The 56224-nt window shown below is 72.7% G+C and carries 49 protein-coding genes, 2 tRNA genes and 1 riboswitch; of the genes, 22 read left to right on the top strand and 29 right to left on the bottom strand.

Features of this window, described 5'->3' with window-relative positions; translation table 11 throughout:
• The first annotated feature begins 298 nt into the window (after positions 1-298).
• The 4 genes from AB0F71_RS15650 to AB0F71_RS15635 all read left to right on the top strand — a co-directional run bounded on the left by AB0F71_RS15650 (position 299) and on the right by AB0F71_RS15635 (position 4276).
• Positions 299-1090, top strand: coding sequence for a GntR family transcriptional regulator (locus tag AB0F71_RS15650; protein ID WP_360233419.1), 792 nt, complete (start codon positions 299-301; stop codon positions 1088-1090).
• A gap of 317 nt (positions 1091-1407) precedes the next feature.
• Entirely contained in the window at positions 1408-1671 is a 264-nt protein-coding gene (locus AB0F71_RS15645) for a DUF3311 domain-containing protein (protein WP_360233416.1), read from the top strand.
• On the top strand, positions 1668-3278 hold the full coding sequence (gene mctP / locus AB0F71_RS15640) for a monocarboxylate uptake permease MctP (protein WP_360233413.1): 1611 nt from the start codon (positions 1668-1670) through the stop codon (positions 3276-3278). Before AB0F71_RS15645 ends, mctP begins: the two co-directional genes overlap by 4 nt.
• Positions 3279-3433: 155 nt before the next feature.
• Complete coding sequence (locus AB0F71_RS15635; protein ID WP_360233410.1) at positions 3434-4276, top strand: histidine phosphatase family protein; 843 nt, start codon at positions 3434-3436, stop codon at positions 4274-4276.
• A 49-nt stretch (positions 4277-4325) separates the two neighbouring features.
• Here the strand turns inward: AB0F71_RS15635 and AB0F71_RS15630 are convergent, their stop codons facing one another.
• A complete protein-coding gene (locus AB0F71_RS15630; protein ID WP_360233407.1) occupies positions 4326-5285 on the bottom strand; it encodes a helix-turn-helix domain-containing protein in 960 nt (319 codons plus the stop codon).
• A gap of 396 nt (positions 5286-5681) precedes the next feature.
• Here AB0F71_RS15630 and AB0F71_RS15625 point away from each other — a divergent pair, with 396 nt between their 5' ends.
• The gene (locus AB0F71_RS15625; RefSeq protein ID WP_360233404.1) at positions 5682-6176 is read left to right on the top strand and encodes an N-acetyltransferase; all 495 of its coding nucleotides are present in this window, start codon (positions 5682-5684) and stop codon (positions 6174-6176) included.
• 139 nt (positions 6177-6315) lie between these two features.
• Complete coding sequence (locus tag AB0F71_RS15620) at positions 6316-8523, top strand: acyltransferase family protein (protein ID WP_360233401.1); 2208 nt, start codon at positions 6316-6318, stop codon at positions 8521-8523.
• A gap of 46 nt (positions 8524-8569) precedes the next feature.
• Here AB0F71_RS15620 and AB0F71_RS15615 read toward each other — a convergent pair whose 3' ends face one another.
• The 5 genes from AB0F71_RS15615 to AB0F71_RS15595 form a co-directional block, all read right to left on the bottom strand.
• Positions 8570-9763, bottom strand: coding sequence for a hypothetical protein (locus AB0F71_RS15615; protein WP_360233398.1), 1194 nt, complete (start codon positions 9761-9763; stop codon positions 8570-8572).
• A gap of 16 nt (positions 9764-9779) precedes the next feature.
• On the bottom strand, positions 9780-11231 hold the full coding sequence (locus AB0F71_RS15610) for a glycosyltransferase family 2 protein (protein WP_360233395.1): 1452 nt from the start codon (positions 11229-11231) through the stop codon (positions 9780-9782).
• Between the two features lie 92 nt (positions 11232-11323).
• Complete coding sequence (locus AB0F71_RS15605; RefSeq protein ID WP_360233392.1) at positions 11324-12172, bottom strand: hypothetical protein; 849 nt, start codon at positions 12170-12172, stop codon at positions 11324-11326.
• A gap of 122 nt (positions 12173-12294) precedes the next feature.
• Positions 12295-13749 (bottom strand): glycosyl hydrolase, encoded by a 1455-nt coding sequence (locus AB0F71_RS15600; RefSeq protein ID WP_360233389.1) that lies wholly within the window; start codon positions 13747-13749, stop codon positions 12295-12297.
• A 139-nt stretch (positions 13750-13888) separates the two neighbouring features.
• The gene (locus AB0F71_RS15595) at positions 13889-14821 is read right to left on the bottom strand and encodes a hypothetical protein (protein ID WP_360233386.1); all 933 of its coding nucleotides are present in this window, start codon (positions 14819-14821) and stop codon (positions 13889-13891) included.
• Positions 14822-15269: 448 nt separating this feature from the next.
• A riboswitch (cobalamin riboswitch) is annotated at positions 15270-15402 on the top strand.
• 192 nt (positions 15403-15594) lie between these two features.
• Between AB0F71_RS15595 and AB0F71_RS15590 the strand changes: the two genes are divergently transcribed.
• The 3 genes from AB0F71_RS15590 (at position 15595) to AB0F71_RS15580 (ending at position 19594) form a co-directional block, all read left to right on the top strand.
• Positions 15595-18000 carry a ribonucleoside-diphosphate reductase subunit alpha gene (locus AB0F71_RS15590; protein WP_360233698.1) on the top strand — a complete coding sequence of 802 codons (2406 nt, stop codon included), beginning with the start codon at positions 15595-15597 and terminating at the stop codon, positions 17998-18000.
• On the top strand, positions 18000-19016 hold the full coding sequence (locus AB0F71_RS15585; RefSeq protein ID WP_360233383.1) for a ribonucleotide-diphosphate reductase subunit beta: 1017 nt from the start codon (positions 18000-18002) through the stop codon (positions 19014-19016). Before AB0F71_RS15590 ends, AB0F71_RS15585 begins: the two co-directional genes overlap by 1 nt.
• Before the next feature lie 101 nt (positions 19017-19117).
• A complete protein-coding gene (locus AB0F71_RS15580; RefSeq protein ID WP_360233380.1) occupies positions 19118-19594 on the top strand; it encodes a hypothetical protein in 477 nt (158 codons plus the stop codon).
• A 55-nt stretch (positions 19595-19649) separates the two neighbouring features.
• Here the strand turns inward: AB0F71_RS15580 and AB0F71_RS15575 are convergent, their stop codons facing one another.
• Together AB0F71_RS15575 and AB0F71_RS15570 are read right to left on the bottom strand one after the other, a co-directional pair.
• Positions 19650-19832 carry a DUF397 domain-containing protein gene (locus tag AB0F71_RS15575; RefSeq protein ID WP_360233695.1) on the bottom strand — a complete coding sequence of 61 codons (183 nt, stop codon included), beginning with the start codon at positions 19830-19832 and terminating at the stop codon, positions 19650-19652.
• A 26-nt stretch (positions 19833-19858) separates the two neighbouring features.
• Complete coding sequence (locus tag AB0F71_RS15570) at positions 19859-20719, bottom strand: helix-turn-helix transcriptional regulator (protein WP_360233377.1); 861 nt, start codon at positions 20717-20719, stop codon at positions 19859-19861.
• A 227-nt stretch (positions 20720-20946) separates the two neighbouring features.
• Here AB0F71_RS15570 and AB0F71_RS15565 point away from each other — a divergent pair, with 227 nt between their 5' ends.
• Positions 20947-21360 carry an ATP-binding protein gene (locus AB0F71_RS15565; RefSeq protein ID WP_360233374.1) on the top strand — a complete coding sequence of 138 codons (414 nt, stop codon included), beginning with the start codon at positions 20947-20949 and terminating at the stop codon, positions 21358-21360.
• Between the two features lie 55 nt (positions 21361-21415).
• On the opposite strand, the gene AB0F71_RS15560 is transcribed toward AB0F71_RS15565, so the two are convergent.
• Positions 21416-21880, bottom strand: coding sequence for a cupin domain-containing protein (locus AB0F71_RS15560; RefSeq protein ID WP_360233371.1), 465 nt, complete (start codon positions 21878-21880; stop codon positions 21416-21418).
• A gap of 144 nt (positions 21881-22024) precedes the next feature.
• On the opposite strand from AB0F71_RS15560, the gene AB0F71_RS15555 reads away from it, so the two are divergent.
• Positions 22025-22546, top strand: a complete 522-nt coding sequence (locus AB0F71_RS15555; protein ID WP_360233692.1) for a helix-turn-helix domain-containing protein — start codon at positions 22025-22027, stop codon at positions 22544-22546.
• Between the two features lie 338 nt (positions 22547-22884).
• Here AB0F71_RS15555 and AB0F71_RS15550 read toward each other — a convergent pair whose 3' ends face one another.
• Positions 22885-23817 (bottom strand): oxidoreductase, encoded by a 933-nt coding sequence (locus AB0F71_RS15550; protein ID WP_360233368.1) that lies wholly within the window; start codon positions 23815-23817, stop codon positions 22885-22887.
• A gap of 83 nt (positions 23818-23900) precedes the next feature.
• On the opposite strand from AB0F71_RS15550, the gene AB0F71_RS15545 reads away from it, so the two are divergent.
• Both AB0F71_RS15545 and AB0F71_RS15540 read left to right on the top strand, forming a co-directional pair.
• The gene (locus tag AB0F71_RS15545; protein WP_360233365.1) at positions 23901-24542 is read left to right on the top strand and encodes a TetR family transcriptional regulator; all 642 of its coding nucleotides are present in this window, start codon (positions 23901-23903) and stop codon (positions 24540-24542) included.
• 201 nt (positions 24543-24743) lie between these two features.
• On the top strand, positions 24744-25787 hold the full coding sequence (locus AB0F71_RS15540) for a ferritin-like protein (RefSeq protein ID WP_360233362.1): 1044 nt from the start codon (positions 24744-24746) through the stop codon (positions 25785-25787).
• Positions 25788-25872: 85 nt separating this feature from the next.
• On the opposite strand, the gene AB0F71_RS15535 is transcribed toward AB0F71_RS15540, so the two are convergent.
• The 10 genes from AB0F71_RS15535 to AB0F71_RS15490 all read right to left on the bottom strand — a co-directional run bounded on the left by AB0F71_RS15535 (position 25873) and on the right by AB0F71_RS15490 (position 36958).
• A complete protein-coding gene (locus AB0F71_RS15535) occupies positions 25873-27081 on the bottom strand; it encodes a cytochrome P450 (RefSeq protein ID WP_360233359.1) in 1209 nt (402 codons plus the stop codon).
• 41 nt (positions 27082-27122) lie between these two features.
• Positions 27123-28010 carry a tRNA-dependent cyclodipeptide synthase gene (locus AB0F71_RS15530; protein WP_360233356.1) on the bottom strand — a complete coding sequence of 296 codons (888 nt, stop codon included), beginning with the start codon at positions 28008-28010 and terminating at the stop codon, positions 27123-27125.
• Between the two features lie 603 nt (positions 28011-28613).
• Positions 28614-29252 carry a peptide deformylase gene (def, locus tag AB0F71_RS15525; protein ID WP_360233353.1) on the bottom strand — a complete coding sequence of 213 codons (639 nt, stop codon included), beginning with the start codon at positions 29250-29252 and terminating at the stop codon, positions 28614-28616.
• A 52-nt stretch (positions 29253-29304) separates the two neighbouring features.
• Complete coding sequence (locus AB0F71_RS15520) at positions 29305-30291, bottom strand: hypothetical protein (protein WP_360233351.1); 987 nt, start codon at positions 30289-30291, stop codon at positions 29305-29307.
• Between the two features lie 306 nt (positions 30292-30597).
• On the bottom strand, positions 30598-32064 hold the full coding sequence (locus AB0F71_RS15515) for an HD domain-containing protein (RefSeq protein WP_360233348.1): 1467 nt from the start codon (positions 32062-32064) through the stop codon (positions 30598-30600).
• A 140-nt stretch (positions 32065-32204) separates the two neighbouring features.
• Positions 32205-33638 (bottom strand): HD-GYP domain-containing protein, encoded by a 1434-nt coding sequence (locus AB0F71_RS15510; RefSeq protein ID WP_360233345.1) that lies wholly within the window; start codon positions 33636-33638, stop codon positions 32205-32207.
• 368 nt (positions 33639-34006) lie between these two features.
• Positions 34007-34441, bottom strand: coding sequence for a mycothiol system anti-sigma-R factor (rsrA, locus tag AB0F71_RS15505; protein ID WP_360233342.1), 435 nt, complete (start codon positions 34439-34441; stop codon positions 34007-34009).
• Positions 34438-35076: a sigma-70 family RNA polymerase sigma factor gene (locus AB0F71_RS15500; RefSeq protein WP_045703751.1), complete on the bottom strand. Its 639-nt coding sequence runs from the start codon at positions 35074-35076 to the stop codon at positions 34438-34440. Before AB0F71_RS15500 ends, rsrA begins: the two co-directional genes overlap by 4 nt.
• Before the next feature lie 472 nt (positions 35077-35548).
• Positions 35549-36187: an alpha/beta family hydrolase gene (locus AB0F71_RS15495; RefSeq protein ID WP_360233339.1), complete on the bottom strand. Its 639-nt coding sequence runs from the start codon at positions 36185-36187 to the stop codon at positions 35549-35551.
• A gap of 18 nt (positions 36188-36205) precedes the next feature.
• Positions 36206-36958 (bottom strand): SOS response-associated peptidase, encoded by a 753-nt coding sequence (locus tag AB0F71_RS15490; RefSeq protein WP_360233336.1) that lies wholly within the window; start codon positions 36956-36958, stop codon positions 36206-36208.
• 206 nt (positions 36959-37164) lie between these two features.
• Here AB0F71_RS15490 and AB0F71_RS15485 point away from each other — a divergent pair, with 206 nt between their 5' ends.
• The 5 genes from AB0F71_RS15485 to hisN all read left to right on the top strand — a co-directional run bounded on the left by AB0F71_RS15485 (position 37165) and on the right by hisN (position 41663).
• Entirely contained in the window at positions 37165-37890 is a 726-nt protein-coding gene (locus AB0F71_RS15485; protein ID WP_360233333.1) for a M50 family metallopeptidase, read from the top strand.
• Positions 37891-37965: 75 nt separating this feature from the next.
• A complete protein-coding gene (gene aroA, locus AB0F71_RS15480; protein ID WP_360233330.1) occupies positions 37966-39297 on the top strand; it encodes a 3-phosphoshikimate 1-carboxyvinyltransferase in 1332 nt (443 codons plus the stop codon).
• A gap of 15 nt (positions 39298-39312) precedes the next feature.
• Complete coding sequence (rsgA, locus tag AB0F71_RS15475) at positions 39313-40368, top strand: ribosome small subunit-dependent GTPase A (protein WP_360233327.1); 1056 nt, start codon at positions 39313-39315, stop codon at positions 40366-40368.
• A gap of 129 nt (positions 40369-40497) precedes the next feature.
• The gene (locus AB0F71_RS15470; protein ID WP_188303055.1) at positions 40498-40821 is read left to right on the top strand and encodes a multidrug efflux SMR transporter; all 324 of its coding nucleotides are present in this window, start codon (positions 40498-40500) and stop codon (positions 40819-40821) included.
• Between the two features lie 44 nt (positions 40822-40865).
• A complete protein-coding gene (hisN, locus tag AB0F71_RS15465; RefSeq protein ID WP_360233324.1) occupies positions 40866-41663 on the top strand; it encodes a histidinol-phosphatase in 798 nt (265 codons plus the stop codon).
• Between the two features lie 136 nt (positions 41664-41799).
• Here the strand turns inward: hisN and AB0F71_RS15460 are convergent, their stop codons facing one another.
• Positions 41800-43275, bottom strand: coding sequence for a catalase (locus AB0F71_RS15460; RefSeq protein ID WP_360233321.1), 1476 nt, complete (start codon positions 43273-43275; stop codon positions 41800-41802).
• A gap of 105 nt (positions 43276-43380) precedes the next feature.
• On the opposite strand from AB0F71_RS15460, the gene AB0F71_RS15455 reads away from it, so the two are divergent.
• Positions 43381-43806 carry a Fur family transcriptional regulator gene (locus tag AB0F71_RS15455; protein ID WP_360233318.1) on the top strand — a complete coding sequence of 142 codons (426 nt, stop codon included), beginning with the start codon at positions 43381-43383 and terminating at the stop codon, positions 43804-43806.
• 70 nt (positions 43807-43876) lie between these two features.
• Here AB0F71_RS15455 and AB0F71_RS15450 read toward each other — a convergent pair whose 3' ends face one another.
• From AB0F71_RS15450 to AB0F71_RS15435, 4 genes are all read right to left on the bottom strand, one after another.
• Positions 43877-45850, bottom strand: a complete 1974-nt coding sequence (locus AB0F71_RS15450) for a tetratricopeptide repeat protein (protein WP_360233315.1) — start codon at positions 45848-45850, stop codon at positions 43877-43879.
• 366 nt (positions 45851-46216) lie between these two features.
• Positions 46217-46290: transfer RNA gene (locus AB0F71_RS15445), tRNA-Met, on the bottom strand.
• Positions 46291-46421: 131 nt separating this feature from the next.
• Positions 46422-46495: transfer RNA gene (locus AB0F71_RS15440), tRNA-Met, on the bottom strand.
• A gap of 66 nt (positions 46496-46561) precedes the next feature.
• The gene (locus tag AB0F71_RS15435; RefSeq protein ID WP_360233312.1) at positions 46562-49561 is read right to left on the bottom strand and encodes a UPF0182 family protein; all 3000 of its coding nucleotides are present in this window, start codon (positions 49559-49561) and stop codon (positions 46562-46564) included.
• Between the two features lie 212 nt (positions 49562-49773).
• On the opposite strand from AB0F71_RS15435, the gene AB0F71_RS15430 reads away from it, so the two are divergent.
• Positions 49774-50346: a PPA1309 family protein gene (locus AB0F71_RS15430; RefSeq protein ID WP_360233309.1), complete on the top strand. Its 573-nt coding sequence runs from the start codon at positions 49774-49776 to the stop codon at positions 50344-50346.
• 46 nt (positions 50347-50392) lie between these two features.
• On the opposite strand, the gene AB0F71_RS15425 is transcribed toward AB0F71_RS15430, so the two are convergent.
• The 4 genes from AB0F71_RS15425 to AB0F71_RS15410 all read right to left on the bottom strand — a co-directional run bounded on the left by AB0F71_RS15425 (position 50393) and on the right by AB0F71_RS15410 (position 53666).
• Complete coding sequence (locus tag AB0F71_RS15425; protein ID WP_360233306.1) at positions 50393-51505, bottom strand: PDZ domain-containing protein; 1113 nt, start codon at positions 51503-51505, stop codon at positions 50393-50395.
• A 42-nt stretch (positions 51506-51547) separates the two neighbouring features.
• Positions 51548-51739: a hypothetical protein gene (locus AB0F71_RS15420; protein WP_360233303.1), complete on the bottom strand. Its 192-nt coding sequence runs from the start codon at positions 51737-51739 to the stop codon at positions 51548-51550.
• 253 nt (positions 51740-51992) lie between these two features.
• Entirely contained in the window at positions 51993-52433 is a 441-nt protein-coding gene (locus AB0F71_RS15415) for a molybdenum cofactor biosynthesis protein MoaE (protein ID WP_360233300.1), read from the bottom strand.
• Positions 52434-52616: 183 nt separating this feature from the next.
• A complete protein-coding gene (locus tag AB0F71_RS15410; RefSeq protein ID WP_223241810.1) occupies positions 52617-53666 on the bottom strand; it encodes an NAD-dependent epimerase/dehydratase family protein in 1050 nt (349 codons plus the stop codon).
• A gap of 299 nt (positions 53667-53965) precedes the next feature.
• On the opposite strand from AB0F71_RS15410, the gene AB0F71_RS15405 reads away from it, so the two are divergent.
• Complete coding sequence (locus AB0F71_RS15405) at positions 53966-55531, top strand: zinc-dependent metalloprotease (protein ID WP_360233296.1); 1566 nt, start codon at positions 53966-53968, stop codon at positions 55529-55531.
• On the top strand, positions 55528-56121 hold the full coding sequence (locus tag AB0F71_RS15400) for an NUDIX domain-containing protein (protein WP_360233293.1): 594 nt from the start codon (positions 55528-55530) through the stop codon (positions 56119-56121). The genes AB0F71_RS15405 and AB0F71_RS15400 overlap by 4 nt, the downstream gene beginning before the upstream one ends.
• Positions 56122-56224: the final 103 nt, after the last annotated feature.

Raw genomic sequence — 56224 nt, 5'->3', positions numbered from 1 at the left:
CGGCTGCGGCAGACCCACGCAAAGCGGGAGGAAAGGTGCCGCGGACCCCTTCGAGCGGGTGGGGGGATTCATCGTTACCGGCCTAGTGGTGTAGACCAGATGCCTGGAGCTTGGCCTAGACCAATGGGCCTGTCAACGGCTGTTCGACCGATCTCGACCACCCGTTATCAAGCCGACACCGCACATCGTTCATCGCGTGATGAGGTATTCGTTCCGTAGCCATACATGCAACGATGTGGTCCGTTAACGATGTGGCGGGGCGGTAGAAGGCCCCGCGAGAAGCGGGAGAACAGGTCCGATGAGCAGCGACGGGGGATCCACCGCCCAGGCCGACGACCCCGAGGTGAAGAACCTCCCGACGCAGACCGGCGCAGATCCGACCGCGCGCGTCCCCAAGTACTACGGCCTCAAGCGCCACCTCCTCCAGCTCACCGAGACCCAGCCCGCGGGCACCCCGGTCCCGCCCGAGCGCGCGCTGGCCGCCCAGTTCGACACCTCGCGCACCACCGTGCGCCAGGCCCTCCAGGAACTCGTCGTCGAGGGCCGGCTGGAGCGCATCCAGGGCAAGGGCACCTTCGTGGCCAAGCCCAAGGTCGCCCAGGCGCTGCAACTCACCTCCTACACGGAGGACATGCGCGCCCAGGGCCTGGAGCCCACCTCCCGGCTGATCGAGATCGGCTACATCACCGCCGACGACCGGCTCGCCCCGCTGCTCGACATCAAGCCCGGCGGCCGGGTGCTGCGGATCGAGCGGCTGCGCCTGGCCAACGGCGACCCGATGGCCATCGAGGTCGCCCACCTCTCCGCCAAGCGCTTCCCCGCCCTGCGGCGCAACCTGGCCAAGCACAACTCGCTGTACGCGGCGCTGCGCGAGGTCTACGGGGTCACCGTGGCCGAGGCCGAGGAGACCATCGAGACCACCCTCGCCAACCCGCGGGAGGCCGGCCTGCTCGGCTCCGACCTGGGCCTGCCGATGCTCCAGCTCTCCCGGCACTCCTTCGACGCGGACGGCGACCCGGTCGAGTGGGTGCGCTCGATCTACCGCGGCGACCGCTACAAGTTCATCACCCGGCTCCAGCGGCCGGAGTAGCGGTCCGGGGCGGCCGTCCGGGACAGTCGTCCGAGGCGTGTGCCCCGGACGGGCCCCTCCTCTCTCACCACGGGCACCGGCGTGCGCGACCCGCGCGCCGGTGCCCGTTCGCGTCCGGATGGCGGGAAGTTGCGTCATATCGGGTGACATGGATCACCCCATGCTCTAGATTGCGCAGCCGTACTGACTGCCGATCACCGATGGTGCTGCCCGGCGGGCTCACGGGGGTGCCCGGCACCTCCGGGGCTGCGGCGCCGACGGAACCCTCCGGAGCGGAGCAGAAGATGCCGTCTGACCAAGCCCCCAGCGAAGCTGTCATGCCCGAGCCGGCCGGGAGTCCCGTCCCGGCCGTGACCCCCGAGCGGGTGCTCGCCGGACTCGCCCTGCTCGTGCCGATCGTGGCGATGCTCTGGGTCTCCTCCTACGACAAGACCGACCCGGCGGTGGCCGGGATGCCGTTCTTCTACTGGTACCAGCTGCTCTGGGTGCCGGTGTCGGCCGTCTTCACCGTCGCCGCCTACCTGCTGATCAACCGGGACGAGAAGGCCCGCAGCGCGGCCCGCAAGGGCGGTGCGCGATGAAGGACGTCAACGTGCCGGCCCTCGTGGTCTTCGTGCTGTTCTTCCTGCTGGTCACCGTGATGGGCTTCCTCGCCTCCCGCTGGCGCCGCGCGGACGACGCGGCCCACCTGGACGAGTGGGGCCTGGGCGGGCGCAGCTTCGGGACCTGGGTGACCTGGTTCCTGCTCGGCGGCGACCTCTACACCGCCTACACCTTCGTGGCCGTCCCGGCCGCGGTGTACGCGACCGGCGCGGCCGGCTTCTTCGCGGTGCCGTACACGATCATCGCCTACCCGCTGGTCTTCCTGTTCCTGCCCCGGCTCTGGTCGGTCTCCCGGGTGCACGGCTACGTCACCCCGGCCGACTTCGTCCGCGGCCGTTACGGCTCGCGGCCGCTGTCCCTGGTCATCGCGCTGACCGGGATCCTGGCCACCATGCCGTACATCGCCCTGCAACTGGTCGGCATCCAGGCGGTGCTGGACGTGCTCGGCCTCGGCGGCGGGGCGGACGCCAACTGGTTCGTCAAGGACCTGCCGCTGTTCCTGGCCTTCGGCGTGCTGGCCGCCTACACCTACTCCTCCGGCCTGCGCGCCCCGGCGCTGATCGCCTTCGTCAAGGACGCCCTGGTCTACATCGTGATCATCGTCGCGGTGATCTACATCCCGCTGCGCCTGGGCGGTTACGGGCACATCTTCGACGCGGCGGCGGCGCACTTCAAGCAGGCCAAGGCCGGCGGGCTGACCCTCCCGGACAACAAGCAGTGGACGTACGCCACGCTGGGGATCGGCTCGGCGATGGCGCTGTTCATGTACCCGCACTCGGTGACCGGCGTGCTGGCCTCCAAGTCCCGCAACACCGTGCGCCGCAACATGGCGATCATGCCCGCGTACTCGCTGATGCTCGGGCTGCTGGCGCTGCTCGGCTTCATGGCGATCGCGGCGGGCGTGGGCAGCGGCGTCAAGGGCTACAACGCCCAGCTCTCGGTGCCGCAGCTGTTCGCGAACATGTTCCCGGACTGGTTCACCGGCGTGGCCTTCGCCGCGATCGGGATCGGCGCGCTGGTGCCGGCCGCCATCATGTCCATCGCCGCGGCCAACCTGTTCACCCGCAACGTCTACAAGGAGTGGCTCAAGCCCGCCGCCACCCCGGCCGACGAGACCCGGGTCGCCAAGCTGGTCTCGCTGCTGGTCAAGGTCGGCGCGCTGGTCTTCGTGCTCGGCATGGACAAGCAGGCCGCGATCAACCTCCAGCTGCTGGGCGGCCTGTGGATCCTGCAGACCTTCGTGGCGATCGTCGGCGGCCTGTTCACCCGCTGGTTCCACCACTGGGCGCTGTTCGCCGGCTGGGCGGCGGGCATGGGCTACGGCACCTGGCAGGCGTACGGGCTGGCCAGCCCGGCCACCAAGCACTTCGGCGGCAACGCGGCCGAGATCCCCGGCATCGGCGAGATCGGCTACATCGGCCTGACCGCCTTCGTGCTCAACCTGATCGTCTCGGTGGTGCTCACCCTGGTGCTGCGGGCGCTCAGGACGCCCGACGGCCCGGACGAGACCAAGCCCTCCGACTACAGCGCCGAGGCCGGCGGCGACGAGCGGGAGAACGCGCCGGAGCCCGTAGCGGCGCACTGATTGGCCGTGCGCGCGCCCTGTGATCGCGCCGCCTTCTCCGTGAACACTGGAGGAGGCGGCGCGATCATATGTATGAACAGGCGTGCACGCCGGGCACCACCAGACCGGACCGGCATCCGGCCGGAACCTGATCGACCCACGGGGAGCTCGCGGCCATGGCAGAACTCGGCACCACCCTCAACGGCCAGCACCAGTCCACCCAGCACCAGGCCACCCAACACCAGTCCTCCCAGCACCAGAACCCCCAACACCAGCACCACCCCCACGTCACCGCCCACCGCCCGGCGGCGGCCACCCGGCTGCCGTCCGTGCTGATCGCCACCCGGCACGGCGAGTCCACCGCCAACGTCGAGTTCCAGCTGGCCGAGGCCGTCGGCGCGCTCAGCGTCCCGATCAGCAGCCGGGACGCCGACATCCCGCTGTCCCTGCGCGGCCAGCGGCAGGCCCAGGCCCTCGGCCGCTGGTGGGCCGCCCTGCCCAGCACCGACCGCCCGCGCAGCGTCTGGTGCTCGCCGTACGTGCGCACCGCCGAGACCGCCCGGATCGCGCTCGCCCAGGCCGCCGGCCTCGGCGCCGTGCCCGTCACCCTGGCCGTCCGCTACGACGAGCGGCTGCGCGACCGCGAACTCGGCATCCTGGAGATGCTGCCCAAGGCCGCCATCGAGGCCAAGCACCCGGAGGAGGCAGCCCGGCGGCGCAAGATGGGCGAGCTGTACTACCGCCCGCCCGGCGGCGAGTCCTGGGCCGACGTCGCCCTGCGGGTGCGCAGCCTGCTGCGGGACGTCTGCGAGGAGGAGGCCGGCCGGCCCGTCCTGCTGGTCGCTCACGACTGCACGGTGCTGATGCTGCGCTACGCGCTGGACCGGCTCACCGAGCAGCAGCTCATCGAACTCGGGGCGGTGCACAACTGCTCCACCAGCCTGTGGCGGGCCCAGGACGGGCGGCTGCGGCCGGACCGCTGGAACGCCGTCGACCACCTGACGGGCGAGGGCGACTGACGGGTCGCCAGGCGTCGGGTCGGCAGTCGTCGGGCCACCAGCCGTCGGGTCACCGCCCGACCGCCGGGTCCGCGAAGCCGCGGCGGTAGGCCAGCGGCGTGGTGCCCAGCCGGCGCCCGAAGTGGTGCCGCAGCGCCGCGGCGTTGCCGAAGCCGCAGCGGGCCGCGATCACGTCCACCGACTCGGTGGTGGACTCCAGCAGCCGCTGGGCCAGCAGCACCCGCTGCCCCACCAGCCAGCGGTGCGGGGTGGTGCCGGTCTCCTGCTGGAAGCGCCGGGCGAAGGTGCGCGGCGACATGTGCGCCCGGGCGGCCAGCTGCTCGACGGTCGCCTCCTGGTCCGGGTGGTGGCGCATCCAGTCCAGCAGCGGGCCCAGCGAGTCGCCGCCGCCCTCCGGCAGCGGGCGGTTCACGAACTGCGCCTGCCCGCCCTCCCGGTGCGGCGCCACCACCATCCGGCGGGCGATCCCCCGGGCCACCTCGGCGCCCTGGAACTTGCGCACCAGGTGCAGGCAGGCGTCGATGCCGGCCGCCGTACCGGCCGAGGTGACCACCGGGTCGTCGTCCACGTACAGCACGTCCGGCTGCACCGCCGTCCCCGGGAAGCGGCGGGCCAGGTCGTCGGTGTGCCGCCAGTGGGTGGTGGAGCGGCGGCCGTCCAGCAGCCCGGCGGCGCCCAGCACGAAGGCGCCGCTGCAGATGGACAGCACCCGGCCGCCGCGCGCCACCACCGCGCGCAGCGCCGCCAGCAGCGGCTCCGGGTAGCTGTCGCGGATCCCCGAGGCGGTGACCACCGCGAGGTCCGCGTCGGCCAGCCGCTCCGGGCCGTACGGGACGTCCACCGTGAACCCGGAGTGGGTGGCGTGCGGCCCGGGGTGGGCGCCGGCCAGCGCGAAGTCGTAGCCGGGCAGCCCGTCCGCGGTGCGGTCCAGGCCGAACACCTCGCAGGCCACGCCCAGTTCGAACGGGTGGACCTCCTCCAGCACCACCGCGACCACGTTCCTCAGCATGCCGCCCAGGATGCCCCGCCGGGCCGGGCGCCGGGAAGCCCCGGCTGGCAGGATTTCGAGGCAACCCGGCGTTCCTGCCACTCGTCGGCCCCGGCACCGCCCGGCCACAGTGGTGGCCATGGAATCCGGCACCCTCGCAAGCGCACTCGCCCTGGTCGGCGCGGTCGGCGGCTTCGGCCTGCTCGGCACCCTGATCGGCCGCGAGCTCTCCCGCGGCCCCGCGGCCGGCCGCGACAACTACCACCGGCCCGGCGGCTACCCGGCCGACCCGCACCGCGCCGACCGGCTGCACGGCGCCCCGGCCGCGTCCCCGGCCCGCGCCGCCGACGCCGCTGACCTGCCGCTCCGCCCGGCCCCCGGGCCGGTCGCCGTACCGGGTTCCGGCACACTGGCCCGATGGACTACCTCATCCGCCACGCCCTCCCCCGGGACCTCGAAGACGCGGGCCGGATCACCGTCGAGGCCTTCGTCGGCGATGGCTACACCAAGCCCACGAGCGACTACGTCGAGCTGCTCCGCGACGCCGGGCGGCGCTCCCGCGAGGCCGAGCTCCTGGTCGCCGTCGACGGGGCCGACGAGCAGGTCCTCGGCTGCGTGACCTTCGCCGTCGGCGGCACCGAGTGGGCCGACATCGCCACCCCTCAGGAGGGCGAGATCCGGATGCTCGCCACCGCCGCCGCCTCCCGCGGCCGCGGCGTCGGCGAGGCCCTGGTCCGCGCCTGCGTCGCCCGCTCCCGCGAACTCGGCCTGACCGGCATGGCCTTCTCCACCCGCCCCGAGATGACCGCCGCCCACCGCGTCTACGAGCGGGTCGGCTTCCGCCGCACCCCCGAACGCGACTGGGCCCCGTACCCGGGGATGGACCTGATGGTCTACACCATGGCGTTCTGAGGGCCCGGCAGCGGTTCACCGGCCCCTCCCCCACCCCGGTGACAGGCAGACGATCAACAGGCGTCTTTTGATATAAACCACAGATCAAGACATGTCTTCGACACGTCGCGACAGTCGATCGACCGGGGGGACCCACCACATGGACGACGGGCCCGGCCTCAGCATGCCCGGAAGCGGCCCGACGCTCCAGGACATGCGCGAGGCTCGGGGCATAGAGGCCCCGACCTCCAGCCGCTACGCGATCCCCGCGCCGCCCCCCGTACCGCGCGGCCCGCTGCCGCCCTCGGTCCGTTTCAAGGCGGTCGACGGGCTGCGCGGCCTCGCGATCGCCTCCGTGCTGCTCTACCACACCGACTGGTTCCAGAACGGCCTGTTCGGCGTGGACGTCTTCTTCGTGCTCTCCGGCTTCCTGGTCAGCCTGGTACTGATCCGCGAGCTGGACCGCACCGACGGCATCCGACTCGGGGTCTTCTACCGCCGCCGCGCCAAGCGGCTGCTGCCCGGACTGCTCGCCACCATCATCCTGGTCGTCGGACTGTCCGCCCTGGTCAGCCCGCTCCGGGACGTCCGGGACCTGCGCCCGCAGGCGCTCGCCACGCTCGCCCAGATCGCCAACTGGGCCCAGCTGTCCCGCGGCGACGCCTACTGGCAGCACTTCGCCTCGATCGATCCGCTGGCGGCCATGTGGTCACTCAGCATCACCGAGCAGTTCTACGCGGTCTGGCCGCTGCTGCTCCTGATGGTCTTCGGCCTGTGCCGCCGCTCGCTGCGCGCCACCGGCATCGCCACCGCCGTCCTGTTCGCGGCCTCCGCGCTCGTCGCCCCGCTGATGTGGAACGGCGGCAACAGCGACCGTCTCTACCTCGGCACCGAGACCCGCGCCGTCGGCTTCGCGGCCGGGGCCACCGCCGCCTTCGGGGTCTACCTGTGGCAGCGCCGCAAGGCCCGTGCCACCACCGACGCCCCCCGTTCGGCCCGCCGCGGCGGCACCGCCGTGCCCACCCTGGTCGGCACGGCGGCCCTCGGCGGCCTGGTCTGGGCCAGCCTGTCCGTCGGCACCTACCACGAACCCTGGCTGTACGAGGGCGGACTGGCCCTGGTCGCCGCGCTCGCCGCCGTGCTGACCGCCTCGCTCTGCCGCGACCGCGGCCCCCTGGTGCGGCTGCTGTCACTTCCGCCGCTGCGGCTCACCGGCACCATCTCGTACAGCCTCTACCTGCTCCATCTGCCGGTGTACTGGCTGCTGCAGCACTACGTCGACGACATCTCGCCGCAGAAGCTGCTGCTGATCGGCGGCCCGGTCTCCTGGGTGCTGGCCTGGCTGCTGCACACCGCGACCGAGAAGCTGCGGGTGCTGCGCTGGCGGGCCTTCCCAGCCATCCCGCTGCTGGCCGTCACCACCGCGGTGGCCACCGCCGGGGCCTGGTACCTGCCGGCCTGGGTCACCCACGACATGCGGTCCGGACCGAGCGGCAAGCCGCTGGTCCTGGTGCTCGGCGACTCCTTCGCCCAGGACCTCGCCACCGGCCTGTACCGGGACGGCGACCGCTACCGGGTGGTCGACGGCGGCATCAGCGGCTGCGGGGTGTTCGACCCGGACAAGGTGCGCACCGTCTCCGGGACGGAGTTCGAGACCAGCTCCGACTGCCGGAACCGGGCGGCCGAGTGGGACCGCCAGATCGCCTCCGCCGCGCCGGAGGCCGTGGTGATCCACCTCGGCTGGGACGCCGCCGAGCAGTACCTGGACGGCACCTGGCTCAGCCCCTGCGACGACGACTACCGCAGCCGGTACCGCACCGAGCTCACCCAGGCCGTCGAGCAGGTCCGCCGGCGGGCGCCCGCCGCCCGGGTGCTGCTGATGAACGAGCGCGTCGAGAACGGCGCCATCAGCAAGACCTGGGGCACCTGCTTCAACCAGCAGGTCGGCGACTTCGTGAAGGCCGCCGGCGGCACCGTCCGGCTGGTCGACCTCGACACCTTCTACTGCCCGTACGACACCTGCGTGTGGAAGGACAAGGACGGCCACTGGGTCACCCCGGCCAACGACGGGGTGCACCTGACCCCGGCCGGCATGCGGTTCGTGACCCCGTGGCTGGAGAAGCAGATCGCGGACGGGCTGTCCGGGGCCCAGCCGCAGTCCCCGGCCGGGTCGGCGCCCGCACCGACCCCGACCGCGGCGCCGAGTTCCACCCCGACGCCCACCCCCACCCCCACGCCGACACCGACGCCGACGGCGACGGCGAGCACCCGGCCGTCAGGTAAGCCGACCCCGGCCAAGCCGACCCGGACGCCGACCGCCAAGGGGACCCAGGGCGCCGGCGAGCACCCGGCCGAGCCCCAGCCGTAGCGGACCTGCGCCGATCCCCAGCCGTAGCGGACCTGCGCCGGGCCCGCTACGGCTGCGGGATCTGGTACGTCTGCGCGAAGCAGTCGCGGATCGCCTTCTCGGAGCCCGGGCGCCCGGCGTAGTCCATCCGCGGGGTGTCCGGGGTGACCGGCAGGGTCGGGTCGATGCCGAAGTACAGCGACCAGAAGTACACCCCGCGCAGCTTGCGCTCCTGGGCGACCTGGCAGACCGCGGTGAACCAGGTGGCCTGGACGGCCTCGTTCACCTCGGTCTTCTTGTAGTACTCACCGGGTGTCTTGTACGCGCCCTTCTGCGCCGGGATGCCCACCTCGGTGAGCTTGGTGGTCGGCTGCGGGCCGGTGCTGCGCTTGTCGAGCCAGGCGTTCCAGCTGGCCTTCAGGTCGGCGATCGGGGCGTCGTCGTCGGAGTTCTTGGCCGGCGGGTAGGCGTCCGCGCCCGTCGCGTCGACGGGTACCGCGATCGGGCCCTTGGCCCAGTTGTCGAAGTTCGCGTCGTACGCCAGCTCGCCGTGGAAGGCCTTCCTGGCCTCGTCGACCAGGCCCTGCCAGCGCGGGTCGCCCTCCAGCGAGTTGAACTCGGTGCCGAGGGTGAACTCCGCCACGGAGTGCTCCTGGGCGGTCTTCAGGTACGGCGCCAGGAAGGCGGCGTAGCTGGCGAACCAGGCGTCCCGGTCGGTCGGCGTGATGTTGCCGCGCCACTTGAGGGTGTGGACGTAGTCGAACACGTCCTCGTCCATGATCGGACGCACGGTGGTGCGCAGACCCGCCCGGTGGGCGGCGTCCAGCAGCAGGGCGAGGCGCTCCGGGGTGGGCGTGGTCGGCCGGGCGGCGACGGCGTTCGACTTGGTACCCGTGGTGTAGTACGGGAACGTCACCGACAGGGAGTTGGCGTTCAGCCCGACCACGTACTTGACGATGCGGTCGACCTTGCCCTGGACGAAGTTGTCCGGGTCCGCCGGGTCGTCCAGCCAGTACACCTGCACGCCCCACTCGGGGCTGCCCTTCTTCCACGGACGGGCCACCTTGGGGCCGGTGTCCTCGACCGGCGGGGTGTCCTTGCCGAAGCCCCAGACCCGGCCCTGCTCGGTGGGGGCGGCGAGGTGGACGGTGGTGGGCCGCTGGTGGTCGAACCGGATCGGGTGGTCTCCCCACACCACGGGGACCGCCACGGTGACGGCGACGACGACGGTCGGCAGGATGAAGATGGCAGGGCGCTTCAACGGTCGTGACTTCCGATCAGGCCGGCTTGGCGATGACGACGAACTTGTTCTCCTCGCGCTTGAGGAACTTGATCAGCCCCCGCAGCCCGCCCCAGCCCTCCAGGAAGGAGAACACCGGGATGCAGGCCACCACGACGATCGGCTCCCACCACTTGCGCCGGTGGTTGGCCGAGGCGACCACGTTCAGCCGCAGCCCCTCCCAGTAGGTCCAGATCACGTAGGCGAAGTTGATCGCCCACAGCAGCACCACGGACTGGGTGACCGGTGAGGTGTTCCAGGTGCCGGTGAACCAGGCGACCAGCAGCACCAGGCCGACGTGCTGCAGCGGGCCGAGCACCCAGCTGACCATGCCCATCCCGATGAACAGCCGGTACCGCAGCGGGATGGTCTTGTTGAAGCAGAGCGCGACCAGGCCCCAGGCCCAGCGCTCGCGCTGCTTGAGGAAGTCCTTGACGCCGGCCGGCGAGGCGCCGTAGCAGCGCCCGTTGAACCAGTCGCTGCGGCCCGGGTAGCGCTGGCAGAAGTTCAGCGCCATCTGGGCGTCCTCGACGATGGTCTTCGGCCCGAAGTCCCAACCGATGGTGGCCTCCACCGAGGAGCGCACGATCAGCAGTTCGCCGTGCACTCCGGCGATCGGGGTGCCGGTGCCGGTCATCGCCCGGAAGCGGGCGATGTCGTCGGCCGGGCGGATCGCGTCGGCGAGCCAGGTGAAGGTGGAGACGGCGTTCTCCCGGGGGTACGTCAGGATGCCCTGCGCCATGTGCTTGGCGTCGTCCCCGGCCCGGCGCTGCCGGTTGACGAACTGGGCGACGGCGGCGGCGGTGTCCGGCCCGACACCGGTGTCGTCGTCCATGTGCAGCACCCAGACGTCGTCCTGCGCCTCACCCTCCTCGATCCGCAGCTCGTGCGAGTAGTGGTTGGCGCGGGCCTTGAACTTGGTGCCGTTGGCCGTCTCGTACGCCTTCGGCACGGTCACCACCCGGATCAACGGGTGGCGTTCGGCCAGCTCGTCGATCTTCTCCGCGGCGGCGCAGCCCTCCTCGGTGAGGATGTCCACCCTCATCCAGGGGAAGTACGGCGGCAGGTGCTCGACGTACGAGAGCACCGAGCGCTCCAGCGCCGGGTAGGTGTCGTGCCGGCCGATGGTCGGCACCAGCACGATCAGGAAGTCGTCCTCGGCCGGCGCGGGCGGGGTCATCCGGTCCACCTGCCGCAGCCGTCGGCGGACCATCAGCACCCCCTGGAAACCGATCAGCACGCCGAACACCGGCATGCCCCACAGGATGGTGATCGCCCAGCCGAGCGGGGTCGGGTTGGGCACGTACGCCCAGATCGAGAAGGCGAAGATGATCACGAAGGCGGTGTAGAACGGCAGCACCCGGGGCTTCCAGGACATCTGTCGCTCGGCGAGCCGGGCGGCCTCGCGGGACGTGGTGAGCACCGTCCGCGCAGGGGCTGTGGACGTCATGGCGGAAGTCGTTCCTCGTCTGGTGTCGGTCGGTCGATCGATCGGTCCGGTCGGTCCGGCTCCGGTGGGGGGCGCGGCCGAGCGGTGGGCGGTCAGGCCTGCGGCGGGCGCTGGGCCGGCGGCGCGTCGGCGGGCGGCGGCACGACCGGGCCGGGGGCCTGCGGGCCGGCGGCCTGCGGGCCGGGTACGGGCGGGGCGGCGGGCCACTGCTGCTGGACCGCGGTCGGCTGGTACGTCGCCGCCTGGGGCGGCTGCTGGGCGTACGGGCCCGGCGCGGGCGGCACCGCCTGGGGCGGCGCAGGCGGCCAGGCGGCGGGCTGGGCCTGCGGCTGCGGCTGCGGCTGCTGGTACCACACCGGCTGGGCCGGCGGCTGCTCCGGCCACCCGGGCTGCGGTTGCCCGGGCTGTAGCTGGCCCGGCTGCGGCACTCCGTACGGCCCCGGCAGCGGCCCGCCCGGAGCCGCGCTCTGCGCGGGCGGCCAGGCCGTCCCGGCCGAGGAGCCCTCCGCCTGCTCCCGCCACTTGGAGCGGGCGAGCAGCACGATCAGCGTCGCCGTGACGACCACACCGAGCGCGAAGGTGGCGAGCTTCAGTCCGCCCTCGGTCGTCCCCGTGAACCACTGCCGCTGCGGTTCGTCCAGCAGCGCGCCGGTCAGGCTGCGCACCCGGTTGTAGCCCTCGACCAGTGCCACGCCCGCCGCCACGCCGAGCGCCCAGCCGCGCCCGCGCAGCAGCAGGATGCCCGCGGCCAGGTACAGCAGGCCGTAGTTGAGGCTCCCGGTCTCGGCGTCCACCGAGGTCCCGCCGTAGTAGAAGATGCCCTTGAGGTAGGTCGCGAAGCCGACCTGCCCGAAGCAGTTGTAGGCCGCCCAGCCGAGCAGCACCACGCCCCAGCCGACCGCCAGGCCACCGGCCCCGCGTATCGGACGTGTCTGTGTCATCCCCGCACCCCGCCCCTCCGGTCCTCTTCCGACCGTCCGCCGAACCCTCGGGTTTCGCCGCCACAGGATGCCACACGGCACAACGGACCCGGAATTCCGCCGGTTCAACGGCTCCGGACCGGTCAGCGGACGTGCAGCCCGCCCCAGTCGAGGCTCCCGCCGGACGGCCCGGAACCGCCGGTGATCGCCAGCGGGCTGTGGTAGGTGGCGTTGACGTCCGCCCCGGAGTTCCGCGGCTGGTCCGGGGCCAGGTTGTCGGAGGTGAGGGACTGCCCCCAGACCGTCCAGATCGTCCAGGGGGTGCGGCTGAGGGTGTCCGGCTGGCGGGAGTTGACCGGCACGGCGAAGGACTCGGCGAGCATCCTCGGCTTGTGGTAGGCGGCGAGCCCGTCGTAGTAGCGCTTGGTCCACACCTCGCCGGTGCCGATCGGGTGCGCCGGGCTGCCGCTGTAGTCGTCCACCCCCACCACGTCGACGTACTGGGAGCCCGGGTAGTAGTCCCACGGGTCCACGCCCGGGGCGCCGTCCCAGGACACCGGCGTCCAGACGAACAGCAGGTTGTGCAGGCCCCTGGTCTCCACCAGGTACTTGTAGGTGATCCGCCACAGCGCCTGGTAGTCGGCCGGCTTCTGGCCCGCCCACCAGAACCGGCTGGCACAGTCCTGGACGTTCATCTCGTGGTAGGGGCGCAGCAGCACCGGCACGTCGTGGGCGGCCAGGTACTCCAGGTGGTCGGCCAGGTAGGACAGGTCGGTGATCAGTGCGCGGTACTCGGGGGTGTCGCCCCCGGCGTCCACGACCCGGCCGAACCAGCCCGGGTCCTTGGCCGCCGGGGAGTTCGAACAGAGCACCCGGTCGAAGGACTTGACGCCGGACCCGGGATAGGGCTCGTGGAAGGACATGCCGACGATTCCGGCCGGGGCCCCGCCGTTGTCCGGCAGTGCGGTGGTGCTGCCGTCGCAGTTCTGCTGGACACCGGAGCCGTCGTAGGTGCCGTCGTCGGCGCGCGGGTGGCCGGACCAGACGGCGGTCATCAGGTCGACGGCGTCGTCGGTGTACTGCCAGCCGGCGCGGCAGGTGGGCCAGCGGCCGGCCGAGTAGGAGCGCGGGTTGCCGACGCCCCAGGCGTTCTGGCCGTAGCCGGGGCCGAGGTCGGTCTCCATGAAGCCGGGCAGCCGGCCGGTGATGTCGGCGGCCTTCTTGTAGTAGTAACCGACCTGCTTGGTGCCCCGGTAGTCGCCGTACTCGGGGTTGTTGCGCTCGTTGTGCGCCTCGACGTGCTGGCCGATCACCGTGCCGCCGCTGTGCCCGGTGCGGGCCTGGGCCTCCAGGTCCGCGAGGAACTGCTGGACGGCGCGGGCGTTCGGCGAGGCCTGCGGATCCCGGGCCAGCAGGTCCCGGCCCACGTCCGGTGGCAGGGTGCGGCCGGGGGCGCCGACCGACACCGGCACCCGAATGGGTAGCCCGACCTCGGTCCGGTCGTCGCGGTCCAGCAGCACGAGACTGCCGGCGGCGACCACGACGCCGGCCGCGGCCAGGACGGCCGGCTTACCGCGCAGGGCTCTGGGCAGGGCCACGACCGCTCCTCCGGTTTCTCGCCGGCGCCGACCCCCACGGACGCAACCGGAACACGCGTACGAATGACTCCGACGAGAGCCTGCCACACTCCCCCGGTCCCGGCGAACAGGTCCGCCGGGACCGGGGTGTCACAGCGGGTCAGCCGGTCGCGGCGGCCGTCGGCGTGCCCTGCGAACCCGGCGTGGCGGAGCCCGCCGCCTTGGCCCGCTGGAGCAGCTGGGCCTTCACGTGCTCGGCGAACCCGGAGGCCGCCGCCGTCGCGGTGGCGTCAGGGGCGTTGCCGCCCTTCGCCGAGCCCTCGACGGTGAAGTAGGCGTACCGGCCCAGGCTGCTGTGCGTGCCGGTGCAGCCGGGGTTGGCACAGAACGCCGGGGCGCCCGGCGCGGGCAGGCCCTTGAGCTGCCCGGTGTAGTTCTTGATCGCCGTCTCGGCCTGGATCTTGTGGTCGAAGACTGCGACGCCGACGGTCACCGCGCTGTCGCCGGAGACGTACGTCGCCCGGAGCACCTTCTGGCAGCCCTGGTCCCCGAGGACCTTGCCGAGCCCGCCGGTGGTGGAGTTGCCGTCCCAGCAGGGCTGGTCCAGCGAGACCACGGTCCGGTTCCAGGACACGCCGTTGACCGTCACCTGCAGCGCGGAGAACAGTGCCCCCGCATCCTGCGGCGCCGGGTCGGTGGCGGCCTCCCAGATCGGCTTCGACGGGTCCTCCGGCTGCCCGCCCGGGGTCGCGCCGCCGTTCGACGGGCCGGGGGTCGGCTTGCCCGAGGCGGGTGCGGTCGCGACCGCACCGCCGCCGGGCTTGGCCGGGTCGTCCTTCTTGCCGAACAGCAGCACTCCACCCGCGACCAGACCGCCCACCAGGACGACGGCCACCGCGCTGCCGATGATCTTCACCCGGCGCTTGCGCCTGGCCTCGGCCTCGTTGCGGTCCGCCAGCGCCGCCCAGTCCGGCTCGACGCGCTGCGGCGGGACCGGCTGCTGAGGCGCGACCGGCTGCTGCGGAGGACCCGACTGCTGCGGAGGCTGCTGCCACTGCGGCTGCGGAGCCGGCGGCTGAACCGGCTGGGGCACCGGCGGGACGGGCTGGGAGAACGGCTGCGCGGCCGGCGCCACCGGTCCGTACGAGGCCGGCGGCGGGCCGAAACCACCGCCCGGCGGCGGCACCGGACCCGGCCCCACCGGCTGCTGATTCTGTGCGCCCCCCGACCCGGCGGGAGGCGTCCCCTGCGGCCCGTGCCCAGGTACACCAGTTCCGTCGCTCATGCGCCCAGATCGTAGGGCATGACCCTCACCGTCCCTCGGCCCGGTGACCGATCCGTATCGAAACCCGGACGCCCGGCGCGCCGGCCCCGGGTGTCCGACACCCGGATCCGAGGCGTCCGGCGGGCGGCCGCGACACGTCCGGAGCGTGCTTCCGGGCCTCGGACGACCACGAACCGCCACCGGCCCGGGCACAACCCGTCATCGCGACAACACACCACGCCGCACTACATGTGGTGTCGCATCGAGGAGACACCACTACATGTATGCTCGCTTCTGCTGTCGATGCAGGGGAACCCGGTGGGAATCCGGGACTGCCCCGCAGCGGTGTGCGGGCGGCTCCAGCAGCCGTACCGCGAGTCCGAGTACCTGCCGAACAGCGTGCGCCACGGCCCTCCCGCAGAGGCCGCGCCGGCACCCAGCACCACCCCTCCGGGCCTCGCGGGCGGGCCGGGGAGACACCTCGCGCGGCGCTCCTGCGTCCGCGCCGTGCTCCCCTGCCCAGATCGGCCCGGGTGACCCCGATCACCGCCGCACGATCGCCGCCAGGAGAGAGCGCCTTGACCACCGCTGCCTCAGTCACCCTGCCCGCCCAGGGCTCCGGTACCGCCTTCACCGACCCGACGGTCTCCGACCCCGGCGGTGCTCTCCTGCGGCTGCTCACCGACCGCAGCGCCGACCTCACCGAGGTCGACCCCGGCCATGTCGCCGCCGCCGCGCTGCGCGGCCGCCACGCCGGCTCGGACTTCGCCGAGCTGCGCGGGCTGGCCGTGGACGCCGCCGCGTCGATGATCGCCGAGGACCCCCAGTACTCGAAGCTGGCCGCCCGCCTGCTCGCCCTGGAGATCGTCGACGAGGCGAACAGCCAGGGCTCGACCTCCTTCTCCGCCTCGATCGCCGTCGGCCACGCCGAGGGCCTGATCGGCGACACCACCGCGGCCTTCGTCGCCAAGCACGCCGACGCCCTGAACGCGCTCGTCGACACCAAGGGCGACGACCGCTTCGAGTACTTCGGCCTGCGCACCGTCCAGTCCCGCTACCTGCTGCGCCACCCGATCACCCGCAAGGTGATCGAGACCCCGCAGCACTTCCTGCTCCGCGTCGCCTGCGGCCTGGCGGTCGGCGACTCCGAGCAGTCGGTGCGCGAGGTGTCCGAGCTGTACGGCCTGATGAGCCGTCTGGAGTACCTCACCTCCTCGCCGACGCTCTTCAACTCCGGCACCCGGCACCCGCAGATGTCCAGCTGCTACCTGCTGGACTCGCCGCTGGACAACCTGGACTCGATCTACAACCGCTACGCGCAGATCGCCCGGCTCTCCAAGCACGCCGGCGGCATCGGCCTGTCCTACTCGCGCATCCGCTCGCGCGGCAGCCTGATCCGCGGCACCAACGGCAAGTCCAACGGCATCGTCCCGTTCCTGCGCACCCTCGACTCCTCGGTCGCCGCCGTCAACCAGGGCGGCCGCCGCAAGGGCGCGGCCTGCGTGTACCTGGAGACCTGGCACGCCGACATCGAGGAGTTCCTGGAGCTCCGCGACAACACCGGTGAGGAGGCGCGCCGCACCCACAACCTCAACCTGGCCCACTGGATCCCGGACGAGTTCATGCGCCGCGTGAACGCCAACGCCGACTGGTCGCTGTTCTCCCCCGCCGACGTCGCCGAGCTGGTCGACCTGTGGGGCGCCGAGTTCGACGAGGCGTACCGCAAGGCCGAGCTGGCCGGCAAGGCCGTCCGCACCATCCCGGCGCAGACCCTCTACGCCCGCATGATGCGCACCCTCGCGCAGACCGGCAACGGCTGGATGACCTTCAAGGACGCCTCCAACCGCGCCGCCAACCAGACCGCGCTGCCCGGCCGCACGGTGCACTCCTCCAACCTGTGCACCGAGATCCTGGAGGTCACGGACGACTCCGAGACCGCCGTCTGCAACCTCGGCTCGGTCAACCTCGGCGCGCACGTGGCCCCCGGCGCCACGGCCGACGACCTGCTCGGCGCCATGGACTGGGAGCGCCTCGACGCCACCGTCCGCACCGCCGTCACCTTCCTCGACCGCGTGGTGGACATCAACTTCTACCCGACCACCGAGGCCGGTACGTCCAACTCCCGCTGGCGCCCGGTCGGCCTCGGCGTGATGGGCCTCCAGGACGTCTTCTTCAAGCTGCGGATCGACTTCGACTCCGCCGAGGCCGCCCGCCTGTCCACGCTGATCGCCGAGCGCATCATGCTCACCGCGTACGAGCGCTCCGCCGACCTGGCCGAGCAGCTCGGCCGCCACGAGGCCTACGGCGAGACCCGCGCCGCCCGCGGCGAGCTGCACATCGACCACTTCCCGAGCGCCGCCCCGGAGTGGACCGACCGCTGGACGGCGCTGCGCGCCCGCATCGCCGAGACCGGCCTGCGCAACTCGCTGCTGCTCGCGATCGCCCCGACCGCGACCATCGCCTCCATCGCCGGCGTTTACGAGTGCATCGAGCCGCAGGTGTCCAACCTGTTCAAGCGCGAGACCCTCTCCGGTGAGTTCCTCCAGGTCAACCCGTACCTGGTGCGCGAGCTCAAGGAGCTCGGCGTCTGGGACCAGCAGACCCGCGACGCCCTGCGCGACGCCAACGGCTCGGTCCAGGAGCTGGGTTGGCTGCCGGAGCAGGTCCGGTCGCTGTACCGCACCGCCTGGGAGCTGCCGCAGCGCGCCCTGATCGACCTGGCCGCGGCCCGCATGCCGTACCTGGACCAGAGCCAGTCGCTGAACCTGTTCATGGCGGCGCCGACCATCGGCAAGCTCAGCTCGATGTACGCCTACGCGTGGAAGGTCGGTCTCAAGACCACCTACTACCTGCGCTCGCGCCCCGCGACCCGGATCGCCCAGGCCGCCTCCGGCACCGCCCGTGCCGCCGCGCCCGTGCCGGTCAACACCCCGACCCTCACCCCCGAGGAAGAGGCCGCGCTGGCCTGCTCCCTGGAGAACCCCGAGTCCTGCGAGGCCTGCCAGTAATGACTGCCGACGACCGCAAGATGCTGCTCGACCCCGGCTTCGAGCTGACCCTGCGCCCGATGCGCTACCCGTCGTTCTACGACCGGTACCGCGACGCGATCAAGAACACCTGGACCGTCGAGGAGGTGGACCTGCACTCCGACGTCGCCGACCTGGCGAAGCTCAGCGAGGGCGAGCGCCACCTGATCGGCCGCCTGGTGGCGTTCTTCGCGACCGGTGACTCGATCGTCGCCAACAACGTGGTGCTGAGCCTCTACAAGCACATCAACTCGCCCGAGGCGCGGCTGTACCTCTCGCGGCAGCTGTTCGAAGAGGCCGTGCACGTCCAGTTCTACCTGACGCTGCTGGACACCTACCTTCCGGACCCGGAGGACCGCAACGCGGCCTTCGCGGCGGTGGAGAACATCCCCTCCATCCACCAGAAGGCCCAGTTCTGCTTCAAGTACATGAACGCCGTCGACCACATCGACTCGCTGCAGACCAAGGAGGACCGGCGGGCGTTCCTGCTCAACCTGATCTGCTTCGCGGCCTGCGTCGAGGGTCTGTTCTTCTACGGCGCGTTCGCGTACGTGTACTGGTTCCGGAGCCGTGGCCTGCTGCACGGTCTGGCCACCGGTACCAACTGGGTGTTCCGCGACGAGTCCATGCACATGGACTTCGCGATGTCCGTCGTGGACACCGTGCGCGAGGAGGAGCCCGACCTCTTCGACGAGGAGATGGCCAAGCAGGTCACCGAGATGCTGGAGGAGGCCGTCGCGGCCGAGCTCCAGTTCGCCCAGGACCTGTGCGGTGACGGTCTGGCCGGCATGAACACCGACTCCATGCGCCAGTACCTGGAGGCCGTGGCCGACCAGCGCCTGGCGCGGCTCGGGATGCCGATCCGGTACGGGTCGACCAACCCGTTCGGGTTCATGGAGCTCCAGAACGTCCAGGAGCTGACCAACTTCTTCGAGCGCCGGGTGTCGGCGTACCAGGTCGCGGTCGAGGGCTCGGTCTCGTTCGACGACGACTTCTAGGTCGATATCGTTCAGCACACAGCGGAGCCGCCGTCATGGCGGCTCCGCTGTGTGATCTCCGGTGTTCAGGTGTTCAGGTGTTCAGGGGGAGTAGCACAGGCATGCCCAAGCTCCAACAGCGAGTGATCGACGGCCCGTTCGGCCCGATACAGATCAGCCACGACCGCTGGCCGTCCGTCGTCGCGCGCGTCCAGGGGGCGGGGATACCGGCCGTCACGGTGGTGCCCGACCGCGACCACGGCGCGATGAACATGGGCGGGCACAACATCCCGACCAGCCGGGCCCGCAACCGCACGCGGACGGCTGTGGTGGGCGACCGCACCTACGAGCTGCGGCCCAGGGGCCTGCGCCGGGCGGAGCTGCGCCGCAACGGCACCCTCATCGCCCACGCCCACGGCACGTTCCGGTCGTACGCCCCGGGACGTACGATCCCCGGCCTCGACGCCAAGGTCACCTGGTCCCAAGGCATCGACCCGACGGATGTCGCGGTCGGCCAGGCCATGGTCCTGGGCTTCGGCGCCGGCGCCCCGGGCATCATCCTGCGGACCATCTTCTTCTGGTACGACAACCTCAGCTGAGAGCACAGAGGGGTGCCCCGCACGGCCACAGCCCGTGCGGGGCACCCCTGTTGTTTCAGTCGGCCGAAAACTCCCCGCCCTTGACCCCCGCGAGGAAGGAAACCCAGGCCTCAGCCGCGAACAACAGCGCCGGCCCGTCCGGGTCCTTCGAGTCCCGCACGGGAACAGCACCAGGCAGACCAGCAGCCACCTCAACGCACTCACTCTGCGCACCGGAGAACGAGGACTTGTGCCACACAAGTCCCGAGAGCTCGTTCACAATCCTCAGACCTTCTCGCTCGCCATGCGCTCGATGAGCGCGATCGATTCATCACGGGGCAGCGACTCCGCCAACGCGCGGCGGAACAGATTCGCATACTTGAAGACTTCCTCCGGCTCCTCGATGTACAAGGTGCTGAGAAGGCTGTCGACGTACACCACATCCGTCTCCGTCACCTCCGGGAAACTGAGGATGGTGACAGGGCCGAAGAGCGCCGCGTGGATCGCCGACGCCTCCGGCAGGACCTGGACGTTGATGTTGGGACGCTCGGCCGAGGCCGCAAGAAACTCAAGCTGTTCACGCATGACCACCGGACCACCCACCTGATGCTTGAGCACTGACTCGGAGAGCACAGCCCACACACGCAAAGGCACGTCCCTTGCCAGGACCGACCGACGTTCCTGACGAACCTTCGTCAGCGTCTCGACCTGCTCAGCCGTCGCATCCTCTATCTGTGCCCGGACAACGGCCCTGGTGTAGTCCTCGGTTTGCAAGATTCCGGGCACCAGCAAGGTCTGAATGCTGTACATGTCCGATGCGTCGGACTCCAACGCGATGTAGTCCGCATAGAGCGGCGACAGCGTGTCCGAGTAGCGGTCCCACCAGCCACGCAGACGACCTTCGCGCGACAGAGCCTCCAGCCGGCTCCGCGTATCCTGATCTGCCACTCCGTACAGGTCGAGCAGCAACCGAAGATCCACCAGCCGAATGCCCGACTGAGCCGCCTCGATCCGACTGATCTTGCTCTCCGCACAGTCGAGTTGCCGCGCCGACTGGGCGATCGTCAGATCAGCGGCTGTCCGCAGCTCCTTGAGCGTTCGGGCCAGCCGCCGCTGCCGAACCGTCGGATTCCGGTTCACGGGCACGCTCGTGACCTCCTCACTTCTGTGATCTGCCCAGTCTGCCTCCCGCTGTCAGCTGACAACAATCTTTGATCACTTCCAAAGTGGGGACTTGCACTCTGGAAGTCCCCAGGAGCATGCTACTCAACGTAGTCCGCTAGTCGACACATCGTGATCATGGCGGGCTTTCACCGGGCATCCCCATGCCTTCTCCAGCGCTCTCACCTGCACACTCCAGAGGTGGCCCTGCCATGCGCGAACAGACCTGCTGGCTCCCCCGGCACCCGAAGTCCCCCCGCAGCGCCCGCCAGGAGCTCCGCGAGTTCCTCCTCCCCCACCCCTCCGCCGAACTCCTCCTCCCCACCGGCGAGTTGCTCCTCAGCGAACTCGTCAACAACGCGGTCACCCACGCCCGCACCCCGCGCGACCGCCTGATCTTCGTCCGCCTCCAGCTCCTCCCCCACGGCACCCTCCGGATCGAGGTGCACGACGCCGACAGCGAGAAGCCCAAGCCCCTCCCCATCTCCCTCACCTCCGAGAGCGGCCGAGGCCTGCTCCTCGTCCAGGAGTTGGCCTCCGAGTGGGGCTGCTGCCCGCGCCGGGGCGGCATCGGCAAGTTCATCTGGTGCCACATCACCGCCCCCGCCGCCGAGACCGCCGCATGAGCCCCGTCCACGCCCGGCCTTCACCCCGACCGGGGCGCCCGCCGTGCGAACGCACTCATTCCTGCTCGTGGTAGCTGATGTGATGTCGGGCCGCGATGGGGTTGATCTTCGCGGGGTCCAGTTGACCGTCGGTGAGGACCGCGGGCCCCGCCTCGATCAGGTCCTCGACGTAGTGCTCCCAGCCGCCGGGCGAGGAGATCTGCAGGACTCGCGGGGGCGGGTCGGAGGCGCGGCGCAGGGCGTGCGGGACACCGTGGGGCAGCAGGACGAAGGTCCCCTTCGGCGCCGAGTACGTCCGGTCGTCGAACTCGATTTCGAGGACGCCGTCCAGTACGTAGATGCCTTCGTCCGCCTGGTGGTGGGTGTGCCGCGGGATGTCCTTCGCCACGGTCACCTCCAGCAGCGAGAACCGGCCTTCCGTGTCGTCGGTCATCGCCTTGACCGCGAACGCGGGTGGCAACGGGATCCGCCCCGGCCGGGCGGCTCCGGGCTCCAGCAGGATGAAACGGTCTTCGGGCATGGATGCAGACCCTCCTCGCATGGCACAATCGGAACCGGAATCCGATTCCGGATAAGGGTAGGCAGGGGAGCACTCGGATTGTCAACGCCATCGACACCAGACGACCGCAAGCCGCGTGCCGACGCGGAGCGCAACCGCGCCCGCGTGCTGGCGGCTGCGCGTGCCCTGTTCGAGGAGAGGGGTGACGAGGTCCAGATGCCCGAGGTGGCACGCGCCGCTGGAGTGGGCATCGGCACCGTGTACCGGCATTTTCCGAACAAGCAGGCCCTCGTGGAGGCCGCGGCGGAACACCGCTTCGCCGAGATCCTTCAGTTCGCGCGCGCCGACTGCCTGCGCGACCCCGGGTCAGGTACGGGGCTGGCCCGGTATCTCCGCCATGTCGGTCGGATGCTGGCCGAGGACCACGGGCTGTCCGCCTCCGTCGTGGCGGCCGTGGGCTCCTCGGCCCCCAGAGGGGAGATGCTGGCGCAGCTCGAGGTCGCGGTCGGAGCGCTGATCGACCAGGGCCGGGCCGCCGGAACCCTCCGGGAGGACCTCACCGTGAGGGACGTCTACATGCTCGTAGGCGGCTTGTCTGCGGTCGTCCGCACCGGCAGCGGTGACTGGGACCGCTTCATCGACCTCACCCTCGACGGCCTGCGCCCGCGCCGGGACACCGGTCCGTGACCCAGCGTCCGGCAGCTGCACCTCCAGTTGCCCGGACAGCACCGCAATGCACCACCCCGCCCCGCCCGGCGCTCACGCCGGGCAGGACCAACGCACCCGCATAAGGGCCGGTGCGCAGGAAGTCGGCACGGCCGACTTCCTGCGCATCACCTCAGCCCCGGGGGCCGCAGCCGTGACCTCCTCCAACTCGCCCCAGAGGGACAAAAGTTGCTCCGCCGGGCGGGATGCGACCGGATCGAGGTCGACGCCGTTTCCGCTCCGCCCGTGCCCACCGCCGAGGCCGAGTACCCCCTGCGCGCCGTGCGAACGCTCCCCGCCGAACCCGGTGGCGGCCCGGCTCAGAGAGCCGCCGGGAGGCCGAACCGAACCTCGGTCAGCCGCTCCGAGAGCTCCCAGAGCCGCCGGCCCGTCTCCGCGTCGACGGCCCTCGGGGCGAGCCGTACGGCCTTCGGGGCGCCGCGCAGCTCTCCCATCCCGCCCGGGCCGATGAACTGACCGCCGACCGCCTCGGGGGCGGTCGCCGCGAACAGTTGGGGCAGCGCGCCCCGGTCCGGGGCCTGGGCGAGCGGGATCAGGAGGCGGCCGAAGAGCAGCTTCACCGGGCCGACCGAGCCGGCCTGGATGTTGGTGGCGGCGTACCCGGGGTGGGCGAGCAGGCTGCGGACCGGGCTGCCGGCGGCCGCGAGGCGCCGGTGGAGCTCCCATCCGAAGACGGCGTTGGCGAGCTTCGACTGGTTGTAGTGGCCCATCGGTGAGTACGTCCGCTCACCGGCGAGGTCCTCGAAGGAGATCCTCCCCTGCCGGTGGTTGGCCGAGCTCACCGTGACCACCCGCGGGTCGGCCCCCTCCGCCAGCAGGTCGAGCAGCAGCCCGGTGAGCGCGAAGTGGCCGAGGTGGTTGGCGGCGAACTGGAGCTCGTGCCCCTGCGCGCTGAGTGTGCGCGGCGGCGCCAGCACACCCGCGTTGTTGACCAGGACGTCCGGGCGGAGGCCGTCCGAGCGCAGCCGCTCGGCGAAGGCGCGGACGGAGTCGAGGTCGGCCAGGTCGAGGCGGCGCACCTCCAGGGTCGCCCCGGGCTGCTCGGCGGTGATCTCCGCGACCGCGCGCCGCCCCTTGGCCTCGTCGCGGACGGCGAGGATCACCCGCCCGCCCCGACGGGCCACGGCGCGGGTGGTCGCCAGCCCGAGGCCGCTGTTGGCGCCGGTGACGACGAACAGCCGCCCCGCCTGGTCCGGAATCCGTTCGACACCCCAAGCCTGAGTCTTCGTCATGCGCCACACACTGCCCGCGCTGTCACCAAGTGTCAAGGAAGACTCCGCGCGCCAATCCCGACCCCACGTGTAGCATCCAGACCATGACCACCGCCCCCGCCCCGAGCCTGGCCGAACGCAAGCGCCGGCTCGTCGCCGACGAGCTGACCAAGGCCGCGCTGGGCCTGTTCGCCGAGCAGGGGTTCGACGCGGTGACGGTCGACGAGATCGCCGCCTCCACCGGCATCTCCAAGCGGACGTTCTTCCGCTACTTCGCCTCCAAGGAGGACGTGGTCGTCCGCTTCCTGGCGGACCTCGGCAGCGGCATGCGCGCCGAACTCGCCGGGCGGCCCGCCGGGGAGAGCCCCTCCACCGCCCTGCGGAACACCGTCTGGGCCGCCATCGACGCCTGCGCCGGCCACGCCGAGCAGACCCTGCGCGTGGTCCAACTGATCCTCGGCACACCCGCGTTGCGCGCCCGCTTCCTGGAGCACCAGTCGCAGTGGCGCGAGGACCTGGCCGCCGAACTCGCCGACCGTCTGGGAGTGGACCCCGCGACCGGTCTCCACCCCCGGATGGCGGCCGGAATGGCCCTGACCGCCTTCGACGTCGTGCTCCAGTGCTGGAGCGCGAGCGACGGCGCGCAGGACCCGGCCGCCCTGACCGACCAGGCCTTCGCCGCCATCGCCCCGGCCCTCGACGCCACGCCCGTCGACGCCACGCCCGTCGACACCACCCCGCGCTGACGGCCACCGCGCGCCTACCCCGCGCCAACCCCCGCCGCGCCGCCCACCCCGCGCCAACCCCCGCCGCGCCGCCCACCCCGCGCCAACCCCCGCCGCGCGCCGCCCGTCCGGCTGAACTCCCGGGCCACACCGGCATCACACGCATACGTACGACCCGACCCCCGCTACGGTCCGGCGCACAGCCGAACGAAAGGGGTTCCCATGACGACCGGAGTGCTCGACTACGAGAGCGACGCGATCACCCAGCTCATGAGCATGGCGGAGGAGGACTGGACCGAGCAGGAACTCAGGGAGGCGCTCCAGCGGGCGATCATGCTGGAGGTGTCGACCATCCCGCCGTACGCGACCGCCCTGTGGTCGATCACCGCCCGGAACGGCGGCCAGCCGGTCCAGGACTTCGTCCAGGAGATCCTCTTCGACGAGATGTTCCACTTCGGACTGGTCTGCAACATGCTCACCAGCATCAGCGGCACCGTCGTCCTGACCGACCCGCTCACCGTCCCCAAGTACCCGGGCGAGCTGCCCGGCGGCGTCAACCCGGGCCTGGTGGTCTACCTCAGCGGGCTCTCCCGCGACTCGGCGGGGCTCTTCGCCGCCATCGAGAAGCCCGAGAACCCGCTCTCCTACGCCGCCGACGGCAACACGATCGGCGCCTTCTACCAGCGCATCGCCAACGTCTTCCCCAAGTACGCCCACCTGCTCACCGGTCAGCACCAGGTGAAGTTCTCGCTCGGGACGAACCGCGAGATCGTCGCGATGAACACCATCGACGACGTGCTCCAGGCGATCCACGTCATCCAGACCCAGGGCGAGGGGACCACCGCCTCCCCGCAGGACCCCTTCCCCAGCGAGCCGGGCGAACTCGCCCACTACTACGCCTTCAAGGAGATCGCCGTCGGCAAGAAGCTCGTCCAGAACCCGACCACGAAGAAGTACGAGTTCACCGGCGCCGACGTCCCGCTGCCGGACACCTTCCCGGTCGCCCGGGTGCCCAGGGGCGGCTGGCCCCGCCAGGGCGACCCCAACTCGCCCGACCAGGCCACCGCCAAGCTGCTGGACGCCTTCAACCAGCACTACAGCGCGATGCTGCACGCCCTCGAACACGCCTGGAGCGACGACCCGACCCAGCTCGGCACCGCGATCGGCCTGATGGGCCAACTGCGCGACACGGCCCAGCAGATCGTCGGCGTCAAGCTCCCGGCCGACCCCCGCTTCACCTACGGCCCGGAGTGGCTCCTGGTGTGACCGCAGGGTGCGGCGGGGCCGGTGCGGACGGGTCCGCACCGGCCCCGCCGCACCGGCCCCGCCGCACCGCCCGAAGCCCCTCGGCTCACCACACCACGGGCAGCCGCTCCGGCAGCCGCTTGATGAACCCCGGCCGCCAGGCCAGCTGTTCGGCCGGAAGGGCGAGCCGCAGTCCCGGGAGCCGCTCGACGAGCGCGGCGACGGCGATCTCGGCGTGGGTGCGGCCGAGCGCCGAGGCCGGGCAGAAGTGCCGGCCCGCACCGAAGGCCAGGTGCGGGTTGCTCGGCCGGTCGAAGTCGATCCGCTCCGGGTCCGGGAAGACCGCCGGGTCGTAGTTGGCGCCCTCGACCAGGACCAGCACGAGCTCGCCCTCCTGCACCAGCACCTCACCCACCTGCACGTCCACGAGCGCGAGCCGCGGCAGGGCGTCGCCGATCGACAGGTTCACCCGCAGCAACTCGTCCACCGCGCGCCCGATCAGCGCCGGCTCCCGCCGGAGACGGTCGGCGAGTTCGGGCCGTTCGCACAGGTAGACGACGGCGTTCAGCAGGAACGCCGAGGTCGAGACCGCGCCCGCGCCGAACAGCGACAGCGCGACGGTGGCGAGCAGTTCGTCGCCGACCCGGTCGGAGACGTCCGGGGAGCGGCGCAGCGCGGCGAACCGGCCGAGCAGGCCGTCCACCGGTTCCGGGTCCGCGGTGAGCCGCCCGAGCACGTGGCCGAGGTCCTTGTACCAGTTGGGGGCCGCACCGGCGAAGGGCACCGGGCTGGTGAGGAAGGCGATGTCGATGCCGGCCATCAGCCGCCGCCCGTCCTCGGCCGGGAGGCCGAGCAGTCGGCAGTGCAGGGCGGCGGAGTAGGGCTCGGCGAAGTCACCGCGGAGTTCGCCGGGGGCGCCCTGGGCGGTGAGTTCGTCGATCAGCCGGTGGGCCTCGGCCCGGAGCCAGCCGTCGAGGGCGCGGTCGGCCCGCGGGGAGAGGGTCTTCATGACGGCGTCGCGCAGTCCGGCGCTGTTGATGTTGCCCATGTTGTTGACCACCTCGGGCGGGATGGTCAGCGCGTACTGGCGGGGGACGCCGGGGTTGGCGGTGTCCTTGAGGCTGAACCGCTCGTCCTCCAGGACCTGCTTGGCCAGCGCGTAGCTGCTGACCAGCCAGGCCGGATCGCCGGTCAGGGTACGGACCCTGGCGATCGGGGTCTCCTCCCTCAGCCGGTTCGCCTCGACGGGCAGGACGTCACCCCGGCGGGAGAGCGGGAAGGCGATGTCGGTGGTCGGCGGGTTGGTCACGGTCACGGGTGTTGCTCCTCGGGGAAGTTCGCGGTCCGGACGGTCGACTACGCGGCGCGCCCGGCCATGGGCGCGGACACGGCGGCTTCGACGGCTTCGACGGGCCCGACGGGCTCGACGGGCCCGACGGCCTTGCCGACCCCAACCGCGCCAACCGCGCCAACCGCCCCAACGGCCCCAACGGCCTCGACGGCAGCCGACGTCGCGGCCGGACGGATCACCGCGTAGGCCTGGCCCGCCCCGGCGCGCAGGCCGACGTCGCGGCCGAACAGGACGGGGGTGAGCGGCAGTTCCAGGTGGTAGCAGCTGACCGAGGAGGGCACGCCGAGCAGCGCCGGGGTGTCCAGGAAGAAGGGCAGTTCGGCGGCGATGTACCGGAGCCCGGCGGCGAGTTGGGGTTCGCTGGGGGCGAGGCCCTCGTCCAGCCGGGCGGCCAGGAAGCCGCGGGCCATGCCCTCGGCGGCCGCCCGGAACTCCGGGTCGGTCCGCAGGGCGTCGACGGCCCGCCGGTGCAGCCGTTGGTACGTGCGGTCGCCGGTGAAGGAGGAGAGTGCGTGCACCCGGACATCCCGGACGTCCCAAGCGTCACCCCGTCGGCCGGCCTCCTCGACGCCCCGCTCGATCCGGCGGGCGGTGGCCTTGACCTCCTTGCGGGCCCGGCGTTCGGCCTGCTCGGGGGCGTAGCCGAAGGTCTCGAACTGGGTGCCGACCAGCAGGTCGGCGTAGACGATGTCGATCCGCTCGAAGAACTGCCGCCCCCACCCGACGAGTTCGGTGATCCGCCGGGCACTGAAATAGCTGTTGCCGGAGCTGACGCCGATGAGCAGGTGCTCCCCGCGCCGCCAGATCTCCTGGCAGCGGCGGGAATACGGAAGTGCCTCGTACCCGCCTGACGGAATCACCGTCGGGCGCTCGTCCCGGAGGGCGTCGCGCATGCCTTGCCTCCACATCGCAGCGGTGGTCACGGAAAAGGTGTTCGGGGAGACGTGGGGGATTCGCAGAAGTGCACGGCGGGCGCACGGAGTTCAACCGGAGGTGCCGGGCCGCTCGCCGCGGTGGAGGTGGCACGCCTGGTCAGGCGGCCCGTCCCCTGATGTCGTGTGCACATGGTGGGGCTGCGACCACATGAAGTTATCGCTGCGGTTCGGGACTTCCGCAAGCCCCGACCGAGGGTTGGCGGAATGTGATCATCGGGCGGCCGAATCCACCTGTACTACCCGCCCCGGAGTGTGTTCACGAAGATTTCCCGGCGCCCGCCGGATATCGCCCGGGCGGCCTCCCGCGCCATTGTGAAATCCTCCAACATCCCCCCGCCGAAAGGGAATTGTTCTGGAAGTTCCACGCTGCGGGAATCCACCCCAGGAATCGGTCCAGGAAGCCGGGAAAGCCCGGGAAACCCGGGAAACCCGGGAAGCCCGGGAAGCCCGGGAAGCCCGGGAAGCCCGGGAAGCCTGGGAGACCCGGGAAACCGGTCCGGAAACGGCGAAGGCCGGTGCGGAGGGGATCCGCACCGGCCTTCGCCGACTACCGCTGAGCGGTCACTCGTTCGGCACCGTCGCGTACTTCGCGGTGCCCTCGGCCATCTGCTTGAGGGCGTCCTTGCGGTCCCGCTTCGACAGCTTGTCGATGTAGAGGGTGCCGTACAGGTGGTCGGTCTCGTGCAGCAGGCAGCGGGCGAAGAAGCCGGTGCCCTCGACCCGGATCGGGTTGCCGTCCTTGTCGACGCCGGTCACGGCCGCGTAGTCCGGGCGCGGCAGCTCGGCGTAGGCGGTCGGGACGGACAGGCAGCCCTCGTTGCTGTCGTCGAGCACCCGGCGCCGGTCGGCCGGGTACTCCTCCAGCTTCGGGTTGATCACGTGGCCGATGTGGCGCACGCCGTCGTCGTCAGGGCAGTCGTAGACGAAGACCTTGAGGTCGACGCCGATCTGGTTGGCGGCCAGGCCGACGCCCTCGGCGGCGTACATCGACTGGAACATGTCGTCGATCAGCGCGGACAGTTCGGCGTCGAACGCGGTGACGTCCTTGACCTCGCGGTGCAGCACGGGATTGCCGACCACGGTGATCGGGCGCGCGGTGCCCTTGGTGAGGTCGGGCTCCTCACCGATCACCTTCGCGGGGGCCTCGGGCGCCGCCCCCTCCACGTCGTGCTCGTGCTGGTGGTCGTGCTGCTCCGCCATTGTCTTCCGCTCCCATAGGTCTACGCGTACCTCACCAGGGTACTCAGCGGGTTCAGCAGACCTCTTCGAGATCCCGGTAGGCCCTGGTCGAGGGGGCGGCCGCGACCCAGCGGTCGAGCAGGGAGCGGACCAGGTGGGCCGGGGCGGCGAGCCCGCACTCGCGCTCGACCAGCCAGGACATCCCGGCCGCGCCGCCCTGGCTGAGGTGGCTGAGGTGCCCGGGGTGGGCGGCGTCGCCGTCGTCGTGGGGGTCGTGGTGGGCGACGATCCCGTCGTCGGCGGCCATCCGGCTCTCCGAGCAGGCGCGGCACAGCAGCCGCACCGAGGAGGTCCAGTCCTCGGCGGCGTAGCCGGCGTCGGCGACCAGCCGTTCCAGCGCGTCCCGGTCACCGGCGGTGGCGGCCTGCAGCAGCACCACGTAGGTCGGCACCGGGGAGGGCGCCCACAGCTCGATCTCGTCGAAGACGGGGTAGGCGACGCCGTCGGTGACCCGTTCGCCGTGCGGGGCGCCGTCGTGCAGCACGACCTCGCCCCAGCGGCGGCCGGACGAGGGCAGCGGAATGGACAGCACCTCGATCCGGGCGGGGTCGAGGCGCCGGCCCCACACCACCTCGGACTCGCCGTCGGGGGACAGCCGCACCGGGGTGGTGCCCAGCTCCAGGCTGACCGGGCCGTCCCCGCCGGGGCCGCCGGGCAGCTTGAGCCCGTAGGCCTGCCAGGCGCGGCGGGCGAGCGGCCAGTCCTGGAGGGCGGTGGCGGTGATGCCGAGGTTCCACCAGTCGGGGGCGCCCTGCTCGCGGTCGAGCAGGGCGACGGCGCGCAGGCCGGCCGAGCGGGCCTGCTCCCAGTCGCGGCGGAACTTGTGCAGCAGGGCGAGGTTGAACCAGGAGTCGGACAACCAGGGCTCCAGGTCGGCGGCCATCACCAGCAGGGCGCCGGCGTCCTCGTAGCGGCCGTCGCCGATCAGCGTGAAGGCCCGGTCGGTCGTCTGCCGCCAGGTGGCGGACGGCCGGTGCCGTGCCCGGTGGAAGATCCTCACGTTCGTCCCTGCCGTCGTCGTCCGCTCAAGTCCCTTGCCGCCGGGCCCGTCCCGTCCTCGACGGGGCCCGGGTCCCGGTGCTCCGGGTCGGTGTTCCACGCTACGACCGCATCCAACCACGCCCGCCCCCACCCGCGCTCCCCACCGCCGAGGTTGGGGACCGCCTCTCCCCAGCCTGCCCGCCGGAGCGCACCTCCTCAACCCCGGACGGGCGCCCGCCCGGGCGGGCGCCACCGCACCCCGGCGAGGACCGCACTCCCGGCCACCGGCCCTGGCCCCAGGCGGTCGGCCCCCGGCGGTCGGCCGTCAGCCCCGCCCCTGCCCGCCCACCCGGGCGAGCGCGTCCACCACCCGGGCGTCGTAGACCCGCCCGCGCCCCAACCGCAGCACCTCCAGCGCCTCCAGCCGCCCCACCGCCTCGCCCAGGCCCTTCCCCCGGGCGGCGGTGAGCAGGTCGTCGTGGGCGTTGGCGACCCGGATGATCCGGGCGGCGAGCGGCACCGGGCCCTCACCGCCCACCGGCCCGGGGCACGGGTCGGCCAGTCGGGCGACCTGCTCGGCGACCTGCCGGGGCACCCCGGTGCGGCTGATCACCTCGCTGCCGAGCCGGGCGATGCGCTGCTGCTCGACAGCGGGCAGCAGCGCGGTGGCGCCGTCCGGCACCGGTTCGACCAGGGAGAGCTGGCCGACGTCGTGCATCAGCGCCGCGTACTCCAGCAGGGCGAGCTCACGGGTGCCCAGCCCCAGCTCGCGGCCGAGCGCGCACGCCGTGTCCGCGACCCGGCGCGCGTGCCCGTGCGGGGTGTACCCGGCGACCTCGGTGGCCCGGGCCAGGCTGGCGATGGTCTGCCCGGTGGTGGCCCGTACCGCGGCGGCCCGTCGGAAGGAGACCTGGGCGAGCAGCAGCGGGGTGCAGAACAGCGGCAGCGCCCACAGCCCGACCTCGCCGGCCGCGAGGCTGACCAGCATCCCGGTGGCGACGATCGCCGAGCCGATCCCGAACAGCGAGCGCAGCTCGTCCTCCAGCGCGGCCGGGAACCGCGGCCCGCCGGGCCCGGGACCGGCCCCGGGGCCGTCCTCGGGCTCCCGGCCGCGGGCCGCCGCCGGGGCGCCCGCCGCGCCGCGCCGTGGTCGGCCGCCGACGGCCCCTTCCCCGGCGCCGGGGAAGGGGCGCCACCACGGCGGACCCCACCTGCGCCCCGCCCGCCCGCCGGGCGAACGGCGGGAGGGCGAGGACGGGCCCGAGGAGCGCAGCAGCGCCGCCAGGGTGGCGTCGCAGAGCGCGGCCAGCGCGGCGACGGCGGTCAGGAACGCCCCGTAGGCGGGGCCCTCGGGCGAGAAGCGGTCCACCAGGCCGCCGTTGTAGAGCGGCTGGAACACGGCGGCGGCGAAGCCGACCGCGAGCAGTCGGCGGGCGGCGCTGTCCCGCCGGGCCGGGTCGGCCCAGGGCGGCCGCCGGTGCGGGCGCCCGGGCCGGTGGGGCAGGGCGAGCCCGGGCAGCCAGCCCAGCAGCAGGCCGACCCCGGTCACCGCGACCACCTGGAGCGTGCCGTGCGCGGTCGGCACCCCGCGCAGCGGCCCGAGCAGGGCGTACGCCAGCGCACCGGCCGCGCCGATGGGCGCCTGCTCGCGGTCACCCGGAAGGGTGATCCGGACGCATTCGCCGAGCGCGATCAGCGCGGTGAACGCCAGCGCGACCCTCGGCTCGGCGATCCCCCGCACCACGGCCGCGCCGAGCGCCAGCACCAGCAGCACGGCGGCGGCCGCGTGCACACCGCGCGCGGTACGCCCGCGCCCCGCCCCGGCCCCGCTCCAATGCGCCGAACCCGCCCCGGCCCCTCGCCCGGCCCCCGAACCGCCCCCGCCCCCGCCCTCGGCCCGGGCTCCGGCCCCCGGGCCGGCCGCGCGCCCGGTCACGACTGCCCGGCCGCGGGGCGGGTTCCGCCCTGGGCGGGCACCCGTCCGGGCGCGGCCCGCACCGGCTCGGGCACCCCGAGCGGAATGTCCGGGACGGCCCGTACGCAGTCCTCGGAGTGCACCACCGGCTGCCAGTCGTGCACGGCCAGCGCCTCGATCAGCGCCCGCACCATCACCGGGTCGAACTGGCTGCCGGAGCAGCGCTCCAGCTCGGCCACCGCCTCGGCGACGGGGCGGCCGCGCCGGTAGGAGCGGGTGGAGGTCATCGAGTCGAAGGCGTCGGCGACGGAGATGATCCGGGCGAACTCCGGGATCTGCTCCCCGGCCAGTCCGCTCGGGTAGCCGCGCCCGTCCATCCGCTCGTGGTGGTGCAGGATCCCGGCGTGCGCCTCGCCGAGGAAGTCGATCCCGCGCACCAGCTCGTACCCGTACACCGGGTGGATCTCCACCGCGCGGCGCTCGTCCTCGTCGAGGGGACCGTTTCTGCGCAGCAGCTCGGTGGCCACGCCGAGCTTGCCGACGTCGTGCAGGATCCCGGCGAAGCGCAGGGTGCGCAGCCGCTCGGGCTCCATGCCGAGCTGATCCGCGATCAGCACCGAGGCACGGCCGACCCGTTCGCTGTGCCCCCGGGTGTAGGCGTCCTTGATCTCCACCGCCTGCACCAGCGACTGCACGGTGGCCTGGTGGGCGTCCCGCTCGCGCTGGCCCTGGGCGAAGACCCAGGCCGAGATGGACAGCGGCAGCAGGGCCAGCAGGGCGGCGAACGCCCCGTACGGGCCCTGCCAGAGCACCGCGACCATCAGCCCGCCGGCCGCGTGCACCAGCACCGGCAGCCCGCACACCGCGCAGGCGCCGCGGAGCACCTCGGTGGCCGGCCGGCCCTCGCTGAGCACCACCATGACGCCCACCACCAGCCCGTTGACCAGGCAGAACGCGCCGACGGCGGCGAACCCGGGCAGCAGCGCGGCGGGGAAGCGGGAGCCGAGCAGCAGCTGCGGGCCGTGCAGCAGGTGGAAGGCGACCGAGGAGGCGAAGGCGCACAGCGCGAGCTGGGAGCCGTTGAACAGCTGGCGGCCGCGGCAGCCGGGGCCGGTGGGGCCGCCGAGCAGGGCGGCGGGGGCGGCGACCAGCGCGGCGGCGGCCGGCGGGAGCATCAGCACCCCGGCGAACAGCACCGGGAAGAAGGCGTTCACCCCGGGGCGGGCGGGCACCCGTCCGGCGGGCGCGGGGCGGCGCAGCAGCCGGCGCAGCAGGAGCGAGCAGGGGGTGGGCAGGCCCTGGGCGAGCGACTCCCAGCAGCCGTGCAGGAAGCCGAGCAGCCCGATCTTGGGCCAGTCCGCCGGGTGGCCGAGCCAGCGCGGCACTCCGGGCGTGACGGCCTCGGGCAGCAGCGGCAGCAGGCAGCACAGGGCCGCCACCGGGACGGCCACCAGGTAGCGCGCAGCCCCCTGTGGCAGGGTCGCGCCTCCACTGTCGGTAGCGATCTCGGCCTCCCCGCGTCCGGGCCCTGTTGCCTCAGCGCGCCGGTCTGACCGGCGGTGAGCGTCCGTCAGGAGGATAGGCCGCCGTCCGGGCGTGGGGACGCATGATCGCGCAATGGCGCAGTTGGCGCACCGCCAACTCACTCGAACGAGTGAGGGCGCATGCGCGCAGAACGGGAGCGGCCCCGGGAGCGCATGCTCCCGGGGCCGCTGAACTCCCTGTCCGAACTCCCAGTGGCGAACGCCCTGTCCGAACCGCTGCGCCCCGCCCTCGCCGGCGGGCCGTACGGACCACTGGGCCGGACCACTGGGCCGGACTACTCGGCGGGCGCTCCGGCCTCGACCGGCGCACCGGGGCGCACGCTCGCCTCGTCCGCTTCCTCGCCCGCGCCCTCGTGCGCCTGCGATCGCGCCGGTCTGGGCGCCGGACGGGCGTCCTCGACGTGCACCTCGACGCCCGTGTCCACCGCGACCACCACCGGCTCGCCCGAGCGCTGCCCGGCCCGGATCGAGTCGATCCTGGCCAGCACCTTGCTGCGCAGGTCGCTCGGGGTGTCGTCGCAGCCGCAGGAGCGCTTGATCAGTGCCTTGATCGCCTGCTCCAGCCCGTACTGCTTCAAGCAGGGCGAGCACTCCTCGAAGTGCACGCGCAGCTTGGCGCAGTCACCCTCGGCCATCTCGTTGTCGAGGAATTCATAGAGGTGGTCGAGGACCTCGCCACACTCGGTTTCGTGCGGATCGCCGCAGCTCATGAGCCCGAGCCCTTCGCTTCCTGCCCTGCCCCGCTGCCGGCCGGGACCAGCCCGCGCTCACGGGCGTAATCCTCCAGCATGCCGCGCAGCTGACGACGGCCGCGGTGCAGCCGGGACATCACCGTACCGATGGGAGTACCCATGATGTCCGCGATCTCCTTGTACGCAAAGCCTTCTACGTCCGCGAGATACACGGCGATCCGGAACTCCTCCGGGATCGCCTGGAGCGCGTCCTTCACGTCGCTGTCGGGCAGGTGGTCGAGCGCCTGGGTCTCGGCCGAGCGCAGACCGGTCGACATGTGCGACTCGGCCCTGGCCAGCTGCCAGTCCTCGATCTCCTCCGCCGCGGTGCGCTGGGGCTCACGCTGCTTCTTGCGGTACGAGTTGATGAACGTGTTGGTGAGGATGCGGTACAGCCAGGCCTTGAGGTTGGTGCCCTCACGGAACTGGTGGAAGGACGCGTACGCCTTGGCGAACGCCTCCTGGAGCAGGTCCTCCGCATCCGCGGGGTTGCGCGTCATGCGCAGCGCCGCCGAGTACATCGGGTCGAGGTAGCCCAGGGCGTCGCGCTCGAAGCGCTCCCGCCGGGCCTCCTCGGACTCCTCCGCCGACACCCGGAAGGTGTCCTCACCGATCGCCTCGGCCAGCTCCTCACCGGTGAGCGCCTCGCCCGCAGGCAGGGCCTCGTCCGGGCCACGGCCCGGATCGGCCTCGTGCTCGGTCCCGACGACCGGACCCACCTCCTCGGCATGACGGGCACGGCCCACTGCGGGCCGCCCAGAAATGGAGGATATCGGGCTGACGGGCTTCTCGCCCGCGTCGAGCCAGTCCGACCAGGAGGGGGCGAACGCCGCGGCGGCCTCGCGCTCCTCCGGCCGTTCGGGGCACGCGATCGAACCCATCTGCCCTGCCTCTCACCGGTGACTCATGCTGACGGACACGACAACCACACCGGCCCCGCCCGCATTCCCGCCCGCACCGGCCATTCACTCGCACGAGTGAGCGAGCGGAAACACCCTGCTCACGGCCCCGCCCAGCCCTGCCGCCACCCCGCCGCCGCCCCCGGCCCCGACCCGCGGCCCCCGGACCCTCAGACCGGCACCGGCGTCACAGCAGCCCCAGCACCCAGTCCCCCACCGCCGAGCAGATCAGCTCCAGCAGCTCGTCCTGCCCCAGCGACGCCCGCTTCGGCACCTCGAACCCGTGGTTCCCGTACGGCAGCGCCACCAGCTCGTGCCCCGCCGGCAGCTCCGGGAACTCCGCCGGCCCGCCGAACGGGTCCGCCGCACCCTGCACCACCAGCGTCGGCAGCCCCGACCCCAGCAGCTCCTCCGCCCGGCTCCGCTCCGGCTTCCCCGGCGGGTGCAGCGGGAACGCCAGCGCCACCACCCCCACCGCGCCGCTCGCCGCCCCCGTACGGCAGGCCACCCGCGCCCCGGCACTGCGCCCGCCGACCACCAGCGGCAGCCCGGCCCCGGCCAGCCGCTCCGCGACCGGCAGCCAGCCCACGTCCAGCGTCCTCGGCGCCGGGCCCAGCTTCTTCCCCGCCACCCGCCACGGCTGCTCCACCAGCGCCACCGTGATCCCCCGGGCCGGCAGCCGCCCGGCCAGCGCCACCAGGTCCCGCGCGCCCGTGCCGCCGCCCGCCCCGTGGCCCAGCGCCAGCACCGCCCTCGGCGCGGCCGCCCGGTGGTAGGTGATCCGGGCGTCCCCGGCCCCGGTGGTGACGAGTTCGGAGGTGGTCATCCCGGCAGCTCCCAAGTCTCAGAACAGTGTGGTCTCGTACTCGACCTCGGTCCACGGCTCCTTGAGCTCCGGACCGTTGTTGCGGATGCTCCCGACCGCCGGCGACACCGGCGTGGCCAGCAGCGCCCCCGGCGGCGGGGGTATCAGCAGCCGGCGCACCTCCTCCGGGTCGCTCAGCCCCGGGTCCAGCCACTCCCCCCAGTCCCGCCGGTCCAGGAACAGCGGCATCCGCTCGTGGATCGGCGCCAGCGACTCCTCGGCGTCCGTGGTCACGATGGTGAACGTCACCAGCCAGGCCTCCGGGTGCCCCGGCGGCACCGCCCGGTTGCGCCAGAACTCGTACAGCCCCGCCAGGGCCAGCGGGGCGCCGTCCACCCGGGACACGAAGAACGGCTTCTTGCGCGCCTTGCCCCGCTCGCCCGGCACCGTCTGCCACTCGTAGTAGCCGTCCACCGGCAGGATGCACCGGCGCGAGGCGAAGGCCTGCCGGTAGGCCGGCTTCTCGTGCACCGTGTCCGACCGGGCGTTGATCATCTTCACCGCCGTCTCGGCGGAGGCCGACCACTGCGGCACCAGCCCCCAGCGCAGCGCCCGCAACTGCCGCACCGGCCGCGCCGCCCCCTTGGCCAACCGCTCCAGCACCACGTACGCGCTGTTGGTCGGCGCCACGTTCCAGTTCGGGTCCAGGGACTCCTCCGGATCCCAGAACTCCACGTCGAACAGCTCGACGACGTCCTCCGGCTTGCTGCTGGCTGCGAAGCGACCGCACATGCGGGCCAGCCAACCACACCACGCCCGCTCAGCACTTCCTCATCCACGGAGCAGAACCGCCCGCTCCCCTCCGCCCGTCCCCGCATGGGAGGCTGCCCCGAACGGCCCAACCCGGCCCGCCCCGGCGAAGCCCGCCCCGACCCGGCGAAACACAAGGCAGCACACCGAACACAACGCAGCACACCGAACGGAGGCGCAGCCCGCCGATGAACCCGAACAACCAGAACCTCGGCGAACTGTGGGACCGGGTCACCGGCACCCAGGCCGCCCCACCCGGCTGGCTCGTCCTCGCGACCGGCTGCGCCGCCCTGCTCGCCGTCCTCGCCCGCCCGCTCTGGCACGTCACCCGCAACGCCGTCACCATCGCCCACGAGGGCGGCCACGGCCTCGCCGCGCTCGCCACCCGCCGCAAGCTCGCCGGCATCCGGCTGCACTCCGACACCTCCGGCCTCACCCTCTCCTACGGCCGCCCCACCGGCCCCGGCATGATCCTCACCGCCGCCGCCGGCTACACCGCCCCCGCCCTGCTCGGCCTCGGCTGCGCCGCCCTGCTCGCCGCCGACCGGATCACCCTGCTGCTCTGGCTCGCCATCGCCCTGCTGCTCGCCCTGCTCCTGCGGATCCGCAACGCCTTCGGCCTGTTCACCGTGCTCGTCGCCGGCGGCTCCTTCTTCCTGGTGTCCTGGTTCGGCAGCGCCCAGGTCCAGGCCGGCTTCGCCTACCTCGGCTGCTGGTTCCTGCTGTTCGGGGCGGTCCGCCCGGTCCTGGAGCTCCAGCACCAGCGCCGCACCGGCTGGGCCCGCGACTCCGACGCCGACCAGCTCGCCCGGCTCACCCACGTCCCGGCCCTGGCCTGGGTCACCGTCTTCCTGCTCACCGCCCTGGCCTGCCTCGCCCTCGGCGCCACCTGGCTGCTGCAACCCCTCCACTAGATCACCTGGATCACCCCCGTCCCGCCATCCGGCCGCAGCAGGGGCCGTTCCGGTACGGCCCCTAGACTGGCCCCCATGACCGAGACCCTGTGGCCCGCCCCCGTCGCCACCGCCCCCGTCGACGCCACCGTCACCATCCCCGGCTCCAAGTCGGTCACCAACCGGGCCCTGGTACTGGCGGCCCTCGCCGACGGACCGGGCTGGGTGCGCCGCCCGCTGCGCAGCCGCGACTCCCAGCTGATGGCCGACGGCCTGCGCGCCCTCGGGGTCACCATCGAGGAGAAGGTCAACAACGACTCCGGCGGCACCGGCGGCGGCGAGGCCTGGCGGGTCATCCCCGCCCCCACGCTGCGCGGCCCCGCCAACGTCGACGTCGGCAACGCCGGCACGGTCATGCGCTTCCTGCCCCCGCTCGCCGCCCTCGCCGACGGCCCGGTCCACTTCGACGGCGACCCGCGCAGCCACGAGCGCCCCCAGCACGGCGTGATCAACGCCCTGCGCGCGCTCGGCGCCCGGATCGAGGACGGCGGCCGCGGCAGCTTCCCGCTCACCGTGCACGGCACCGGCGGCCTCGACGGCGGCCCGGTCGAGCTGGACGCCTCCTCCTCGTCCCAGTTCGTCTCCGCCCTGCTGCTCTCCGGCGCCCGCTACCACCACGGCGTCGAGGTCCGGCACGTCGGCGGCCCCGTCCCGTCGCTGCCGCACATCCGGATGACCGTCGAGATGCTGCGCCTGGCCGGCGCCCAGGTCGACGCCCCCGAGGACGGCGGCGAGAAGGACGTCTGGCGGGTCACCCCCGGCGCCCTGATCGGCCGCGACCTGGTCGTCGAGCCCGACCTGTCCAACGCCGCCCCGTTCTTCGCCGCCGCCCTGGTCACCGGCGGCCGGGTCACCGTGCGCGACTGGCCCCGCCACACCACCCAGCCCGGCGACCAGCTGCGCGACCTCTACTCCCGGATGGGCGGCGCCTGCGAGTACACCGACGAGGGCCTCCAGTTCACCGGCACCGGCCGGATCCACGGCATCGAGGCCGACCTGCACGACGTCGGCGAGCTCACCCCGGTGATCGCCGCCGTCGCCGCCCTCGCCGACTCCGAGTCCCACCTGTACGGCATCGCCCACCTGCGCCTGCACGAGACCGACCGGCTCGCCGCCCTCGCCAAGGAGATCAACGACCTCGGCGGGGACGTCAGCGAGACCGAGGACGGCCTGCGGATCCGCCCCCGCCCGCTGCACGGCGGCATCTTCCACACCTACGAGGACCACCGCCTGGCCACCGCCGCCGCGGTGCTCGGCCTGGCCGTACCCGGCGTCGAGGTGGAGAACGTGGGCACCACCGCCAAGACCCTGCCCGACTTCCCCAAGATGTGGGCGGAGCTGCTCGGCGGAGCGGCCGCGGACGCCTGAGCGGAGACTTGAACCATGCGCCGCTACGGCAAGGACGCCGACGAGGACGACATCCGCAACCGCCCCGCCCGCCGGGGCTCCCGGCCGCGGACCCGGATCCGGCCCAAGCACGAGGACGCCGACGAGGCGATGGTGCTGACCGTCGACCGCGGCCGGATCACCTGCCTGGTCGACCCGGGGACCAAGCAGGAGCGTGAGGTCGTCGCCATGAAGGCCCGCGAGCTGGGCCGCAAGGGCGTCGTCGTCGGCGACGTGGTCAACCTGGTCGGCGACCTCTCCGGGGACACCGACACCCTCGCCCGGATCGTCCGGGTCGAGGAGCGCAGCTCCGTGCTGCGGCGCACCGCGGACGACGACGACCCGTACGAGCGGATCGTCGTCGCCAACGCCGACCAGCTGGCCATCGTCACCGCGCTGGCCGACCCGGAGCCCCGCCCCCGGCTGATCGACCGCTGCCTGGTCGCCGCCTACGACGCGGGCATGGAACCGCTGCTGGTGCTCACCAAGTCCGACCTCGCCCCGGCCGGCCCGCTGCTGGAGTCGTACGCCCCGCTCGGCATCGACTACGTCGTCACCCGCCGGGACGAGCTGGAGACCGCCGGCGCCGAGGCCGTGCGGGAGCACCTGCGCGGGCTCTCCACGGTGTTCATCGGCCACTCCGGCGTCGGCAAGACCACCCTGGTCAACGCCCTCGTCCCGGACCGGCGGCGGCAGACCGGCCACGTCAACGCCGTCACCGGCCGCGGCCGGCACACCACCGTCTCCGCCCTGGCGCTGCGGCTGCCCCCGCCGCCCGGCGCGAAGCCCGGCTCGAAGAAGGCGCTCGACCCGGGCTGGGTGATCGACACGCCCGGCTTCCGCTCCTTCGGCCTCTCCCACATCGACCCGTCCCGGGTCATCCTCGCCTTCCCCGACCTGGAGCCGGGCACGGTCGACTGCCCGCGCGCCTGCAGCCACGACGAGCCGGACTGCGCCCTGGACGCCTGGGTCGCCGACGGGCACGCCGAGGCCGCCCGGCTCTACTCGCTGCGCCGACTGCTGGCCAGCAAGGAGGCCCGCGAGGGCGACTGAGCCCCGCGGGGCACCGCCCTTCCCCGAGGCTCGTGGCCCGTTCGAGGTGTCGGACCGCCCCTCCCTGGCGATCATAGGAAAGTCGGGCCGGACACGGCCCGTCCGTCGATCGACAGGGAGGGGCGCACGATGGCATGGGCCCTGGTGATCCTGGCCGGCCTGCTGGAGACCGGCTTCGCGATCAACCTCAAGCTCAGCGAGGGCTTCACCAAGCTCTGGCCCACCATCAGCTTCTGCGTGTTCGCCCTCAGCAGCTTCGGCCTGCTCACCCTCTCGCTCAAGAGCCTGCCGGTCGGCCCCGCCTACGCGGTGTGGACCGGCATCGGCGCCGCCGGCACCGCCATCTACGGCATGGCCTTCCTGGACGAGACCACCTCGGTGCTCAAACTGGTGTCCATCTCCCTGGTGATCGCCGGCGTGATCGGCCTCCAGCTCAGCGGTTCCGCCCACTGAGCGCCCACCCCTCCCGGCCGGCCCGCTGAGCTAGGGTTTCGGGCATGGCCGACTACCACGACGATCTCCGACTCGCCCACGTCCTCGCCGACTCGGCCGACTCGGTCACCCTGGAGCGCTTCCGCGCCCTCGACCTGAAGGTCGAGACCAAGCCCGACCTGACCCCGGTCAGCGACGCCGACAAGGCCGCCGAGGAGCTCGTGCGCAGCGTGCTCCAGCGCGCCCGCCCGCGCGACGCCGTGCTCGGCGAGGAGTTCGGCCTCCAGGGCTCCGGCCCGCGCCGCTGGGTGATCGACCCGATCGACGGCACCAAGAACTACATCCGCGGCGTCCCGGTCTGGGCCACCCTGATCGCCCTGCTGGAGGACGGCCCGGACGGCGTGGAGCGCCCGGTGGTCGGCATCGTCTCCGCCCCGGCGCTGCAGCGCCGCTGGTGGGCGGCCAAGGGCCTGGGTGCCTACGCGGGCCGCAGCCTGGCCAAGGCCTCCCGGATCCACGTCTCCGGGGTGTCCCGGATCGAGGACGCGTCCTTCTCGTACTCCTCCCTCACCGGCTGGGAGGACCGCGGCCGGCTCGACCCGTTCCTGGACCTCACCCGGGCCTGCTGGCGCACCCGCGCCTACGGCGACTTCTGGTCGTACATGATGGTCGCCGAGGGTGCCGTGGACATCGCCGCCGAGCCCGAGCTGTCGCTCTGGGACATGGCCGCGCCCTGCATCGTCGTCGAGGAGGCCGGCGGCAGCTTCACCGGCCTGGACGGCATCCCCGGCCCGGGCGGCGCCGACGCGGTGGCCACCAACGGCCTGCTGCACGACGAGACCCTGCGGCGGCTCTCCGTCTGAGCCGACCCGTCCGGGCCGACCCGTCGAGCCGACTCATCTGGGCCGCCCCGGGCGGGCCGACCCCGGGCGAGAAGTGGTGCGGGCCCTGTGACCAGTGAAAGCTGGTCACAGGGCCCGCCGCTCGTTCCGGCCCGTCCTACTGCTTGCGCAGCTCCCGGACCGCCGTCTCCAGCCGCTGCCCGTAGTCGGCGTCGGCCTTGCGGAAGTTGTCGATCGCCCGCTCCACGATGGACTCGCGGTCGGCCGAGACCTTGGCGATGAAGCCGGCCAGGTTGGCGATCAGCCGCTGCTTCTCGTCCTCCGAGAACAGCCGGTACAGGTTGCCGGCCTGCACGAAGTCGTCGTCCTCGGCGTGCGAGGGCGCCGCGTGGGTGCCGGTGAGGCCGTCGACCGCGGTCGCGGCCCAGAGCGGACGGCCGGTCTGCACCGGGCCGCCGAAGCTGTTGGGCTCGTAGTTCTTCTGCCGGCCGTGGCGGCCGTCGTACAGGTGGCCGTCCCGGCCGTTGGTGCGGGCCTCGGTGGCGTGCGGGCGGTTCACCGGCAGCTGGTCGGCGTTGATGCCGACGCGGTAGCGGTGGGCGTCCGCGTAGGCGAACAGCCGGCCCTGGAGCATCTTGTCCGGGGACGGGCCGATGCCGGGCACGAAGTGCGCCGGGGAGAAGACCGACTGCTCGACCTCGGCGAAGACGTTCTCCGGGTTGCGGTTGAGCTCCAGCCGGCCGATCTCGATCGGCGGGTAGTCGGCGTGCGGCCAGACCTTGGTCAGGTCGAAGGGGTTGAAGCGGTAGCCGGCCGCGTCGGCCGCCGGCATGATCTGGACCTGCACCGTCCAGCTGGGGAACTCACCGCGCTCGATCGCCTCGCGCAGGTCGCGCTGGTGGCTGTCCGGGTCCTCGCCGGCGAGCCGGTTGGCCTCGGCCTGGGTGAGGTTGCGGATGCCCTGGTCGGTCTTGAAGTGGTACTTGACCCAGAAGTGCTCGCCGGCCTCGTTCTGCCACTGGAAGGTGTGCGAGCCGTAGCCGTTGAGGTGGCGGTAGCTGGCCGGGATGCCGCGGTCGCCGAACAGCCAGGTCACCTGGTGGGTGGACTCGGGCGACAGGCCCCAGAAGTCCCAGACGTTGTCGGCCTCCTGCGAGCCGGTGTACGGGTCCCGCTTCTGGGTGTGGATGAAGTCGGGGAACTTGATGGCGTCCTTGATGAAGAACACCGGGGTGTTGTTGCCGACGAGGTCGTAGTTGCCCTCCTCGGTGTAGAACTTCACCGCGAAGCCGCGCGGGTCGCGCACCGCGTCGGCCGCGCCGAGGTTGCCGGCCACCGTGGAGAACCGGAGGAAGACCTCGGTCTGCTTGCCGACCTCGGACAGGAACGCCGCCCGGGTGAAGGGCGTCACGTCGGCCGTCACCGTGAAGGTGCCGTACGCGCCGGCGCCGCGGGCGTGCACCACGCGCTCCGGGATCCGCTCGCGGTTGAAGTGCGCGAGCTTCTCGAACAGCAGCTGGTCCTGGATCAGGGCCGGGCCGCCGAGGCCGGCGGTCTCGGTGTTCTGGTTGTCCGCGACGGGGGCACCCGCCTCGGTGGTGAGGGTCGGGCGAAGCTCGTCCTGCGTGGTCATGGCGGGTTGCCTCCGGGGGATCCGATCGAGATGACACGATCCTAACTTGGACTTCGTCTAAGTCAACACTGGTCCCAATCTCGGAGCGTGACTTATTCTGGTCCCATGAGTGATCTGCTGGAGAGACTGCGCGGACGCGGCTGGCGGCTGACCTCACAGCGCCGCGTGGTGGCCGAGGTCCTCGACGGCGAGCACGTCCACCTCACCGCGGACGAGGTGCACGCCCGGGCCGCCGCCCGCCTGCCCGAGATCAGCCGCGCCACCGTCTACAACACGCTCGGCGAACTCGTCACCCTCGGCGAGGTCCTGGAGGTCGCCACCGACGGCCGCGCCAAGCGCTACGACCCCAACGCCCACCGCGCCCACCAGCACCTGGTCTGCTCCGGCTGCGGCGCGATCCGCGACGTCCACCCGCACGGCGACCCGCTCGCCGCGCTGCCCGCGGCCGAACGCTTCGGCTTCGCCGTCACCACCGCCGAGGTCACCTACCGCGGCCTGTGCCCCGACTGCCGCGGCCGAAGCGGCAGTTGACGACCCGCCGGGGCGGTCCCCACGGCGGGTCCGACAAGCCGCGCGCCCGACGGGAACCGTCGGACCCGCCCTACGCGCTCAGCTCGGCGTGCAGCGCGCCCAGCAGCCGCCCGGCCCGCTCCGCGACCTCGGCCGGACCCTGGTCGATCGCCCGCCGGCACCAGTTCTCGGCCTGCACCGGCTCACCCCGGCGCAGCGCCAGCAGCGCCAGCCGCAGCGCCGCCCGACCGTGCCCGGCGTCGGCGGCCCGGGTGTACCAGAGCATCGCCTCCGCCTCGCTGTCCTGCCGGGCCAGCAGCAGCCCCAGGTTGAACGCGGCACTGCGGCTGCCCGCCTCGGCGGCCCGCCGGTACCAGCTCTCGGCGATCTCCAGCGCCCCGCGCTCGGCCGCCCGCACCCCCATCCGCACCTGGGCGCGGCGGTGCCCGGCGTCGGCCGCCAGCGCGTACCAGTGCTCGGCCTCGGCGTCCGCGTCCCCCCGCCGGTCCAGCACCGAGGCCAGCCGGAAGGCGCCCTCCGCCGAACCGCCGGCCGCCGCCTGCCGGTAGCGCTCCAGCGCGCCGGACAGGTTGCCGCGCTGCTCCTGGGCGACCGCCAGCTGCAGCGCCGCCTCGCCGTGCCCCTCGGCCGCCGCCCGCGCGTACCACTCCTGGGCCTGCCGCGCCTCGCCGCGCCCGGCGTGCAGCACGCCCAGGTTGAAGGCGCCGTCCACGCTGCCGGCCTCGGCCGCCTTGGAGAACCACGGCTCGGCGCCGGACTCGTCGCCGCGCTGCAGCAGCACCACGGCCAGCGCGTTGCAGGCCTCCCGGTGCCCGGCGTACGCGGCCCGGCGGTACCACTGCTCGGCCTGCTGGTCGCGGCCGGTGGCGGCGCAGAGCAGGCCGAGGTTGAAGGCGCCGTTCTGGTCGCCCGCGTCGAGCGCGGTGCGGTACCAGTGCTCGGCGGCCTTGGCCTCGCCGCGGCTCGCGTGCAGGGCTCCGAGCGCGTTGGCGGCGTTGCCGTCACCGGCCTCGGCGGCCTCCTGCCACCACTCGGCGGCGGCCGCGACGTCCCCGGAGTCGCGCAGCAGGAAGCCGAGCGCGCAGGCGGCCCGCGGCTCCCCGTTCTGCGCGGACTGCCGGTACCAGCGGGCGGCCTCCTCCAGCAGCGTCCGGTCGGTGCGGGCGCGCTCCTCCAGCAGCACGCCCAGGCGCAGCGCGGCGCGGGCGTGGCTGCGGGCGGCGGCCGTGCGGTACCAGGCCTCCGCCGTCTCCTTGTCCCCGGCGGCCTCGCGCATCCGGGCCAGCCGGTAGGCGGCCTCGCGGTGCCCGGCGTCGGCGGAGACCTTGAACCAGCGCTCGGCCCGCACGTCGCGCCGGTGCTCCATCAGGTCGCCGAGGGCGTAGGCGCCCAGCGGGTGGCCGTGGTCGGCGGCGTAGTGCAGCCAGTACTCGGCGGCCTCCTCCTCGCCCTGGTCGCGCAGCTGCAGCCCGAGCGCGTGCGCGGCGGGGGCGCTGCCCGCCACCGCCGCGTGGCGCCACCACTGCCCGGCCTCGGCGCGGTGGCCCTGCTGGTGCAGCAGGACACCCAGGTTGTTGGCGGCGGCCCGCACCCCGGCGGCCGCGGCGGCACGCAGGTAGGGCTCGGCGTCCTCCAGGTCACCGCGGCGCAGCAGCAGGGTGCCCAGGCGGCTCGCGGCGTCCGGGTCGCCGTCGTCGGCGGCCTGCCGGTGCCGGGCCTCCAGGGCGGCGGACTCCCGGGCGGCCAGCGCGGTCTCGAAGCTGGTCGGGTCCAGCCCGGCCGGGTCCAGCGCGGCGCCGCCCGACGCCTCCTCGCCGCCCGCCCCGTACGGGCCCACGGCGGCGGAGAACTGCCGGGTGGAGACGTGCACGAGGCTGTCGGGCCCGGAGCCGCCGACCGCGGGGCGCTCGGACAGCCCGCTGGTGCGCTGGGCGGGCAGGGCTCCGGGGCGGCTCTCGGGGCTCTCGGCGCTCTCCGCCCAGGCGTCGGTGTCCGCCTCGACGGCCGCACCGGACTTGGCGCCTGACTTGCCGATCAGCCTCATGCCGACTCCCGCTCCCCCAGAGTGTCGCGGCATCGTGCCCCGGCCGACGGCCGGGGGGACTCCCAGGAGAGGCGCCGGACCGGACGGCCCGTCAGCGGCCGTGCACCGTCCCCCATGTGTCCCATCGTCGCATCACCCGCTACCCGCGTACACCTGCCCCGGCCGAATTCGGGTGGGGCGGACCCGAAGCCGACGAGATTGCTTCGGCGCTTTGTCGATTTCCCGACACTTCCACCCCACAAACCCCGGTGCCGTCCCCGTTGGCGACGGTCGATAGTACCGGAGCGGTTCCCGCCGCTTCCGGACGGAAACGTCCGGGTACGACAGAGGCCCGGAGGAATGATCCTCCGGGCCTCTGACACCGAGTAGCGGGGACAGGATTTGAACCTGCGACCTCTGGGTTATGAGCCCAGCGAGCTACCGAGCTGCTCCACCCCGCGTCGTTGATCAAACCTTAGCACGGTTTCGACCGGGCCCGACGCCACCGACCCTGCCCCCCGGAGACGGGAGCCCGGGGCCCGGATACGACAGAAGCCCGGAGGAATGATCCTCCGGGCTTCCTGCTACTGAGTAGCGGGGACAGGATTTGAACCTGCGACCTCTGGGTTATGAGCCCAGCGAGCTACCGAGCTGCTCCACCCCGCGTCGGTAACTGAACCGTAGCACGGACGCGGGGTGGAACCAAAAACGGTCACCGCAGCTCAGCGGGGACTACGGGTGCGGACTGGCCGCCCCCGAGCCGGTCGGCGTCGCCGTCGGCGCCGGCGCCTGGCCGCCCGCCCGGGCCGCCTCGGCCGCCTTCAAGGCGTCGCCGAGCGCCTTCTGGGCGTTGCCGTACGCCACCCAGTCGCCGTTCTTGAACGCGGTCTGGCTGTCGTTGTACGCCTTCTCCGCGTCCCCGAGCGCCTTCTGCAGCTCCGGCGAGATCGTCCCGCCCGGGGCCGGGGTGCCCGGCGCGGTGGGCGTCGGCGTCGGCGTGCTGCCGCCGCCGGGCGTCGTCCCGGTCCCCGGGGCCGTCCCGGTGCCCGGCGTCGTCCCGCCCTGGCTGGACGGCGCCACCGGCGTGGCCGGCGGGGCCTGCCCGGCGAACAGCTTGCGCAGCGCGTCGTCCAGGGTGTTCTCGAACGCCACGTTGTCGTCCCCGTACACCGCAAGGACCTTCTGCAGCGTCGGGTACTTGGCGCCGCGCCCGCGCACGTACACCGGCTCGACGTTCAACAGCCCGCCGCCGACCGGCAGGGTCAGCAGGTTGCCGTACTCCAGCTCGGTGTCACCGCCGCTCTTCAACGCGAAGATCTGGTTCGCCACCTCCTGGCGGGAGTTGAACTTCGACTGCACCAGGCCGGGGCCGGGGGCGCCGCTCTCGCCCGTCATCTTGAGGATGCGGATCTTCCCGTAGTCGTCCCCCGGGTCCGCGTTGACGGCCATGAAGGCCGCCAGGTTCGGCCGCTGGTTGGGCACGAAGGTGCTGGTCAGCGAAAAGCTCGCGGCCTGGGCGTCCGGCATCCGCACCGTCACGTAGTACGGCGGCTGGACCTGCTTGGTGTCACTGGTCGGGTCCACCGGGACCTGCCAGATGTCGCTGCCGTTGAAGAAGGAGTTGGCGTCCGTCACGTGGTACTGGCCGAGCAGGTCGCGCTGCACCTTGAACATGTCCTGCGGGTAGCGCAGGTGCGGCAGCAGCGTCGCCGGGATGTCCGCCTTCGGCTCCACGGTGCCCGGGAAGGCCTTCATCCAGGTCTTGAGGACCGGGTCCTTCTCGTCCCACTGGTAGAGCTTCACCTCGCCGGTGTAGGCGTCCACCGTGGCCTTGACCGAGTTGCGGATGTAGTTGACCTGGTTGGCGGCGGTCAGCAGCTCGCCGCGCTGGTTGGTCAGCGAGTCCTTGGTCGCGGTGCCCAGCGTCGTCTTCGACGAGAACGGGAAGCCGTCCGAGGTGGTGTAGCCGTCCACGACCCACACCACGTGGCCGCCCTGCACCACCGGGTACGGGTCGGCGTCGATCGACAGCCACGGCGCGACCTTCTCCACCCGCTCCTTGGGCGTCCGGTTGTAGATCACCTTCGCGCCGTCGGTGATCGCCCCCGCGTACAGCATCTGCGGCTCGGCGAAGCGCACCGCGTACGCGGCCCGGGTGATCGGGTTGTCCAGCGAGACACCGCTGTCACCGGTGTACGTGTACTCCACGTTCTGACCGGTCTTGACGTCGGTGTAGTCGATCTCCTTGTTCGAGCCGCCGACGATCGAGTACGTCGTCGTCTTCTCGCCGTAGTAGATCCGCTGCTCGTAGTCGCCCAGCGAACCGGTGGCCGGCAGGCCGGACTCGGTGAACACCGGCCCGCCCTTGTCGTCGACCTGGTTGCCCTTGGCCAGCGCCGCGCCGTAGCCGTGGGTGTACTTGAAGTGGTCGTTGATCCAGTTCCGCTGCACCCCGTTGAGGTCCAGCTCGCGCAGGCCGATCACGGTGTCCTGCTTGCCCGTCGGCGTGCCGTAGCGGTCCACCGAGAGGGTGCTCGGGAACGCGTAGTAGTTGCGCTGCTGCTCCAGCGACTGGAACGTCTGCGACACGATGTTCGGGTCCAGCAGCCGCACGTCCGCGATGGTCTGCGCGTCCGGCTTCAACGCGTCACCCGTGGTCGAGCCCTGCGGGCTGTACGGGGTGGTCTGCGCGTCCGCGATCCCGTACGCCTGCCGGGTCGCGTCGATGTTCTTCTGGATGTACGGCGTCTCCTTGGCCTGCTCGTTCGGCTTGACCTGGAACTGCTGCACGATCGCCGGGTACAGCCCGCCGATCAGCACCGCCGACAGCACCATCAGCCCCAGCCCGATCAGGGCCGGCGCCCAGGTGCGGCGGATCGGGGTCAGGAAGAACAGCACCGCGCAGATGATCGCGACGAAGAACAGGATCGTCTTCGCCGGCAGGAACGCGTTGGCGTCCACGTAGCGCAGCCCGGTCCAGCCCGAAACGCCCTTGTAGGCGCCGGTCTTCACCGCCAGCCCGTACCGGTCCAGCCAGTACGCCACCGCCTTCAACAGCACGAACACGCCCAGCAGCACCGCCAGGTGCCCCTGCGCGCCCGCGCTCGCCCGGCGGCCCGGGCCCTGCAGCCGCAGCCCCCCGTACAGGTAGTGCACCAGCGCCGAGGTCAGCAGCGAGACGATCACCGCGCTGAACGCGAAGCCCAGCACGAACTCGTAGAACGGCAGGTCGAAGGCGTAGAACGAGACGTCCATGCCGAACTGGGCGTCCTTCTCACCGAAGGACGTCGCGTTCGTCCACATCAGCCAGGTCCGCCACTGGCCGGACGCCGCCGCGCCCGCCACCAGGCCGATCACCAGCGAGACCCCGATCAGCGCCCAGCGCTTGAACGGCGCCAGGCCCGCCCGGTAGCGGTCCAGGCTCTGCTGCTCCACCGACATCGCCGACAGCGGCGGCCGCAGCCGGTGCGCCAGCCACACGTTGAAGCCGACGATCACCGCCATCAGCAGGCCGAAGACCCCGAACAGCCCGACCTTCGTCCACAGCTGGGTGGTGAACACCGAGGAGTAGTGGACCGACCTGAACCACAGCCAGTCCGTCCAGAACCCGGCGAACATGACGAACAGCAGGAACAGCACCGCGAGTACGCCCAGGGTCAGCAGGGCCACCCGCGCCCGCCGGGAGGGCGGGCCCACCCTCCGCCGGAAACCCGGCCCTGAGCGTTCCGGCATCTGGAATACCACGGTGGCACCTCAGCTGTGTCGTCTGGAATCGGTCGGTCGTCAGAGCAACTTAACCAGTCCTCGACCGAGTTCCCACCGTTAGCAGACGGTTACGACGCCGTTCCCCCGCAACCCCCCGCCGCCCCGCCCGACCACCCCCGCCCCGGGCCCCCGGGGCCGCCCCGGCGAGCGGGCGCCGCCCGGCGTGTGAGGATTGAGTCATGTCCGACGCGCCTGATCTGAACAACTCCCCCGACGACGTCTCCAAGCTCCCCGCCGCCACCCCCCTCACCCGGGCCGCGCTGGAGATCGACGAGTACGCCGCCACCCTCGGCTGGGACCTCCCGGCCCGGCTGTTCGCCCTGGTGGACAGCGCCGCCCTGCGCAAGGCCGACCCGCGCATCGCCAAGCAGCTCGGCCTCGCCGACAGCGACGAGCCCGGCCTCACCCCGGTCGAGCAGGACGAGCTGCCGGCCGGCATGGAGCTCGACAAGTTCCTCGGCACCATCGCCTGGCCCGACGCGGTGGCCGGCTGCGCCCTGGTGGTCGAGCGGCTGATGCTGCCGCCGGGCGCCGAGCAGTCCCGCCCGCGCGGTGCCAGCGACGCCCAGCTCGCCGAGTGGGTGGCCAACCACCCCAAGCGCGAGGAGGTGCGGATCACCGCCGCGGTGCTGCGCGACGGCAAGAAGGAGATCGCCCTGCGGCTGCGTTCCAAGGACGTCGCCCGCGAGGTGCTGACCGGCCCGGACCTGGTCCCCGGCCTGACCGACGCGCTGCTGGCGACCTTCTCCTGACCCCCGCTCCCGCCCCCGCCCGGCCCAGGGCCCGCCCAGGGCCCGCCTAGCGGGGGCAGGACGGCAGCGCGGAGGCCTGCCCGGAGCGGATCTGCTCCAGCGACTTGAGCGCGCCGTCCAGGGTGTCCGTCTTGATCAGGGTCAGCCCGGACGGCACGTTCTTGGTGGCCTCGGCGCAGTTCGAGGCCGGGGTGAAGAAGTACTCGGCCCCGGCGTCCCGGGCGGCGATCAGCTTCATCGATATCCCGCCGATCGGGCCGACCTTGCCGTCGTCGTCGATGGTGCCAGTGCCCGCGACGAACTTGCCGCCGGTGAGGTCGCCGCCCGGGGTGAGCTTGTCGACGATGCCGAGCGAGAACATCAGCCCGGCGCTCGGGCCGCCGACGTCCTGCAGGCCGATGTCGATCTGGAACGGGTAGGTGTGCCGGATCCCGGTGCCGATGCCGACCACGGCGAGCTCGGCCCGCTCGGCCGGCGCCTTCGGGTCGAGGTCCTTGGCCCGGACGGTCGGCACGGTGACGTCGGTCTTCGTCCCCGGGGTGGCGGAGCCGTTGCCGGAGGTGTCCTTGGCCCGCGGCACCACGGTGAAGACCACCGACTCGCCGGGCTTGTGCTTGGTGACGGCGGCGACCACCTGGTCCACCGAGCCGACGGCGGTGCCGTCCACCGCGACGATCTGGTCGCCCGCGTGCAGCCGGCCCTCGGCCGGGGCCCCCGCGGTGACCGACTTCACGATCAGCTCGTTGCCGACCGGGACGCCCAGCTGCTTGAGCGCGGCGGTGCGGGCGCTGTCCTCGGAGGAGGCGAACTCCTCGGCGTTCTGCTTCTTGGCGTCGGCGTCCGACTGCCCCTTGGGGTAGACGTTGTCGTGCGGCACCACCAGCACGTCGTCGCGCATCCAGCCGATCACCGCGTTGACCAGGCTGGGCTCGTACTTGGCCCCGGTGACCTGGACGGTGGTCATGTTGAGGTGACCGCTCGTCCGGTACGAGTCGTGGCCGGTGATGGTGATCACCGGCTTGCCCCCCTGCTCGCCGAGCGTGTTGTACGTCGGGCCCGGGCTCATCTCCGTGTACGGCACCTTCATCAGCACCGAGACGCAGAGCAGCGCTATGAGCAGCAGGGTGGCAGCGAGCATCGTCGCGGAGCGGCGTGGCATGCCTCGACAGTACGGGACGCCCGTGACGCGGCGCCCGCCGGGCTACCGGCCGGAGCGCTCCCCAGGAGCGGCCGAGCCCGCGGTCGTCCGCTCCATCGCGGCCATGAAGCGCCGGTGCTCGGCGAGCGAGGCCGGATCGCCGGTGGCCTTCGGGGCCCGCTGGGCCCACCCCGCCCAGGCGGCCGCGACCAGGACGGCGACAACCGGAATGATCAGCCAGGCGAGCGCACCCATGTCAGTACTCCCAGCTCCTCGGGTCTATGAGCAGATTAACCACCCCGGCGGACAACGCGGCCGGCGCCATCCGGGTTACGGGACGGCCGATCGGCTCACTTCCAGGGAGTATCCGGCGCCCCCGGCCGGACCCGTTCGGGTGAGGCCGCGGCGCGCCTGCCCCGAAGGACGTGCGCCGTGTGCGGGCGGTTGCACCGCACCCGCGCGGTCGGGCGGCTGGGCCCGCCGGATCACCCCGGGAACGGGAGCCCGGTCAGCAGCCCCCGGCGCCGACCCACTCCTCCTCGCCGTCGGAGAAGACCTGGTGCTTCCAGATCGGCACCTCGTGCTTGAGGTCGTCGATCAGCCGGCGGGCGGCCGCGAAGGCCTCACCGCGGTGGGCGCAGGAGACGGCGACGATCACGGCCTTGTCGGTGATCTCCAGCCGGCCCACCCGGTGCACCGCGGCGAGCGCCCGTACCGGGAAGTCGGCGACGACCTTCTCGGCGATCCGGCGCATCTCCGCCTCGGCGGTGGGGTGGCAGCTGTACTCCAGCGCGGCGACCGACTTGCCGCCGTCGTGGTCCCGGACCGTCCCGACGAAGACGGTGGTGCCGCCGGCCGCGTCGTCGCCGACCGCCTCGTACACCTCGTCCAGCGAGAGCGGGGTGTCGCGGATGGCGAGCAGGCGGATGGGGTCGTGGTTCTCGGACATGACCCCATGATTCCTCATCGGGGGCCGATCGGGGCAAGGGGCTTCCGCATCACGATTCCGAAATTTCGCATCGTGAGAACCGGCGCCCGCCGGGCGGCGCCTTCGGGCCTCGCCTCCGGGCGGGGCGCCTTCGAGAAGCGTCTTCGGAAAGCGCCCCGGCAGCATCGGCTCAGCGGCGGCGACTCAGAAGCGGCGCCGCTTGCGGGCCCGGCGCACCAGCGCCGCCGTACCGACCAGCGCCACCGTCGCCCCGGCCGCCCCCAGGCTGGTCGCGGCCTCCTTGCCGCCCAGCCGGCGACCCGCCACCGCGTGCTTGCCCGACACCTGCGCCAGCAGCTCGGCCAGCACCTGCTCGTTGGTGAACTCCGGGCGCCAGCCCGCCTCGTGCAGCCTGCTCCCGGACACCACCCACGGGTACATCGTGTACGCCAGGTCGCCCGCCGGCGCCGGGGTCAGCCCCAGCCGGTGCAGCCGCGCCGCGGTGCCGAGCGCCAGCGCGGCGGGCAGCTCCATCCGCCGGATCCCGGACAGCCGCTCCACGTCCTCCTGCTCCAGCCAGCCGTCGCAGCCGACCGTCACCTCGCCCTCCACCAGGCCCAGCGCCGCGTACTCCAGCGCCGCCGCCAGGTCGTCGACGTGGCAGAACTGCCAGCAGGGGCGCGAACCGGCCACCACCAGCAGCCGGGGCGCCTCGAAGTGCCGGGTCAGCACGGTGTCCACGCCGGGGCCCACCACCACGGCCGGGCGCAGCACCGTCACCTGCAGCCCCGGATGGGCGCGCGGCGCCCGCCGGGCCAGCCGCTCGATCTCCAGCAGGTCCCCGACCAGCGAGGCCTCCTCGGTCGCCCGCAGCTCCGAGTCCTCGGCCAGCGGCACCTCGTTGTCGGCCAGCGCGCCGTAGACCATCGCGGAGGTGCACAGCACCACCCGGTGCACCCCGGCGGCCGCCGCCGCGGTCAGCACCGTCTGGGCGCCGCGCACGTTGTAGGCGCTGCGGGCCCGCGGATCGGACTCCATGCCGAAGTCCATCGCCAGGTGCACCACCACGTCGACCCCGGCCAGCCGCTCGGCCACCGCCGGGTCCCGCACGTCCAGGACCCGCCACTGCACGCCCGGGACCTCACCGCGCCGGTCGTCCACCGCCAGCACCCTGCGCACGTGCGGGGAGGCCACCAGCCGGGCGGCGACCCGCTCGCCCAGCACCCCCGCCGCACCGGTCACGGCCACGGTCAACGGCCTCCCGCCGTAGGCTGGAGGCGGCGACGCCGTGGCGTCCGGATCGTCCTCTCCAGCGGTCAGCCCAGAGCGAACGTCCGAAGGCGGGGAACTCACCGGCCATCCTCCACGGTTAGCTTATGTGCGTACGGACGTGTGTCACGTACGTCCATCCTGCCCGAGGCGAAGGCCCGGCGGTGCACCCGGCGCGGGCCTGGCCCTCGGGAACCGCCCACGAGTCCCCCGCTCCACCGGAGACCCGGGCGGACCGCACTGCCCGCCACACCCGTATGACGGCCGACCGGATCGAGGACCCCGTGAGCGACCTTCCCTTCGGATTCGGCGTTCCCCCCGAGGAGCCCGAGGACGGCAAGGCCAAGCCCGACGACGCGCAGAAGAAGAAGGAGCAGGGCCAGGAAGGCACCGGCGGCGCCCAGCCGTTCGGCTTCGGAACCGGCAACCCCTTCGGCGCGATGTTCGGCCTGCCCGGCACCCCGGGCGGCCCCGGCGGCGCCGGAGCCGACAACCCCTTCGCCGCCATGTTCGGCGGCCTGAACCCCGGCGACCTCGGTGCCGCCTTCCAGCAGCTCGGCCAGATGCTCTCCTTCGAGGGCGGCCCGGTGAACTGGGAACTCGCCCAGAACATCGCCCGGCAGACCGTCGTCGCCGAACCCGCCGAGGGCAAGAGCAAGGACCGCTCGGTCGGCGACGCCGAACGCTCCGCCGTCGTCGAGGCCGTGCGCCTGGCCGACCTGTGGCTCGACGGCGTCACCGAGTTCCCCTCCGGCGCCGGCACCGCCGTCGCCTGGAGCCGCGCCGAGTGGATCGAAGCCACCCTCCCGGTCTGGAAGGACCTCGTCGACCCGGTCGCCGAGCAGGTCGGCAACGCCATGGGCGGCGTCCTGCCCGAGGAGATGCAGGCCATGGCCGGCCCGCTGATGGGCATGATGCGGTCCATGGGCGGCGCCATGTTCGGCACCCAGATCGGCCAGGCGCTCGGCGCCCTGGCCGGCGAGGTCGTCGGCTCCACCGACGTCGGCCTGCCGCTCGCCCCGGCCGGCAAGGCCGCCCTGCTCCCGCAGAACGTCGCCGAGTTCGGCGAGGGCCTGAACGTGCCCGCCGACGAGGTCCGGCTCTACCTCGCCCTGCGCGAGGCCGCCCACCAGCGCCTCTTCGCCCACGTCCCGTGGCTGCGGGCCCACCTGCTGGGCGCCGTCGAGGCCTACGCGCGCGGCATCAAGGTCGACACCTCGCGCATGGAGGAACTCGTCGGCCAGCTCGACCCGAGCAACCCGGAGGCCCTCCAGGAGGCACTGGCCGGCGGCCTCCTCCAGCCCGAGGACACCCCCGCGCAGAAGGCCGCGCTCGCCCGCCTGGAGACCGCGCTCGCCCTGGTCGAGGGCTGGGTCGACGCCGTCGTGCACGCCGCCGCCGAGCCCCACCTGCCGCAGGCCGGCGCGCTGCGCGAGACCGTCCGCCGCCGCCGCGCCGCCGGCGGACCCGCCGAGCAGACCTTCGCCACCCTGGTCGGCCTGGAACTGCGCCCCCGCCGCCTGCGCGACGCCGCCCGGCTCTGGGCACTGCTCGCCGACGCCCGCGGCATCGAGGGCCGCGACGCGCTCTGGGAGCACCCCGACATGCTGCCCACCGCCGCCGACCTGGACGACCCGGACGCCTTCGTGCACCGCGGCAGCGGGGACCTGGAGGGCGGCTTCGACTTCGACGCCCTCGACAAGCTGCTCGGCGAGGCCGCGGCCGGCAAGCCCGACGTCACCAAGAACGACCCGCCCAAGGGTGACGCCCCGAAGGGCGACACCCCGAACGGCGACGCTCCGAAGGGCGACCAGGACGGCACCGACGGAAAGGGCGAGCCCACCGCATGACGGCCACCGGGACGTCCACGTCCACGTCCACCCTCCACGCGGACGCCGTCCGCACCCTGACCGACTGGCGGCCCGCCGACCAGGACCAGGAGCAGCTGCGACTCGACTACCTCGCGCACCTCGCCGAGCAGCCCGAGGGCCTCTACCGGTCCTGCCTGCCCGCCCACATCACCGCGAGCGCGGCGGTCGTCGACCCCACCGCCGGGCGGGTGCTGCTCACCCTGCACCCCAAGGTCGGCATCTGGCTGCAGATGGGCGGGCACTGCGAGCCCGGCGACGCCGATCTCGCCTCCGCCGCGCTGCGCGAGGCCGTCGAGGAGTCCGGCATCCCCGACCTCACCCTGCTGCGGCAGGACGGCGTGCCCGTCCCCGCCAAGCTGGACCGCCACCAGGTCCGCTGCACCGGCAAGGACCGGCCGGAGAACACCCACCTGGACGTCCAGTACATCGCGCTTGCCCCGGCCGGGGCGCAGGCGCTGATCAGCGAGGAGTCGCTGGACCTGCGCTGGTTCGACTACGACCGGCTGCCGGAGCTGACCGACCACTCGGTGCGCGACCTCGTCGCTCGGGCCCGGAAGCTCACCGCCTGACCGACCGACCGAAGTGCGACATGAAGAGGGGGCGCGGACCGTACGGTCCGCGCCCCCCGGGCCAGTGCACCCCCACCCCCCCGCAGCACCCCGAAACGCCGCC

The organism is Kitasatospora sp. NPDC028055, from assembly GCF_040637885.1.
Lineage (GTDB): Bacteria > Actinomycetota > Actinomycetes > Streptomycetales > Streptomycetaceae > Kitasatospora.
This window is presented reverse-complemented; position numbering and strand designations above follow the sequence as displayed.

Excerpts from the sequence above, each read along its gene's own strand:
- hisN (WP_360233324.1), top strand. The coding sequence starts at position 40,866 with ATGGCCGACTACCACGACGATCTCCGACTCGCCCACGTCCTCGCCGAC.
- AB0F71_RS15650 (WP_360233419.1), top strand. The coding sequence starts at position 299 with ATGAGCAGCGACGGGGGATCCACCGCCCAGGCCGACGACCCCGAGGTG.
- AB0F71_RS15415 (WP_360233300.1), bottom strand. The coding sequence starts at position 52,433 with ATGTCCGAGAACCACGACCCCATCCGCCTGCTCGCCATCCGCGACACC.
- AB0F71_RS15625 (WP_360233404.1), top strand. The coding sequence starts at position 5,682 with ATGGACTACCTCATCCGCCACGCCCTCCCCCGGGACCTCGAAGACGCG.
- mctP (WP_360233413.1), top strand. The coding sequence starts at position 1,668 with ATGAAGGACGTCAACGTGCCGGCCCTCGTGGTCTTCGTGCTGTTCTTC.
- aroA (WP_360233330.1), top strand. The coding sequence starts at position 37,966 with ATGACCGAGACCCTGTGGCCCGCCCCCGTCGCCACCGCCCCCGTCGAC.
- def (WP_360233353.1), bottom strand. The coding sequence starts at position 29,252 with ATGGCGGAGCAGCACGACCACCAGCACGAGCACGACGTGGAGGGGGCG.
- AB0F71_RS15495 (WP_360233339.1), bottom strand. The coding sequence starts at position 36,187 with ATGACCACCTCCGAACTCGTCACCACCGGGGCCGGGGACGCCCGGATC.
- AB0F71_RS15645 (WP_360233416.1), top strand. The coding sequence starts at position 1,408 with ATGCCCGAGCCGGCCGGGAGTCCCGTCCCGGCCGTGACCCCCGAGCGG.
- AB0F71_RS15585 (WP_360233383.1), top strand. The coding sequence starts at position 18,000 with ATGACTGCCGACGACCGCAAGATGCTGCTCGACCCCGGCTTCGAGCTG.
- AB0F71_RS15425 (WP_360233306.1), bottom strand. The coding sequence starts at position 51,505 with ATGCCACGCCGCTCCGCGACGATGCTCGCTGCCACCCTGCTGCTCATA.
- AB0F71_RS15560 (WP_360233371.1), bottom strand. The coding sequence starts at position 21,880 with ATGCCCGAAGACCGTTTCATCCTGCTGGAGCCCGGAGCCGCCCGGCCG.
- AB0F71_RS15550 (WP_360233368.1), bottom strand. The coding sequence starts at position 23,817 with ATGACGAAGACTCAGGCTTGGGGTGTCGAACGGATTCCGGACCAGGCG.
- AB0F71_RS15420 (WP_360233303.1), bottom strand. The coding sequence starts at position 51,739 with ATGGGTGCGCTCGCCTGGCTGATCATTCCGGTTGTCGCCGTCCTGGTC.
- AB0F71_RS15620 (WP_360233401.1), top strand. The coding sequence starts at position 6,316 with ATGGACGACGGGCCCGGCCTCAGCATGCCCGGAAGCGGCCCGACGCTC.
- AB0F71_RS15435 (WP_360233312.1), bottom strand. The coding sequence starts at position 49,561 with ATGCCGGAACGCTCAGGGCCGGGTTTCCGGCGGAGGGTGGGCCCGCCC.
- rsgA (WP_360233327.1), top strand. The coding sequence starts at position 39,313 with ATGCGCCGCTACGGCAAGGACGCCGACGAGGACGACATCCGCAACCGC.
- AB0F71_RS15455 (WP_360233318.1), top strand. The coding sequence starts at position 43,381 with ATGAGTGATCTGCTGGAGAGACTGCGCGGACGCGGCTGGCGGCTGACC.
- AB0F71_RS15545 (WP_360233365.1), top strand. The coding sequence starts at position 23,901 with ATGACCACCGCCCCCGCCCCGAGCCTGGCCGAACGCAAGCGCCGGCTC.
- AB0F71_RS15635 (WP_360233410.1), top strand. The coding sequence starts at position 3,434 with ATGGCAGAACTCGGCACCACCCTCAACGGCCAGCACCAGTCCACCCAG.
- AB0F71_RS15610 (WP_360233395.1), bottom strand. The coding sequence starts at position 11,231 with ATGACGTCCACAGCCCCTGCGCGGACGGTGCTCACCACGTCCCGCGAG.
- AB0F71_RS15450 (WP_360233315.1), bottom strand. The coding sequence starts at position 45,850 with ATGAGGCTGATCGGCAAGTCAGGCGCCAAGTCCGGTGCGGCCGTCGAG.
- rsrA (WP_360233342.1), bottom strand. The coding sequence starts at position 34,441 with ATGAGCTGCGGCGATCCGCACGAAACCGAGTGTGGCGAGGTCCTCGAC.
- AB0F71_RS15540 (WP_360233362.1), top strand. The coding sequence starts at position 24,744 with ATGACGACCGGAGTGCTCGACTACGAGAGCGACGCGATCACCCAGCTC.
- AB0F71_RS15605 (WP_360233392.1), bottom strand. The coding sequence starts at position 12,172 with ATGACACAGACACGTCCGATACGCGGGGCCGGTGGCCTGGCGGTCGGC.
- AB0F71_RS15630 (WP_360233407.1), bottom strand. The coding sequence starts at position 5,285 with ATGCTGAGGAACGTGGTCGCGGTGGTGCTGGAGGAGGTCCACCCGTTC.
- AB0F71_RS15470 (WP_188303055.1), top strand. The coding sequence starts at position 40,498 with ATGGCATGGGCCCTGGTGATCCTGGCCGGCCTGCTGGAGACCGGCTTC.
- AB0F71_RS15580 (WP_360233380.1), top strand. The coding sequence starts at position 19,118 with ATGCCCAAGCTCCAACAGCGAGTGATCGACGGCCCGTTCGGCCCGATA.
- AB0F71_RS15485 (WP_360233333.1), top strand. The coding sequence starts at position 37,165 with ATGAACCCGAACAACCAGAACCTCGGCGAACTGTGGGACCGGGTCACC.
- AB0F71_RS15460 (WP_360233321.1), bottom strand. The coding sequence starts at position 43,275 with ATGACCACGCAGGACGAGCTTCGCCCGACCCTCACCACCGAGGCGGGT.
- AB0F71_RS15530 (WP_360233356.1), bottom strand. The coding sequence starts at position 28,010 with ATGCGCGACGCCCTCCGGGACGAGCGCCCGACGGTGATTCCGTCAGGC.
- AB0F71_RS15400 (WP_360233293.1), top strand. The coding sequence starts at position 55,528 with ATGACGGCCACCGGGACGTCCACGTCCACGTCCACCCTCCACGCGGAC.
- AB0F71_RS15430 (WP_360233309.1), top strand. The coding sequence starts at position 49,774 with ATGTCCGACGCGCCTGATCTGAACAACTCCCCCGACGACGTCTCCAAG.
- AB0F71_RS15490 (WP_360233336.1), bottom strand. The coding sequence starts at position 36,958 with ATGTGCGGTCGCTTCGCAGCCAGCAGCAAGCCGGAGGACGTCGTCGAG.
- AB0F71_RS15565 (WP_360233374.1), top strand. The coding sequence starts at position 20,947 with ATGCGCGAACAGACCTGCTGGCTCCCCCGGCACCCGAAGTCCCCCCGC.